This is a genomic window from Streptomyces sp. MK37H, assembly GCF_018035285.1.
GTDB classification, from domain to species: Bacteria; Actinomycetota; Actinomycetes; order Streptomycetales; family Streptomycetaceae; genus Streptomyces; species Streptomyces endocoffeicus.
On record NZ_JAAAYH010000001.1, the window covers coordinates 1 to 55269 of the forward strand.

General features: G+C 69.4%; 57 protein-coding genes and 6 pseudogenes. 25 read left to right on the plus strand and 38 right to left on the minus strand.

What is annotated here, in order from left to right; all coding sequences use genetic code 11:
• On the plus strand, positions 1 to 1710 hold a 1710-nt coding region (locus tag GWI24_RS00005; protein WP_210943651.1), incomplete at its 5' end, for a histidinol-phosphate transaminase.
• 30 nt (positions 1711 to 1740) lie between these two features.
• Entirely contained in the window at positions 1741 to 2178 is a 438-nt protein-coding gene (locus GWI24_RS00010; RefSeq protein WP_210943653.1) for a hypothetical protein, read from the plus strand.
• A gap of 44 nt (positions 2179 to 2222) precedes the next feature.
• Here the strand turns inward: GWI24_RS00010 and GWI24_RS00015 are convergent, their stop codons facing one another.
• A complete protein-coding gene (locus GWI24_RS00015; RefSeq protein ID WP_210943654.1) occupies positions 2223 to 4004 on the minus strand; it encodes a carbamoyltransferase C-terminal domain-containing protein in 1782 nt (593 codons plus the stop codon).
• A gap of 201 nt (positions 4005 to 4205) precedes the next feature.
• Between GWI24_RS00015 and GWI24_RS00020 the strand changes: the two genes are divergently transcribed.
• The 5 genes from GWI24_RS00020 (at position 4206) to GWI24_RS00035 (ending at position 11851) form a co-directional block, all read left to right on the plus strand.
• The gene (locus GWI24_RS00020; protein ID WP_210943656.1) at positions 4206 to 4706 is read left to right on the plus strand and encodes a GNAT family N-acetyltransferase; all 501 of its coding nucleotides are present in this window, start codon (positions 4206 to 4208) and stop codon (positions 4704 to 4706) included.
• 293 nt (positions 4707 to 4999) lie between these two features.
• The gene (locus tag GWI24_RS46020; protein WP_281788642.1) at positions 5000 to 5128 is read left to right on the plus strand and encodes a hypothetical protein; all 129 of its coding nucleotides are present in this window, start codon (positions 5000 to 5002) and stop codon (positions 5126 to 5128) included.
• Between the two features lie 381 nt (positions 5129 to 5509).
• Complete coding sequence (locus GWI24_RS00025; protein ID WP_210943658.1) at positions 5510 to 7162, plus strand: glycoside hydrolase 43 family protein; 1653 nt, start codon at positions 5510 to 5512, stop codon at positions 7160 to 7162.
• A gap of 104 nt (positions 7163 to 7266) precedes the next feature.
• The gene (locus tag GWI24_RS00030) at positions 7267 to 9348 is read left to right on the plus strand and encodes a non-reducing end alpha-L-arabinofuranosidase family hydrolase (RefSeq protein ID WP_210943659.1); all 2082 of its coding nucleotides are present in this window, start codon (positions 7267 to 7269) and stop codon (positions 9346 to 9348) included.
• 88 nt (positions 9349 to 9436) lie between these two features.
• Positions 9437 to 11851, plus strand: coding sequence for a SpoIIE family protein phosphatase (locus tag GWI24_RS00035; protein ID WP_210943660.1), 2415 nt, complete (start codon positions 9437 to 9439; stop codon positions 11849 to 11851).
• Here the strand turns inward: GWI24_RS00035 and GWI24_RS44650 are convergent.
• Positions 11823 to 12047 carry a hypothetical protein gene (locus GWI24_RS44650; protein ID WP_247615653.1) on the minus strand — a complete coding sequence of 75 codons (225 nt, stop codon included), beginning with the start codon at positions 12045 to 12047 and terminating at the stop codon, positions 11823 to 11825. The genes GWI24_RS00035 and GWI24_RS44650 overlap by 29 nt on opposite strands.
• Positions 12048 to 12540: 493 nt before the next feature.
• Between GWI24_RS44650 and GWI24_RS00045 the strand changes: the two are divergent.
• A pseudogene (locus GWI24_RS00045) lies at positions 12541 to 14338 on the plus strand (MMPL family transporter); the annotation flags it as partial.
• Positions 14339 to 15380: 1042 nt separating this feature from the next.
• Here the strand turns inward: GWI24_RS00045 and GWI24_RS00050 are convergent.
• The 3 genes from GWI24_RS00050 to GWI24_RS00060 all read right to left on the minus strand — a co-directional run bounded on the left by GWI24_RS00050 (position 15381) and on the right by GWI24_RS00060 (position 17259).
• Complete coding sequence (locus tag GWI24_RS00050; RefSeq protein WP_247615654.1) at positions 15381 to 15845, minus strand: hypothetical protein; 465 nt, start codon at positions 15843 to 15845, stop codon at positions 15381 to 15383.
• A 2-nt stretch (positions 15846 to 15847) separates the two neighbouring features.
• Positions 15848 to 17038, minus strand: coding sequence for an acetyl-CoA carboxylase biotin carboxylase subunit family protein (locus GWI24_RS00055; protein ID WP_210943662.1), 1191 nt, complete (start codon positions 17036 to 17038; stop codon positions 15848 to 15850).
• Positions 17039 to 17118: 80 nt separating this feature from the next.
• Positions 17119 to 17259, minus strand: coding sequence for a hypothetical protein (locus GWI24_RS00060; protein WP_210943663.1), 141 nt, complete (start codon positions 17257 to 17259; stop codon positions 17119 to 17121).
• Between the two features lie 140 nt (positions 17260 to 17399).
• Between GWI24_RS00060 and GWI24_RS00065 the strand changes: the two genes are divergently transcribed.
• On the plus strand, positions 17400 to 17627 hold the full coding sequence (locus GWI24_RS00065) for a hypothetical protein (protein ID WP_374103244.1): 228 nt from the start codon (positions 17400 to 17402) through the stop codon (positions 17625 to 17627).
• 275 nt (positions 17628 to 17902) lie between these two features.
• Complete coding sequence (locus tag GWI24_RS00070) at positions 17903 to 18415, plus strand: hypothetical protein (protein WP_210943664.1); 513 nt, start codon at positions 17903 to 17905, stop codon at positions 18413 to 18415.
• Between the two features lie 45 nt (positions 18416 to 18460).
• Here the strand turns inward: GWI24_RS00070 and GWI24_RS44655 are convergent, their stop codons facing one another.
• Positions 18461 to 18691 (minus strand): hypothetical protein, encoded by a 231-nt coding sequence (locus GWI24_RS44655; protein ID WP_247615655.1) that lies wholly within the window; start codon positions 18689 to 18691, stop codon positions 18461 to 18463.
• Between the two features lie 34 nt (positions 18692 to 18725).
• Between GWI24_RS44655 and GWI24_RS00080 the strand changes: the two genes are divergently transcribed.
• On the plus strand, positions 18726 to 19454 hold the full coding sequence (locus GWI24_RS00080; RefSeq protein WP_210943667.1) for an SDR family oxidoreductase: 729 nt from the start codon (positions 18726 to 18728) through the stop codon (positions 19452 to 19454).
• 64 nt (positions 19455 to 19518) lie between these two features.
• On the opposite strand, the gene GWI24_RS00085 is transcribed toward GWI24_RS00080, so the two are convergent.
• Positions 19519 to 19734: a hypothetical protein gene (locus GWI24_RS00085; RefSeq protein ID WP_210943669.1), complete on the minus strand. Its 216-nt coding sequence runs from the start codon at positions 19732 to 19734 to the stop codon at positions 19519 to 19521.
• A 35-nt stretch (positions 19735 to 19769) separates the two neighbouring features.
• Between GWI24_RS00085 and GWI24_RS00090 the strand changes: the two genes are divergently transcribed.
• Positions 19770 to 20405, plus strand: a complete 636-nt coding sequence (locus tag GWI24_RS00090; protein WP_210943671.1) for a helix-turn-helix domain-containing protein — start codon at positions 19770 to 19772, stop codon at positions 20403 to 20405.
• Positions 20406 to 20444: 39 nt separating this feature from the next.
• Here the strand turns inward: GWI24_RS00090 and GWI24_RS00095 are convergent, their stop codons facing one another.
• The gene (locus GWI24_RS00095) at positions 20445 to 20891 is read right to left on the minus strand and encodes a MarR family winged helix-turn-helix transcriptional regulator (protein ID WP_210943672.1); all 447 of its coding nucleotides are present in this window, start codon (positions 20889 to 20891) and stop codon (positions 20445 to 20447) included.
• A gap of 101 nt (positions 20892 to 20992) precedes the next feature.
• Between GWI24_RS00095 and GWI24_RS00100 the strand changes: the two genes are divergently transcribed.
• The 3 genes from GWI24_RS00100 (at position 20993) to GWI24_RS00110 (ending at position 22259) form a co-directional block, all read left to right on the plus strand.
• Complete coding sequence (locus tag GWI24_RS00100; RefSeq protein WP_210943674.1) at positions 20993 to 21409, plus strand: nuclear transport factor 2 family protein; 417 nt, start codon at positions 20993 to 20995, stop codon at positions 21407 to 21409.
• A 278-nt stretch (positions 21410 to 21687) separates the two neighbouring features.
• Positions 21688 to 21972: a hypothetical protein gene (locus GWI24_RS00105; protein ID WP_210943676.1), complete on the plus strand. Its 285-nt coding sequence runs from the start codon at positions 21688 to 21690 to the stop codon at positions 21970 to 21972.
• Positions 21969 to 22259: a hypothetical protein gene (locus tag GWI24_RS00110; protein ID WP_210943678.1), complete on the plus strand. Its 291-nt coding sequence runs from the start codon at positions 21969 to 21971 to the stop codon at positions 22257 to 22259. Before GWI24_RS00105 ends, GWI24_RS00110 begins: the two co-directional genes overlap by 4 nt.
• Before the next feature lie 161 nt (positions 22260 to 22420).
• Here the strand turns inward: GWI24_RS00110 and GWI24_RS00115 are convergent, their stop codons facing one another.
• From GWI24_RS00115 to GWI24_RS00125, 3 genes are all read right to left on the minus strand, one after another.
• Complete coding sequence (locus GWI24_RS00115) at positions 22421 to 23380, minus strand: alpha/beta fold hydrolase (protein WP_210943680.1); 960 nt, start codon at positions 23378 to 23380, stop codon at positions 22421 to 22423.
• Positions 23381 to 23546: 166 nt separating this feature from the next.
• On the minus strand, positions 23547 to 23903 hold the full coding sequence (locus tag GWI24_RS00120; RefSeq protein WP_210943682.1) for a hypothetical protein: 357 nt from the start codon (positions 23901 to 23903) through the stop codon (positions 23547 to 23549).
• Complete coding sequence (locus GWI24_RS00125; RefSeq protein ID WP_210943684.1) at positions 23900 to 24289, minus strand: hypothetical protein; 390 nt, start codon at positions 24287 to 24289, stop codon at positions 23900 to 23902. Before GWI24_RS00125 ends, GWI24_RS00120 begins: the two co-directional genes overlap by 4 nt.
• Positions 24290 to 24857: 568 nt before the next feature.
• Here GWI24_RS00125 and GWI24_RS00130 point away from each other — a divergent pair.
• On the plus strand, positions 24858 to 25838 hold the full coding sequence (locus GWI24_RS00130; protein WP_210943686.1) for a formylglycine-generating enzyme family protein: 981 nt from the start codon (positions 24858 to 24860) through the stop codon (positions 25836 to 25838).
• Positions 25839 to 25953: 115 nt separating this feature from the next.
• Positions 25954 to 28221, plus strand: a complete 2268-nt coding sequence (locus GWI24_RS00135) for an arylsulfatase (protein ID WP_210943687.1) — start codon at positions 25954 to 25956, stop codon at positions 28219 to 28221.
• Between the two features lie 80 nt (positions 28222 to 28301).
• Here GWI24_RS00135 and GWI24_RS00140 read toward each other — a convergent pair whose 3' ends face one another.
• The 8 genes from GWI24_RS00140 to GWI24_RS00175 are packed head-to-tail and all read right to left on the minus strand — an operon-like array spanning position 28302 to position 36983.
• Positions 28302 to 29099, minus strand: a complete 798-nt coding sequence (locus tag GWI24_RS00140) for an SDR family NAD(P)-dependent oxidoreductase (protein WP_210943842.1) — start codon at positions 29097 to 29099, stop codon at positions 28302 to 28304.
• 8 nt (positions 29100 to 29107) lie between these two features.
• Positions 29108 to 30601 (minus strand): aldehyde dehydrogenase family protein, encoded by a 1494-nt coding sequence (locus tag GWI24_RS00145; RefSeq protein ID WP_210943689.1) that lies wholly within the window; start codon positions 30599 to 30601, stop codon positions 29108 to 29110.
• Between the two features lie 5 nt (positions 30602 to 30606).
• Positions 30607 to 31479, minus strand: a complete 873-nt coding sequence (locus GWI24_RS00150) for an ATP-binding cassette domain-containing protein (RefSeq protein ID WP_210943691.1) — start codon at positions 31477 to 31479, stop codon at positions 30607 to 30609.
• Complete coding sequence (locus GWI24_RS00155; RefSeq protein ID WP_210943693.1) at positions 31472 to 32536, minus strand: ABC transporter ATP-binding protein; 1065 nt, start codon at positions 32534 to 32536, stop codon at positions 31472 to 31474. Before GWI24_RS00155 ends, GWI24_RS00150 begins: the two co-directional genes overlap by 8 nt.
• Positions 32533 to 33411, minus strand: a complete 879-nt coding sequence (locus GWI24_RS00160) for an ABC transporter permease (protein WP_210943695.1) — start codon at positions 33409 to 33411, stop codon at positions 32533 to 32535. The genes GWI24_RS00155 and GWI24_RS00160 overlap by 4 nt, the downstream gene beginning before the upstream one ends.
• Positions 33408 to 34358, minus strand: coding sequence for an ABC transporter permease (locus GWI24_RS00165; protein WP_210943696.1), 951 nt, complete (start codon positions 34356 to 34358; stop codon positions 33408 to 33410). Before GWI24_RS00165 ends, GWI24_RS00160 begins: the two co-directional genes overlap by 4 nt.
• 16 nt (positions 34359 to 34374) lie before the next feature.
• Positions 34375 to 35904, minus strand: coding sequence for an ABC transporter substrate-binding protein (locus GWI24_RS00170; protein WP_210943698.1), 1530 nt, complete (start codon positions 35902 to 35904; stop codon positions 34375 to 34377).
• A gap of 5 nt (positions 35905 to 35909) precedes the next feature.
• Positions 35910 to 36983 carry an isocitrate/isopropylmalate dehydrogenase family protein gene (locus tag GWI24_RS00175; RefSeq protein ID WP_210943700.1) on the minus strand — a complete coding sequence of 358 codons (1074 nt, stop codon included), beginning with the start codon at positions 36981 to 36983 and terminating at the stop codon, positions 35910 to 35912.
• 154 nt (positions 36984 to 37137) lie between these two features.
• Between GWI24_RS00175 and GWI24_RS00180 the strand changes: the two genes are divergently transcribed.
• Positions 37138 to 38598 (plus strand): amidase, encoded by a 1461-nt coding sequence (locus tag GWI24_RS00180; RefSeq protein WP_210943701.1) that lies wholly within the window; start codon positions 37138 to 37140, stop codon positions 38596 to 38598.
• Positions 38595 to 39362, plus strand: coding sequence for a FadR/GntR family transcriptional regulator (locus GWI24_RS00185; protein ID WP_210943703.1), 768 nt, complete (start codon positions 38595 to 38597; stop codon positions 39360 to 39362). The genes GWI24_RS00180 and GWI24_RS00185 overlap by 4 nt, the downstream gene beginning before the upstream one ends.
• A 38-nt stretch (positions 39363 to 39400) precedes the next feature.
• Here GWI24_RS00185 and GWI24_RS00190 read toward each other — a convergent pair whose 3' ends face one another.
• From GWI24_RS00190 to GWI24_RS00200, 3 genes and pseudogenes are all read right to left on the minus strand, one after another.
• Complete coding sequence (locus GWI24_RS00190) at positions 39401 to 39610, minus strand: hypothetical protein (protein ID WP_210943705.1); 210 nt, start codon at positions 39608 to 39610, stop codon at positions 39401 to 39403.
• Between the two features lie 82 nt (positions 39611 to 39692).
• Positions 39693 to 40157 (minus strand): annotated as a pseudogene (locus tag GWI24_RS46705) (SDR family oxidoreductase); the annotation flags it as partial.
• A 40-nt stretch (positions 40158 to 40197) separates the two neighbouring features.
• Complete coding sequence (locus tag GWI24_RS00200; RefSeq protein WP_210943706.1) at positions 40198 to 40659, minus strand: Lrp/AsnC family transcriptional regulator; 462 nt, start codon at positions 40657 to 40659, stop codon at positions 40198 to 40200.
• Positions 40660 to 40838: 179 nt separating this feature from the next.
• Between GWI24_RS00200 and GWI24_RS00205 the strand changes: the two genes are divergently transcribed.
• Positions 40839 to 41111, plus strand: a complete 273-nt coding sequence (locus GWI24_RS00205) for an ACT domain-containing protein (RefSeq protein ID WP_210943708.1) — start codon at positions 40839 to 40841, stop codon at positions 41109 to 41111.
• Here GWI24_RS00205 and GWI24_RS46710 read toward each other — a convergent pair.
• Positions 41085 to 41384 carry a phosphotransferase gene (locus GWI24_RS46710; protein WP_374103245.1) on the minus strand — a complete coding sequence of 100 codons (300 nt, stop codon included), beginning with the start codon at positions 41382 to 41384 and terminating at the stop codon, positions 41085 to 41087. The two genes, GWI24_RS00205 and GWI24_RS46710, sit on opposite strands and share 27 nt — an antisense overlap.
• 207 nt (positions 41385 to 41591) lie before the next feature.
• Here GWI24_RS46710 and GWI24_RS00210 point away from each other — a divergent pair, with 207 nt between their 5' ends.
• On the plus strand, positions 41592 to 42377 hold the full coding sequence (locus tag GWI24_RS00210) for an ABC transporter permease (RefSeq protein WP_210943709.1): 786 nt from the start codon (positions 41592 to 41594) through the stop codon (positions 42375 to 42377).
• Between the two features lie 46 nt (positions 42378 to 42423).
• On the opposite strand, the pseudogene GWI24_RS00215 reads toward GWI24_RS00210, so the two are convergent.
• From GWI24_RS00215 to GWI24_RS00225, 3 genes and pseudogenes are all read right to left on the minus strand, one after another.
• A pseudogene (locus tag GWI24_RS00215) lies at positions 42424 to 42845 on the minus strand (hypothetical protein); the annotation flags it as partial.
• A gap of 121 nt (positions 42846 to 42966) precedes the next feature.
• Positions 42967 to 43359 (minus strand): SgcJ/EcaC family oxidoreductase, encoded by a 393-nt coding sequence (locus GWI24_RS00220; protein ID WP_374103246.1) that lies wholly within the window; start codon positions 43357 to 43359, stop codon positions 42967 to 42969.
• Positions 43360 to 43557: 198 nt separating this feature from the next.
• Positions 43558 to 44109: pseudogene (locus tag GWI24_RS00225) on the minus strand (transcriptional regulator); the annotation flags it as partial.
• A gap of 1 nt (position 44110) precedes the next feature.
• Here GWI24_RS00225 and GWI24_RS00230 point away from each other — a divergent pair.
• Positions 44111 to 44542 (plus strand): annotated as a pseudogene (locus GWI24_RS00230) (alpha/beta hydrolase); the annotation flags it as partial.
• Between the two features lie 86 nt (positions 44543 to 44628).
• The gene (locus GWI24_RS00235; protein WP_210943712.1) at positions 44629 to 45009 is read left to right on the plus strand and encodes a hypothetical protein; all 381 of its coding nucleotides are present in this window, start codon (positions 44629 to 44631) and stop codon (positions 45007 to 45009) included.
• 47 nt (positions 45010 to 45056) lie between these two features.
• Here GWI24_RS00235 and GWI24_RS00240 read toward each other — a convergent pair whose 3' ends face one another.
• From GWI24_RS00240 to GWI24_RS00275, 9 genes are all read right to left on the minus strand, one after another.
• Complete coding sequence (locus GWI24_RS00240; protein WP_210943713.1) at positions 45057 to 46031, minus strand: aminoglycoside phosphotransferase family protein; 975 nt, start codon at positions 46029 to 46031, stop codon at positions 45057 to 45059.
• Positions 46028 to 46423: a signal peptidase I gene (locus GWI24_RS00245; RefSeq protein ID WP_210943714.1), complete on the minus strand. Its 396-nt coding sequence runs from the start codon at positions 46421 to 46423 to the stop codon at positions 46028 to 46030. Before GWI24_RS00245 ends, GWI24_RS00240 begins: the two co-directional genes overlap by 4 nt.
• 61 nt (positions 46424 to 46484) lie before the next feature.
• Positions 46485 to 46952 (minus strand): S26 family signal peptidase, encoded by a 468-nt coding sequence (locus tag GWI24_RS00250; RefSeq protein WP_210943715.1) that lies wholly within the window; start codon positions 46950 to 46952, stop codon positions 46485 to 46487.
• A gap of 8 nt (positions 46953 to 46960) precedes the next feature.
• The gene (locus GWI24_RS00255; RefSeq protein ID WP_210943716.1) at positions 46961 to 48946 is read right to left on the minus strand and encodes an ABC transporter ATP-binding protein; all 1986 of its coding nucleotides are present in this window, start codon (positions 48944 to 48946) and stop codon (positions 46961 to 46963) included.
• Positions 48943 to 49443, minus strand: a complete 501-nt coding sequence (locus tag GWI24_RS00260) for a TlpA disulfide reductase family protein (protein WP_374103249.1) — start codon at positions 49441 to 49443, stop codon at positions 48943 to 48945. The genes GWI24_RS00255 and GWI24_RS00260 overlap by 4 nt, the downstream gene beginning before the upstream one ends.
• Complete coding sequence (locus GWI24_RS46715) at positions 49325 to 50170, minus strand: MauE/DoxX family redox-associated membrane protein (protein WP_374103247.1); 846 nt, start codon at positions 50168 to 50170, stop codon at positions 49325 to 49327. The genes GWI24_RS00260 and GWI24_RS46715 overlap by 119 nt, the downstream gene beginning before the upstream one ends.
• A gap of 25 nt (positions 50171 to 50195) precedes the next feature.
• Positions 50196 to 50357 carry a hypothetical protein gene (locus GWI24_RS00265; RefSeq protein ID WP_210943719.1) on the minus strand — a complete coding sequence of 54 codons (162 nt, stop codon included), beginning with the start codon at positions 50355 to 50357 and terminating at the stop codon, positions 50196 to 50198.
• 297 nt (positions 50358 to 50654) lie between these two features.
• Positions 50655 to 51467, minus strand: coding sequence for an AraC family transcriptional regulator (locus tag GWI24_RS00270; RefSeq protein ID WP_308343246.1), 813 nt, complete (start codon positions 51465 to 51467; stop codon positions 50655 to 50657).
• A gap of 224 nt (positions 51468 to 51691) precedes the next feature.
• Positions 51692 to 52288 (minus strand): TetR/AcrR family transcriptional regulator, encoded by a 597-nt coding sequence (locus tag GWI24_RS00275; protein ID WP_210943722.1) that lies wholly within the window; start codon positions 52286 to 52288, stop codon positions 51692 to 51694.
• Between the two features lie 51 nt (positions 52289 to 52339).
• On the opposite strand from GWI24_RS00275, the gene GWI24_RS00280 reads away from it, so the two are divergent.
• Entirely contained in the window at positions 52340 to 52498 is a 159-nt protein-coding gene (locus GWI24_RS00280) for a hypothetical protein (RefSeq protein WP_210943724.1), read from the plus strand.
• Positions 52499 to 52583: 85 nt separating this feature from the next.
• On the opposite strand, the gene GWI24_RS00285 is transcribed toward GWI24_RS00280, so the two are convergent.
• A complete protein-coding gene (locus tag GWI24_RS00285; protein WP_247615658.1) occupies positions 52584 to 53492 on the minus strand; it encodes a LysR family transcriptional regulator in 909 nt (302 codons plus the stop codon).
• 96 nt (positions 53493 to 53588) lie between these two features.
• Between GWI24_RS00285 and GWI24_RS00290 the strand changes: the two genes are divergently transcribed.
• A complete protein-coding gene (locus GWI24_RS00290; protein ID WP_210943728.1) occupies positions 53589 to 54416 on the plus strand; it encodes an oxidoreductase in 828 nt (275 codons plus the stop codon).
• Between the two features lie 41 nt (positions 54417 to 54457).
• On the opposite strand, the pseudogene GWI24_RS00295 reads toward GWI24_RS00290, so the two are convergent.
• Together GWI24_RS00295 and GWI24_RS00300 are read right to left on the minus strand one after the other, a co-directional pair.
• Positions 54458 to 54568 (minus strand): annotated as a pseudogene (locus GWI24_RS00295) (DUF664 domain-containing protein); the annotation flags it as partial.
• On the minus strand, positions 54532 to 54909 hold the full coding sequence (locus GWI24_RS00300) for a polyprenyl synthetase family protein (protein WP_308343249.1): 378 nt from the start codon (positions 54907 to 54909) through the stop codon (positions 54532 to 54534). The gene GWI24_RS00300 and the pseudogene GWI24_RS00295, both read right to left, overlap by 37 nt.
• Between the last annotated feature and the right edge of the window lie 360 nt (positions 54910 to 55269).

The window sequence follows — 55269 nt, forward strand, 5'->3', positions numbered from 1 at the left end:
CCCAACGTGCGACGGAGCGACGACACCAGCCCGCTGCGGGCGGCAGGGTTCGTTCCGATCGCCACCGAGAGCGAGTGTGTGGTCCGGCTGACCGGGGAGGTGGACGAGGCCCTGCGGACCCGCATCGGCGCCGGACAACTCAACGACCTCCGACGCCGCGACCGCGAGATCTCCCTTGAGGTGACCTGGGAGCGGATCCGGCTGAGCGAGCTCGACGGTAGTCCCTGGGCGCGAGACGCCTTCGTCACGCTCCACCAGCGTCAGGCCGAACGCCACGGCGGCCACGACGACCTGTACAACGCCGAAGCCCTCGACGCCCTGGCACACGGCCCGTTGGCCGATCGCACCGAGATGCTCGTACGCCGCGAACAGAACGCCGTGGTCCAGGCCGGGCTCATCGCCACATCCCACAACGGCCGGGGGATCTACTCCCTCACACAGGCCATTGACCACGACGACCCCGCCGCACTGGACGACCTCTTCGCCGCGTCCGTGTACCGGCTGTACCTCCACGCCCGGCGCTCCGGCCTGGAGTGGGTACACCTCGGCCGGGGAGATGTTCCGCGCATGCGCCGCCTCGGAGCCGATCTGTTCGTGCCCCTCGACCACTGGCTGCGCGCTCCCGGCCTCGCGTTCCGGGAGGAAGCGGGAGCGGAACACACACTGTCGGAGTACGCGGCTCCCCCCGTCACAGAGGTGCCGGTCCCGGGCCCGGCCCGCTTCCGCCAGGTGCCCCGGTTCGACACGATCGACCTGTCCAGCAACACCAACCCGTTCCTGGGCGCCGCCGGTGAATACCCCCACCTCGACACAACAGAGCTGGCCGGCACCTACCTGGCCACGATCGCGACATTGCCCGGCCACGAGGGCGTGGACGCGCTGAGCGCGGATCACCTGCTGTTCAGCAGCGGGTCGGTGGACGGCGTCATGCTGCTCCTGGCGGCGCTGGCGTCGCCCGGCGAGCGCGTCTGCGTCACGCCACCCACCTTCCCGCTCTACGGCCACTTCGCCCACCTCCTTCGCCTGCCCGTCGTCGAGGTGCCGCTGCACGGCGACGACCTGTCCCAGCTCGACACCGACCGCATCCTGGCGGCCGATCCACGGGTGACCATCCTGTGCGACCCCAACAACCCCGTCGGGACCAGGCTCGACCCGGAGCAGGTCCACGACCTGGTGGCTCGCGGCCGCGGGCTGGTGGTGATCGACGAAGCCTATGTCGAGTTCAGCGAGAAGCCCTCGTACGCCCGGCTGATCGCCCAGCACGACAACCTCATCGTGCTCAGAACACTCTCCAAGGCATGGGGACTCGCCGGCGCGCGCTGCGGAATCGCCCTGGCCCAGCCCGGCATCATCGACGCGCTGCGGCGGGTGCAGGTGCCCTTCGGGTTCACCAACGCCTCCCAGCACGCCGTGCGGGACCGGCTGACCAATGTGCGGCGGGTGGTCGCCGGCATCCAGCGCATCCGCGCCGAGCGTGACCGGATGGCCTCGGCGCTGACCGAGCATCCCGCGGTGGCTCGGGTGTTCCCCTCGGAGACCAACTTCCTCTTCGTCCGACTGCACAAGCACGAGCGCGTGATGGACCAGCTTCGGGGCGCGGGCATCGTCGTCGCCGACACCGGGCGGGTGATCCCGGATACCTGCCGCATCACCATCGGCGATCGGCGCGCGAACACCGCGCTGCTCGAAGCGCTCTCCTCCGCTCTGTGAGCCGTATCGTTCAGCGAAAGGATCCCGCTCGTGGGTAAAGATTCTCGCTCCGATATCCCGCTGTCCAGCACTGTCGTCGCCGAAGGTTATGCTCGCTGGAGCCCGCAGCTGCACAAGGAATTCGACACCAACGCCCATCATGGGTGGATTGGCCAGACGCTGGTGAAAGAGACCGATTCACTGCGCATCTGGGAGACCCACCTTCAGCCGGGAGAGCGAATTCCCGTCCATCGGCATGTGCTGGATTACTTCTGGATAGCTCTGACAAACGGCCGGGCCCGCCAGCACTCGAGCGATGGCACCACGCATGAGATCTCTTACGCCCGCGGACAGTCTCGGCATTTCCGCTGCCCCGAGGGGCGATACCACCTTCATGACCTGAAGAACATCGGTGATGACGTTCTGTCGTTCCTGACCATCGAGACAAAGGGCGGGCCGAACGAGCCCATTCAGCTCCCAAAGAATTGAGGACTGTCGGCCCGCAGGGCGCACACGCCCCGCGGGCCGACGGCTCAGCTCCCCTTCTTGGTGATCACGAACCGGTCGATGACCAGATAGTCGATCTCGGTGGCAAGGAAGCACTCCAACGCGTCCCGCGGCGAGCAGACGATGGGCTCACCGGCCACGTTGAAGGACGTGTTGAGCAGGCAGGGCACATCCGTCCGTGCCGTGAAGGCGCGCAACAGCCGGGCGAGCGCGGGGTTCTGCCGCTCGTTCACCGTCTGGGCCCGCGCCGTGCCGTCCACGTGACAGGCGCCGGGGATCCGCTCCTGGTACTCCTTCCGCACCGGGAAGACGAAGGTCATATAGGGGGACGAGGTCTTCTTGCCCATCGAGAAGACGCGGGGGGCCTCTGACTCGAGGATGACGGGCGCGAACGGGCGGAAGGGCTCCCGGTGTTTCACCCGGAGGTTGATGATGTCCTTGATGTCGGGGAAGGCCGGATTGGCGAGGATGCTGCGGTTGCCCAGGGCACGCGGTCCGAACTCGGTCCGGCCTTGGAACCAGCCCACGACGTTCTTCCCTGCCAGCAACTCCGCCGTCCGGTCGGCGATCGAGATGGCATCGGGCTCCTCCTGCCACTCGACGCGGTCCGCGTACTCCGCCAGCGTGTCCTGGACCTGCCGCTCGTCGTACGAAGGCCCCAGGTAGGGGGTGGTGACCGCGTCGGCCGGCCGATTCCTGAGACCGGCGGCGTACACGGCCGCGCCAATGGCGACCCCGGGATCGCTGGCCCCGAAGCTGACCTCCATTCCGGTGAACGGCGACCTCTCCAGCATCTTGGTGTTGGCCACGCAGTTCAGCGCCAGCCCGCCCTCGAAGAGCAGGGTGTCCAGGCCGGAGGCCGCGGTCAGCGCCCGCACCTGATGGGCGGTGACGGCCTCGACCATGTGCTGTGCCAGCCCGGCGACCTTGACGCGGAAGTCGAACTGCTCGCGCTTCTCGCTGTCGCCGCCGAACAGTTCGTCGAACAGTGCATAGTAGGCCGATATGTCCCGGGGGATCGAGATGGTGTACGAGCCGTTCTCGTGCAGCCGCACAACGCGCTCGAGCAGCGGGTTGTGCTGCGGCGGCGGGCCGTACGCGGCCAGGCCCATCACCTTGTACTCGTCGTTGTTCGGTACGAACCCCAGATAGCGCGTGATCCGCCCGAACGCCACCCCGAGCGAGCTGGTCATGGGAACCGCGCTCTCGTCGAACTGGCGGACCACGCCGTTCCGCAGCTCGCCCATGACGGAGGACAGCGTCTCCGCCCGGCCGTCGCTCACCAGGAAGGCGGCGTCACCCCCGCCGGCCAGGTAGGCGCCGCACATGAGATGGGCCAGGTGATGGGGCACCAGGGCGAGCTTGTTGGGATCCAGCTCATAGCCGGTGCGCTCGACGAAGTCGTGGTACACCGCGTCGGGGCTGAGCATGCCGGTGTAGAGCTCGCCCGTGCTGCGCAGGGCGTCGAACTTGGCCGTGACCGGCATGTCGGAGTCGCATATCCCCGAAATCATCTCCTCGGCCACCGTCGTCGAAAACCGCCAGGGGAAAGCGAAAACATCCACCTGGTCGAGGTCGACACCGGCGGAGTTCAGGCACCAGGTGATTGCGTGGGCCGGGAAATCGGACGTCTTCTTGACCCGGCTCAGCCGCTCCTCCTCGACCGCCGCCACCACCTCGCCGTCGATCACCAGAGCCGCCGCAGCGTCATGACCCACCAAGAGATTACGGCCGACACCAGTCGCCCCGTAGAGACGCCCGAAAAGCTCCGCACCTCTGCTGAATCCGTTGTAACCGAGTACGATCACTGGCTCTCAGCCTCCCAAGTACGACAGTATCGGCGGAGGAACAGGCTACTCGGGCCGGATACTTGAGGGATAGGCATGATGCACAAGCAGATTGTGGATTTCCTTCCCGGGGATACGGCGGGCCGGGGAGAATTCCGCACCGAATGCTTGGCGGGCCCGGGACCGCGGACGGGCGCGGCCTTCGTTACGTATACTTTGGGCATGTTGAGGTTGGAACGGCTCCGGGCCGACCACGCGCCCGCCCTGCTGGCCTTCGAGCGCGAGAACCGGGAGTACTTCGCCCGGTCGATCTCGGACCGGGGAGACGCCTACTTCGAGGAGTTCGCATCCCTGCTCCGTGCCCGGCTCGCCGAGCAGGACGCCGGTGTGTGTCACTTTCATGTCGTCGTTGACGACCAGGGGGAGTTGGTCGGCCGCGTCAATCTCGTGGACGTGGAGGAAGGGGACGCCGAACTCGGCTACCGGATCGGCGAGCGCGCCGCGGGCCGGGGGATGGCAACCGCCGCGGTGGAAGAGGTGTGCCGGCTGGCCGCCACGGCGTACCGGCTCTCCACCCTCACCGCGTACACCACCCTCGACAACGTGGCCTCCATGACCGTGCTCGGCCGCAATGGATTCACCGTCGTGGCGGACGCCACCGTTGGCGGACGCCCCGGCCTGCGCTACCGTCGCCGGCTCGGTGCGGAGCCCGGGAGGCGTTGACCGGGGGCGATGGGTCGGACCTCGGCGACGGTGGCCGGGGTGATCCCGGGTGCAGGGGCGGATCACCTACACCCAGAGGCTGGGACCGGCCTCGTGGAACAACTGGTGTGCCCGCGACCCTCTTCAACGGACCCCGTGTCGCGGGGCAGGAGTTGAAGGCGGCCTCGGGGGCGCCGCCCGCGCCGGGGAGGCGGCCCTCGGGCTTGTCCGGACCGCGGTCCACGACGGTGGTGTTGTGATGTTGGCGTAGCGGTCGGTGGCGCGGCCAGGTTGGCGGCGGTGCTGGGAGGCCGATGCCGACGAAGCAGGTGGTGGCGTCGGCGAGCGCGCGGGCGGCGTTGAGCTCCATCAGCTCGTCGCTGGTGAAGCCGGTCGTCCCGGTCGTCCCGGTCGTCCCGGCGGGGGTGGCGGTCGTCGGGTGAGTGCTCCCTCGCGGTTGCGCACGTATCCGTCGATCCACCGGGTGAACGCCTCGCGGTCGCGGGCGATCGGGTCCCATGCCTGGTAGAAGGGCGCTGCCGCGGGTCGAGTACGCCGGTGGCGTAGGAGGAGTGGGCGCCGCCGGGGACGACGGACACAGCAGCGCTTTTGGGAACCATTGGCGCGAGGGGTGTTGACGTCTCTCGCCGCCTGCCTATCATCCATGCTTGTCCGAACCTCCGATTGCTGTTCGGTATGTCGAACGGTAATCGGGTGGGACGGGCATGCCCGTGGCACGAGGCTCATCCGCGCGCATGTGATGCCGTACGTACATCGTCGCCCCTGTGACTCCTCCGCTCATGCCAGAAGGAGAGTGATCCTCCATGTCATGGCGTCATCACGAGCACAGCCGCCGCGCGGCCCTGGCAACGGCCACCGGCCTGATCGCGGGGGCCACGGCCCCCGCCGCCTTCGCGGCCCGCGCCGCCGCCTCCAGCGGCAACGCCGCGATCACCGCCCCCTCGGCCACTGCCGCGCAGTACACGAATCCGGTGATCTGGCAGGACTTCGCGGACATTGACATCATCCGCGTGGGCAACGCCTACTACTACTCGGCCTCGACGATGCACTACTCGCCGGGGGCGCCCATCCTCCGCTCGTACGACCTGGTGAACTGGGAGTTCGCCGGCCACTCGGTGCCGGTGCTGGACTTCGGCTCCAAGTACGACCTGGGCGGCTCCCGCGCCTACGTCAAGGGCGTCTGGGCGTCGTCGCTGGCCTACCGCCCGAGCAACCGGACGTTCTACTGGCTCGGCTGCATCGAGTTCTCCACGTCGTACATCTACACCGCCCCGTCCGTCGAAGGGCCCTGGAAAAGGCTCACGACGATCAACAACGCCTACTACGACGCGGGTCTGCTCATCGACAGCGACGACACCATGTACGTGTCCTACGGGAACACCACTATCAGCGTGGCTCAGCTCTCCGCGGACGGGCGCGACCAGGTCCGCGCGCAGCAGGTGTTCACCGCCCCGTCGAGCGTCGGGACCCTGGAGGGCTCCCGCTTCTACAAGATCAACGGCAGCTACTACATCTTCCTCACCCGCCCCGCCAACGGCCAGTACATCCTGAAGTCCACCAGCGGTCCGTTCGGCCCGTACACCATGCGGCAGGTCCTGCTCGACCTGCGCGGGCCGGTCTCCGGCGGCGGCGTGCCACACCAGGGCGGGCTCGTGCAGACCCCCGGTGGCGCCTGGTACTACATGGCCTTCGTGGACGCCTACCCCGGCGGCCGGATCCCCGTGCTGGCCCCGGTCGCCTGGACCTCCGACGGCTGGCCCGTGGTGCAGCTGGTGAACGGTGCCTGGGGCGCGTCGTATCCCGTCCCGGCCGCCGTCCCTTCCCCGTCCCGCCAGGTCGCCCCGCTGACCGGCGTCGACACCTTCGACGGTACGTCCCTGAAGCCGGCGTGGGAGTGGAACCACAACCCGGACAACACCAAGTGGTCGGTCAACAACGGCCTGACCTTGCGCACCGCGACGGTCACGAACGACCTGTACGGGGCCCGCAACACCCTCACCCACCGCATCCAAGGGCCCACCTCCACCGCCACCATCGAACTCGACCACTCCGCGATGCGAGACGGCGACCGGGCCGGACTGGCACTGCTACGCGACTCGTCCGCGTGGATCGGTGTGAAACGGGACGGCGGTGCGAGCCGGGTGGCGATGGTGAGCGGGCTGACCATGGACGGCAACTGGAACACCACCGGCACCGGAACGGAACTCGCGAGCGCCGCTGTCCAGGGCGGCCGCATATGGCTGCGCGCCACCGCCGACATCCGCCCCGGTGCGGGACGGCCGGGCACCTTCTCCTACAGCACCGACGGCACCAACTTCATCCGCCTCGGGCCCACGTTCACCATGGGCAACGACTGGCGGTTCTTCATGGGCTACCGGTACGCCATCTTCAACCACGCCACCCAGGCACTCGGCGGCTCGGTCAACGTCACCCGGTTCGAACTCACCACCCCCTGACCGGCCCTCTCCGGGCCACCATCAGCACACGGACGCGAACGCACACTCGTACGGCCAATTTTGGGAGCGCTCCCAAGGTAACCCCCACCCATTCGAGGAGAGAGATGAACCTCCGCAAACGACACGACCGACGCGGTCGACGTCGCGCCTCGGCGTTAGGGCTCATCGCCGCCGGCGTCATGGCGGTGGCCGGGACCGCCACCGCCACCGCCACCGCCGCATCCGCATCCGCATCCGCATCCGCCAAGGCTTCCACCCTGGGCGCACAGGCCGCCCAGTCCGGGCGGTACTTCGGGGCCGCCGTGGCCGCGGGCAAGCTCGGCGACTCGACGTACTCGACCATCCTGGACCGCGAGTTCAACATGGTCACACCCGAGAACGAGATGAAGTGGGACACCACCGAGCGGTCCCGCGGCTCGTTCAACTTCGGCCCCGCCGACCAGATCGTCAACCGCGCCCTCTCGCGTGGGCAGCGCGTACGGGGCCACACCCTGGTCTGGCACTCGCAGCTGCCCGGCTGGGTCGGCTCCATCGGCGACGCCAACACCCTGCGCAGCGTGATGAACAACCACATCACCACCCAGATGGCCCACTACAAGGGCAAGGTCTACGCCTGGGACGTGGTCAACGAGGCGTTCGCCGACGGCGGCAGCGGCCAGCACCGCCCCTCGGTCTTCCAGAACCTGCTGGGCGACGGCTTCATCGAGCAGGCGTTCCGCACCGCACGCTCGGCCGACCCCGCGGCCAAGCTCTGCTACAACGACTACAACATCGAGAACTGGACCGACGCGAAGACCCAGGGCGTCTACCGCATGGTGCGCGACTTCAAGGCGCGAGGGGTGCCCATCGACTGCGTCGGCTTCCAGGCCCACTTCGGCACCGGCGGCCCGCCGGCCTCCTTCCAGACCACCCTGTCCAGCTTCGCCGCACTGGGTGTGGACGTGCAGATCACCGAGCTGGACATCGCCCAGGCGCCGACCACCGCGTACACCAACACGGTCAGGGCCTGTATGAACGTCTCGCGCTGCACCGGCATCACCGTATGGGGCATCCGCGACACCGACTCCTGGCGCGCCGGGGAGAAGCCACTGCTCTTCGACGGCGCCGGCAACAAGAAGGCCGCGTACAACGCCACCCTGACCGCTCTTGGCGGCACACCCGCGCCCCGGACCGCGGCCTCACCGGCGTCCTCCGCATCGTCCCCCGCCTCGTCCGCCTCCCCGGCCGCATCACTGCCGTCCAGCTTCCGATGGAGCTCCAGCGGTTCACTGATCGCGCCGAAACCGGACGCCACCCACAACATCGCCGGGCTCAAGGATCCGACCGTGGTCTACCACGACGGCAAGTGGCACGTGTTCGCCAGCGTCGCCAGCTCCTCCGGGTACAGCCTGGTGTACCTGAACTTCACCGACTGGTCCCAGGCCGCCTCGGCGCCGCACCACTACCTGGACCGCAGCGCCATCGGCGCCGGATACCGGGCCGCACCCCAGGTGTTCTACTTCGCACCGCAGAAGACGTGGTACCTGGTCTACCAGACCGGCAACGCCTCGTACTCCACCAACAGCGACATCAGCAACCCGAACGGGTGGAGCGCCCCCCGCAACTTCTACTCCTCGATGCCGGACATCATCCGGCAGAACATCGGCAACGGCTACTGGGTCGACATGTGGGTCATCTGTGACAGTGCCAACTGCTACCTGTTCTCCTCCGACGACAACGGGCACCTGTACCGCTCGCAGACCTCCCTGGGCCAATTCCCGAACGGGTTCACCAATACCGTCATCGCCGCCCAGGACTCCAACAAATACGCCCTGTTCGAAGCGAGCAACGTCTACAAGGTGCAGGACAGCGACCAGTACCTGCTGATCGTCGAAGCCATCGGCTCGGACGGACGGCGCTACTTCCGCTCCTGGACCTCCAACAGCATCGCCGGCTCCTGGACCCCGCTGGCCGCCTCCGAGGGAAACCCGTTCGCCCGGGCCAGTACCACCAGCTTCCCTTCGGGCGCCTGGACGAAGGACATCAGCCATGGCGAGATGATCCGCGCCGGAAACGACCAGACCCTCACCATCAACCCGTGCAAGATCCAGTACCTCTACCAGGGCATGAACCCCAACGCGAGCGGTGACTACAACACCCTGCCCTGGCGCCTCGGCCTCCTCACCCAGACCAACTCCACCTGCTGATCGCACCGCGGGGGGCGTCGCGGGCGCCCCCCGCGGCCGACCGCCCTCTTGGTTGATTGCTCATGGCACTGGGGGCACTCTGGAGTGCATGAAGGACCGCGTCAGGCCGTTCGACGAGGCTCCTCCGCACCTCGGAGACACCGGAACACCACTGGCTGTGACGGACGCGCTGGGCCGGGTCGTGGCATGGAGCGCCGGTGCGGCCCGGCTGGTCGGCCTCGGTGCCGCGGATGCCGTCGGCCGCCCGGTGGCCGACCTGCTCGGGACCCATCCCCACTGGCTGACCTGCCGCCCGGACGAGTGGCACGGCACGATCGAGGTCCGGCATCGGGACGGCCGGTGCCGGCAGGCGCCGGCACGGGCGTATCGCCTCGTGGGGGGAGCCGACGAGGGGCCGCTCTGGCTGCTGGTCCAGGAGCCGGAGAAGGTGTCTCGGGCGGAGCAGGTGTCCCCGACGGGCGAGGCGCTGGCCGACTGGGTCCTGACCGGCTCTCCTGTTGCCGTGACGGTCTACGACACCGGAATGCGTTGTGTACGCCAGAACGAAGCGATGCGCCGGCTGACGGGCGTACCCGACGAGGAGCGGATCGGCCAGGGCCTGTCCGCGGCCGTGGCCGGAGCCGATGTCAGGGAGTGGGAGGCGCGGATGCGCCGGGTGCTGGACACGGGGCGGGCCGAGGAGGGTTTCCTCCTCTCCGGGAGAACCGTGCGCGACCCCGACCACGACAGGCGTTTCACCGTCTCCGCCTCCCCGCTGCGCGACCGGGCCGACCACGTGGTCGGTGTCTGCGCCACGATGGTCGACTCGACCGAGCAGTACAGAGCCCGGGAAAGGCTGGCCCTGCTGAACGAGGCCAGCACTCGCGTCGGCAGCACCCTCGATGTGATGCACACCGGACAGGAACTGACCGACCTGGTGGTTCCCCGGCTCGCCGACTTCGTCTGCGTCGACCTGGTGGAGGCGCTGCTGACCGGCGAGGAGCCGCCGCCGGGCCCGGTCCACGGGGTGGTGCTGCGCCGGGTGGCGCACCGGTCCGTTCGGGAGGGCACGCCGGAGGCCGTGGTCAGGGTAGGGGAGGTGGACTGGTACACGGCGAACTCGGCACAGGCCCGCTGCCTGGCCACTGGGCGGTCCGCGCTGTACCGGACCATGCGCGAGGCGATCTCCTGGATCGCGGAGGATCCCGCGCGCCTGGCCAAGGTGAAGGAGTACGGGATCCACTCCTGGATGATCGTGCCCGTGCGCGCCCGGGGCACGACGTTGGGTGTGGCGATGTTTCTCCGGTCGCGACATTGTGAGCCCTTCGAGTCCGAGGATCTGTCCCTCGCCGAGGAACTGGTCGCGCGGGCCGCCGTCTGCCTGGACAACGCCCGGCGCTTCACACGCGAGCACATGGCGGCCCTGACACTGCAGCGGAGCCTCCTGCCCCAGCGGCTGCCGGAACAATCCGCGGTCCATGCGGCGTTCCGGTATCTGCCGGGCGCCCCCGAACTCGGTGTGGGCGGTGACTGGTTCGATGTGATTCCGTTGTCCGGCGCGCGGGTGGCGCTCGTCGTCGGTGATGTCGTCGGCCATGGTCTCCAGGCATCCGCGACCATGGGCCGGCTGCGCACCGCCGTGCGGACTCTCGCAGACGTCGATCTGGCTCCGGCCGAATTGCTGACCCAGCTGGACGACCTCGTCATCCGGCTGGCCACCGAGTCCGAGACGGGCGCGGAGGGGGCCGCACCCGGAGACACTGGCGCCACCTGCCTGTATGCCGTATACGACCCGGTGGCCGGCCACTGCTGCCTCGCCCGCGCGGGGCATCCGCTCCCCGCGGTGGTGTGGCCGGACGGGACCGCGGAATTGCTGGAACTGCCCGGCGGCCCTCCGCTGGGCCTGGGCGGCCTGCCGTTTGAGTCGATCGAAGTGGAGCTGCCGGCGGGCAGCCTCCTCGCGCTCTACACCGACGGCCTCATCGAGTCCCGGCAGCGCGACGCGGCCACGGGAGTCGATCGGCTGCTGCACGAGCTGACCGGTGAGAGTGCCTCGCCCGACGCCCTGTGCGACCGGGTCTCCAGGGCGCTGTTCCCCGACCACCCCGCCGACGACGCCGCGCTGCTGCTGGCCCGGGTCCAGCGCCTCGACGCGGACCGGGTCGCCACCTGGGATGTGCCGGCCGAGCCCGAGGCGGTGTCGGGCGCTCGTGCGCAGGCCGTCCGTCAAATGCGTGAGTGGGGTTTCGAAACAGTCGGCTACGTCACCGAGCTGGTGGTCAGCGAGCTGGTCACGAACGCCGTTCGCCACGGTGGCGCGCCCATTGAGCTGCGGCTCATTCGCGACCGCTCACTGATCTGCGAAGTATTCGACGGCAGCAGCACCGCGCCGCATCTGCGCAGAGCCCGCGTGTTCGACGAAGGTGGCCGTGGCCTGATGCTCGTGGCACAGCTCACTCAGCGCTGGGGCACGAGACAGACACCGGGCGGCAAGCTCATCTGGTGCGAGCAGCCGCTGCCCTGACCTCGGGAACGGGCCCGGCGAGGTGTCGCCCGGGGACTACTGCATGGAACGCCTTCGGTGCGCGCAGCTCACCGTACGCGGTGCGCGCCGAGTTGTAGTCGCAGGTCTGGTCCTTGCCGCCATGGATGAACAGCACCTTGGCCGCGAGGCCGGCCGGGTTGCCCATGTCCACGCAGGCGACCGGGACGGCGGTCACGATGCGGTTGTCCGGCCAGGCGGTGAGCAGTCACTGGGTGGTCATCCCGGCCATGGAGTGACCGGCTACACCGGCACCGGCACGGGTGTCGACCAGTTGCCGTTGCAGACGCTCCCGACGTTGCTGTTGTCGGAGAATGAGGGAGCGGGGCAGATGAAGCCCGCAGAGGCCAGGTCATGGGTCCGCGAGGAGTAACAATCGGAGTCGCGGCCCATGCTGTGGCTCCACTCGGCGATGGGAAAGACGCCGTTGTCGATGGGGGCGTTCGGGATGGGGGCACCGTCCGGGGTGCCGGAGGCCAGGTAGAAGATCTTTGTGAACAGCTGGCGGCTGCCGCGGGACCAGTTGAATTGCCGTACTCCGATGGCGAACGGCTTGGTGGGCGCCTGGCGCGGAACGGCCGTTCGTGGCGCCGGGGGTGGTGGCCACGGCTACGTTGCCGAGCAGGGACAGACCCACGCCTGCCGCGGCAGCCGTGCCGAGGCCGAGGACACGCAGCCCGTACGTCGATGTCTCCGCCGTGTCCAAGGACGGCACGATCGGCTACGCCACCGTGACTCTCGACGGCAAGGCCGACGCCGTGCCCGAGGAGGACATCACCGCGATCATCGACACCGCCAAGGGTGCCGGGACCGACGGTCTCCAGGTCGAGCTAGGCGGCGATGCCGTGCGCGGCGCCGAGGACAAGGGAAGCCCGACCGCGGTACTGGCCGGTATCGTGGCCGCTCTGGTCATCCTCGGGCTGCTTTTCGGCTCCGTGGTGGCGGCCGCCGTGCCGCTGATCACCGCCCTCTTCGCGGTCGGCGCCGCCCTCGGCCTGATCGTCATCGCCTCGCACGTCTTCACCATCGCCGACTTCACCCCGCCCATTACGATGCTCGTCGGACTCGGCGTCGACTACGCCCTGCTGATCTTCTACCGCTACCGGCACGAGCTCACCGCGGGCGCCGCCCCGGCCGAGGCCGACCGTAAGGCCCTGGACGCCGTCGGCCGCACGGTCTTCTTCGCCGGCCGCACCGTGATCGTCGCCCTGCTGGGCCTGGTCGCGCGCGGCCTCGGCTCGCTGAGGGGCGTGGCCCTCGACCTGGCACTGACCGTGCTGATCACGATGGCCGCCTCCCTGGTCCTGCTGCCCGCACTGCTGGCGCTCTTCGCCAAGCGCATCCAGCGCCACGTACTGAAGCACGCGGCCAAGTCGGCGGCCAAGGGCAAGTCCGAAGGCTGCCGCTGGCGGGCCCTGGCCGGAGCCGTGCAACGCCGTCCGCTGTTGGCGCTCCTGGTCGCCGTCCTCGCCCTGCTGGTCCTGTCCGCACCGGCGCTGGGGATGCGCCTGGGTTTCGCCGATGCGGGCAACACCCGAAGACCTCGACCTCCAAGAAGGCGTACGACCTGCTCGCCGAGGGCTTCGGCCCGGGCTTCAACGGACCGCTTATCGTCTTGGCGCAAGGCGACGAGGCCGCCGGCCAGGCCGTCCGGTCCTAGCTGGCCAAGGCCACGGGCGTGGCCGCGGCCAGCCCCGCGATGCCCACTGAGGACGGCGCCCTGTCCACCATGATCGTCTACCCCGAGACGGCGCCGCAGGACGAGGGCACAGTCGAACTGGTGCATCACTTGCGCGATGATGTGGCACCGGAGCTGGAGCGCGACACCGGCGCCCAGATCCTGGTCGGCGGATCCACCGCCGCCTCCCAGGACTTCGCGGACACGGTCGCGCAGCGGCTGCCGCTGTTCGTCGCCGTCGTCGGGCTGTCGTCGCTGCTGCTGATGCTGGTCTTCCGGTCGGTGCTGATCCCCATCAAGGCAGCCCTGCTGAACCTGCTCTCGATCTCCGCCGCACTCGGCGCGATGACCCTGATGTTCCAGGAGGGCTTGTTCGGGGTGCAGCCAGGTCCGATCGAAGCCTTCCTGCCCGTGCTGATCTTCGCGATCGTCTTCGGGCCGTCCATGGACTACGAGGTGTTCCTGATCTCACGGATCCATGAGGAGTGGGAACGTACCAAGGACCACTCCCTCGCCGTCCGGGAAGCACTGGCCGTCATCGGCAAGGTGATCATGGCGGACGGGGCCCCATCATGATCGTGGTGTTCGGGGCCTTCATGCTGAGCACCCACCGGATGCTCCACCAGTTCGGGCTGGGCCTCGCCGTGGCGATCCTGGTGGACGCGGTGGTCATCCGCTGTCTGATCGTCCCGGCAGCCATGCAGCTGTTCGGCAAATGAGCCTGGTGGCTGCCCGCCCCCCTCGCCCGGCGGCTGCCCAAAGTGGCGCTCCAGCGCCCTGCGGACAGCTGACGACCGACGCGGTGAAGAGCCTGCCCCTCATAGGAAGGTTCCGATAATCGCTGCCACACCTGGTCGGTTGGATCAGACGGCGAGGAGTCCCACATGCGCTCGGCGGAGATTGTCCGGCCGAGCGTATCGTGTGTGCGTGGACGGCGGGCGAGAGGTGTTCGCCGCCTCAACTCATCGGCGTGGGTGCGTCGTTGGCCCCATGTCCCGCCACACCGTTGGACGATCGGCTTCTCTTGGCCGAACCGCGCCTTGACGGTGGTCGCGGCGGCGGGCACACGCAGCCGCTCCTCGGGCAGGCCCGCGGTAACGGCCGTCGGCGTCCTCGCCTTTGAGGCGGCGCAGAATGCATGCGGTGACGTCGTCGGAATGCCGATAGGATTGAAGGTCGAGGTCGACGGTCCATGCTGAGTGTCCGAAGGCGCCGAGCACGCGGGCGGGGGCCGTGCCGCGTGGCGCGGCCCGCCACCACGCGCATGCTGCGGGTGCAGGCGAACACCCACAGCAGGCGCGCGATCCGGTGGGCTTCCTCCAGCCCCGCGGCCTCCTCGATGGCGTCGGCCAGCCTCCGACCCACTCGCCCGCGGCAGCCCGCGTCCTCAGGCTCGGGTGCAGGTTCAGCCGCCGTCCCATCCGCTCACGCGGCCACGGTCGGTGCTCGAGCAGTGCGGCGATGGGCAGCATCGGCAGGCCCTCCCCAGTGGCCACCAGGCCCACCACCGCGTCGGCATCGAGGTCGTCACCTCCCGCGGCAGGCGCACTGGGCGGGCCCGTCACATCGGGCTGGTCGGCGTGCGGGAACGCGACCAGCACCCCATCCTCGGGCCCCGGTCCGCACGTCAGTACGTGCTCCGCATCGATCAGAACCCCGGCGGCGTCACCGAAGGCGGCAAGCCAGCTGGCCGTTGCGCCAGCCTGTGCGCGACCGTCGCCAGTCGGGTGCGCGCGCCGTGTAAGTGGATGCCGCCCGGCGGGCGGAGCGCGCCGAACACGCCCGCGCCGTAGATCGACCGCGTCTGCACTACTGATCCGCACACCTCGCCGGTCAGAATGTTCGCGCGCTCTTCCGGGCACGGAGTTCGGCCACGTAGCCCGCGCCGACGGCGAGCAGGGCGCCGGACAGCGCAAGGAGCAGGGTCGCCCAGTTCATCCATGCGTAACGGGGATCGCTGGAGTAGGTCGTGCCATCGTCGAGGACGCAGTCGAAACGGAGCGGCAGGTAGGAGGACCGGTGATGGGAGAGGTGCTGAACCGTGTCCGTGTCGAAGCCCTCGCGGCACGCCGGAGGCGGCACCGAGCCGGCACCGTCGTTGAACTCGTGCTCGGAGGTGAGAACGGCGAAGAGTCCCAGGACGTAGATGGACGCGGCGGCAGCGGCGGCCAGGCATGCGCCACGCTGCATCAGATGCACCGGCCACGGCTGGGGCCGACCCGGAAGCGCCATCGCGATGACGCCGACCAGGGCGATCAGCGCGCCCATGGCGCATAACGCGGAGATGCCGAGACCCATGATCATGATTGGCCCGGGGACTGGGCGTATCCGCCGCCTGACTCGTTGAACCGCACGATTTCCTCGATGGTCCGCTGGAGTCTCAGCTCATCCTGGTCGGATACGATGGCCTGCCCCACGCGGCCGTACGGGCCGACCGGCGTGTCGGGTGACGAAGAATACTGGATCTCGTCGAAACGGAAGGCGCGCTCGAAATCCTGTTGAGTGAGGCTTCCGTTCCTAGGGCGGCGTAGAAGGATGTACCCGTAGAAACGATCCGGGGCACCGCTGTTCAGTGGCCCGGTCGGCTCTTCCCCGAGGGCGAGACTGATCTCGACGTCAAAGAGGTCGACCCCGAATGTCAGCTTGTTGACCTGAGGGGAGAGGGCGCCCGGGAGACGGATGGCGCACTCACCGAACGTCAGCCCCGCGTCCTCCGTGAATGCTTCCAGATGGAATACGCAATCAGGCGCGCCGAGGCTTGCGAGTGCCTGTCCGGCGAGCGTCTCTGCTTGCTGGAACAGCGTCGGACAGCGCCTTCTGTCCAGGATATGGGCGGCCAGGACGCCGCCTTGTACGGCACTCAGTGGTGAGATGTGGTTGCGGCTCATGGACGACCACTGAAGACCGCCGTTCTGCCAGATGCCGTCTATGTAGACTTCCGAGGCGTCGACGAAGGACTCGGCGACGACCTCGACGTCCGACTGCCAGGTGAACAGCGTCAAGGCCCGTTCGTACTCTTCCGGGGACCGGACGATGGCCGTACGAAGGGCACCGGCTCCGGTGGCCGGCTTGACCACGAAGACGTTTCCCAGATCGTCGGCGAGATCCTTGAACGAGGTACCCACGGGGACATATCGGCAGCGCGCTCGCTTGACGTGGGGCGGCAGCTTGCTCTTCTGTAGGAACTTGTCCCGGAAATGCAGAGTGGTCTTTGAATCCGTATTGCCGGGAAGATTCAACTGCTGCCGCAGATAGGCCGCTCCGAATACGCCCATCTCATGGACGGTCAGCACTCCCGCCGTATCATCGAGGTGCGCGGAGAGGGCCGCTCGCAATAGCTCCTGGGCGTTCTCCATGTCGGTGACGTACGTGAAGCCCCGGCCTTCTGGTGGGCGCGCCGGCGGCTGGACGATATAGAAGGGATCCAAGCCCCGGCGCTGGAGTGCCTCGTCCAGGCCGTCCCTATATCCGATGACAATCATCGTCGGCATTCTCGTCTCCCCCGATTACGCCCAGCCAAAACCTCCAACATCATTTCACGGGAATGCAGAGGCGGAGCCTATGATGTAGGTCACAGGTCAATCTTCGCAGTAAGGAATGTCTCGTCGAGACCGGCATCGGCGGACGTGACGACGGCGCGCTCGGCGTCGATGTCGAGCGAGCGGCACAGCACCAGGTAGAGCAGGGACGATATGGCGAGTCCGACCAGCATGGTGACATCGGCGCCCTTGACCCAGCCGGCTCTACCCGGACACCGGCGCCCCCTGGCGACCGAGCGCCCTCTACCTGGCCACGCACCCACACTCTGCCGCACGGGCGCTGGGCGCCCGCCTGGTCCGGGACGGCAGAGCGATGTACAGCGTCCCCGACGAGTGGGTCAACGCAACGGTTGACGTCCGTCCCTGGCTCGACCAGAAAATCGGCGCTGTGCTCGCCCACCGCACCGAGGTCGAGCGGGGAGCGCTGCCGGGTCGGCTTGCGGGGCTCCCGCCGAGCGACCGGGAGGGACTGTTGTCCACGGAGTGGTACATCCGCCGTGACCTCGGCCCCGCAGCGGCGGCCCAGACCCACCTGACGTAAGTGGCCCTCACCGACGGGGGATGCGGTGAGGGCCACCCACAGTGTGGCACGGCATAGGTGCGGAAGCGCACGTTCCGAGCGAGACGGACGCATATATCTACAACCGGAACTCGGCGGCCCGCACGACGGCGGCGGTCGCGGCCACCGTCACGGTGATCACCTGGATGCCCAACTGAGGTAGCTGTGGCGCGCCGTTCACCGGATGCTGACGTGGGAAACGGCACCTCATGTGACACGGGGTCACTGGCTGCCCGAGGCTCTTGGAGGAGAAGGTCATGTATCACGTCAAGCGTTCCGCCCTGAGTGCGGTGACCGGCCTGGCGGCCGCCCTGTGCTGCGCTCCTCTGGCGGTGGCCGCCACACCGGCCGCCGGCGCCGCCGTCCCCGTGCCGCTTCATGAGAAGGGCGAGGTCTTCCAGCTGACGGCGAGGCCGACGCAGACCAACTTCGTCGATGTCGCCCCTCCCGGGAACAGCCAGGGGGACGAGCTCATCGTCACCGGGGACCTCTTCCGCTCCAACGCCACGGTGGGCCGATTCGACGAGGTCTGCACCGTGACCCGCACCGCCCCCATGGACACGAGCGACCTGCAGTGTCAGATCACTCTGTCGCTGCCCGAGGGCCGGATCGCCGTGCAGGGGGTGTTCACCATCACCAGTGCCGGCCCCGGTGACATCACCCTGGCCATCACCGGAGGCACGGGGCGCTATCGCACGGCCCACGGCTCCATCCACGCCGTCAACACCAGCGACGCCGAGAGCCAGCTCACCGTCCATCTCATCCGCTGAGGATCTGGGGAACTGAGGATCTGGGGAATTGAGGATCGCGTCCCTTCACCCGCGCCGCTCGGCCGGGCCGACCATGGCGGCCGGGTCGGCGATGCGGTCGAAGTCCTCCGCGGTGACGTCGCCGGAGGCCAGCGCGGCCTCGCACAGGGTGGTGCCCTCGTTGTCGGCCTTGTGCGCGATGGCCGAGGCCTTGTCGTCCCGGCCGCGGCCCGCGGACGGCCTTGGACGGAACGTGTTCGAGTTCGGTGTATGGAATGCCGCATTAGGGATATGCATCCCTTTACGGACGTATCTCGACGAGAGGCCTGTCATGAAGTTCGCTGTCATCGGCGGTACCGGGCTCATCGGGTCGCAGGTCGTCAAGAATCTGAAGGCCGCCGGGCACGAGGCGGTACCGCATGCGCCTTCCACGGGAGTCGACATCATCAGCGGCAAGGGGCTGGACGAGGCCACGGCGGGGGCCGACGTCGTCGTCAACCTGGCGAACTCCCCGACGTTCGACGAAGCCTCCCTGGCCTTCTTCCAGACTTCGATGGACAACCTGCTGGCCGCGGCCCAGAAGGGCGGCGTCGGCCACTTCGTGATCCTCTCGATCGTCGGCGTGGACCAGGTGCCGGAGCTGGACTACTACCGGGCGAAGGCGCTCCAGGAAGAGCTCCTCGCGGCCGGGCCGATCCCGTACTCGATCGTCCGGGCGACCCAGTTCATGGAGTTCATGGACGCCACCCTGTCCTGGACCGCCGACAGCGAGACCGTCCGGCTGCCCACCACGCCGATCCAGCCGATCGCCGCCAAGGACGTGGCCGCCGCGGTGACGGATGTGGCCCAGGGCCCCCCACTGCGCGGCATTCGCAACATCGCGGGCCCCGAGGTCTTCCCCCTGGACGAGCTGGGCCGGATCACCCTGTCCTCCAAGGGTGACAACCGCACCGTCGTCACCGACCCGACCGCCGGTATGTTCGGAGCGGTCAAGGGCGACGTCCTCACCGACACGGGCGCCGACCTCGCCCCCACCCGCTACGCCGACTGGCTCTCCTGACCCGCGTGCGCCGCTATGGGGTGTCCGGCGGGCCACGCGGCGGAGCCGCATAGCGATGTACCTCCTAGTGGTGCGCCTCGGGGTCGAAGTCTTCGGGAGCCCGGTCGGGGAATGCGATGACGGAGCTGATCCGGCCGTCCTCGTCCAGCTGGATCACATCGGTTCCGGTGGCGAAGGACGTGCCGTCGCAGTCGCCGGTCAGGATCTCCCACTGGAGCCTGGCGCGGTGGTGGTGAACTTGGGGCCGCCGGGCGCGTGCTGTCGATGACCTGCGAGGCATTGCCGTCGCCCGCGTGGCCGGGCGGCCTGAAGGTCATGACGACCACCACCGAACCGGTCGGGGTGCTGTTGCGGTCCTGGCGCCAACGCCGCCGTCGCTCCCAGCTCGATGTGTCGCTCGCCGCCGAGCTGTCCACCCGGCACCTGAGCTGCATCGAGACCGGGCGTGCGAAGCCGAGCCGGGAGATGATCCGGCGGCTGTGCGACGAGCTGGACGTGCTGCGGGAGCGCAACGCGCTCTACCTGGCCGGGGGCTTCGCCCCGGTGCACCCCGAGCGCGCCCTCGCCGATCTGGGCGCGGCGTGCGCCGCGGTGGAGGCCGTCCTGACCGGGCGCGAGCCGAATCCGGCGCTCGCCGTCAACGTGCGCTGGGAGTTGCTGGCCGCGAACCGTGTCATGGGGGTGTTTCTCGGTGACGTGACGGGGGAGTCGGCGCGGCCACCGTTGAACGTGCTGAGGGCGACCCTGCACCCCGACGGCCTGTCCGGACGCATCCGCAACCTCGGGCAGTGGCGTGCGCATGTGCTGCGCAGGGTGCGCCGCCAGCTGGAGCGGACGTCGGCCGCCGGCCTGGCGGAGTTGCTCGCGGAACTGGAGAGCTTCCTCGTCCCCGAGGCGGACACGGACGAGCTCTCCCATTCTTCCCGGCGGATCCGCGCACGGCGGACCTGATGCGGGCGGCGGTGGCCCGGACCGGCCTTCGCGACCGGCCTATGCGGTGAAGGGCCCGTGCTCGACGAAGCGGTGCAGTTGGCAGGCGAAGGTCTGCGCTTCGCCGGGTGGCCAGGATGCCAGGGAGTCCTCGATATGCGCGGCGAGGCGCTGCCGGGTCGTTTCGACCGCCGCTCGCCCGGCTTCGGTCAGGGCGAGCAGAGTGGCGCGCCGGTCGGCGGGGTCGGGCTCGCGGCGTAGCAGGCCGGCTTCCTCCAGGCGGGTCGCGCGGCGGGTGACGCCGGAGCGGTCCAGGCCGATCTCTTCGGCGAGACCGGCGGCGCTGCGCGGGCCGGTGCGGGCGAGGCCGCTGAGCACGGGGTAGGTCACCTCGTCCACGGCCTCGCCCAGGCCCTCGGTCAGGCGTCGGTAGATCTGTTCACGGGTGCTGCGCTTGAGCAGCGCTCCCAGCGCGTCTGCGATCTCGTGTCCTACATCGTTCGGCATGACATCAAGACTAGCGTGCGCAACGCACGCAATATGCGATACGATGCAAGTGCGTGCTCGGCGCACGCAGTTTTGGGCCTCCGAAACAGAAGGGCACCGTCATGGCCACTGCCACCTCCACTCCCACCTCCCGTACCGACATCGCCACCGCCCTCACCGACCTGCTCTTCACGCCCGGTCTCGAACTGGCCGAGGCCGTCGACCGGCACTTCGCCCCCGACTATCGCCAGCGCACCGACGGCCGCTGGGACGACCGCGGTGAGTTCATGTCCCACATCGCCCACCTGCGCACGATCGTGGCCCGTGGATCGGTCCAGGTCCTCGACGAGCTCGCGCAGGGCGACCTGTACGCGGACCGTCATGTCATCGACGTCGTCAAGACCGGCGGCTCCACCGTGCGGACGGAGGTCTACCTCTTCGCCGAGTTCGCCCCTGACGGGCGGTTCCGCCGCATCGAGGAGACCACCCTCATGCTCGAGGGCGCCGACGCCGACCGAAACCTGGGCAGCGCTCGCTGAGGCCGCGGGGCCCCGTACCGCCGCGGTGGTACGGGGCCGCTGTCTGCCCCGTGAGCGAACGGCGGCCGGGGCCACCCGGGCCGTACGGTGGCCGGGGCCGAGCCGCCCGGCGGGGGAGCGGGCGACTGGCTGTACCAACGGTGGAGCGGTCCACCGGCTACCCTGATCTCCCACTACGCCCCATAGAGCACGCGTCCTGCGAGAGAATGACCCGAGCGAAGGCGTCTCGACCGGGGGCCGCCGACCGTCGCACCCGATGCGGGAAAGGGAGCTCGGAGATGAGCGCACAGCCCGAACACCCCACCGACCGCAGGATCCCGGCGATCCCCAACACGATCAACGGCATCGGTGACGCGCTGACCGGAGCGAACCGGGCCCAGTTCTATGCCGAGGTGCTGGCCGCTGAAGAGGAGACCGTTCCGGGCGTGATGCGCAAGTGGTGGAAGGCGGCCATGCTCGACCGCGCCCCCGGCGCCGGGGAGAGCCGCGCCAATGCCGCCGCCGGCACCCATCTTGTCTCCGTGGACGATCTCGCCGACCGGCTGGAGGGAATCACCCGATGAACCCCCGGCCGCGCGGCGGCTGGACGGCGTGGACCGAGGAGATCCCCGCCCAGACGCTGCTCGACATGCCACCGGACCTCTCCAAGAAGGTGGTGAACTTCCTGAGCGCGCTCGCTCTCGAAGTCGGCGGTGCGATCGACCGCGACCGACGGCCCCCCGGCGACCCCATGGACGACCTCGGCGCCCGGTACAGCCTGCAGATCGGCGGCGAGCCGGTCGTCTTCGAATACGTCGTCCTCCCCGGACTCCGCGAGATCCGCGTCCCCGTATTGGTCTGGTTCCGCTGACCTTCCGTGGCGGGGCAGGGGTTGACCGCGGGCCGTCCCCTTGGCCGCTCCACCGGAACTCCTGTGCGTACGGGTATCCAGAAGAGGTGTCCGTCGGTTGACTTCCGTGCCGGGACGGCGGGGCGCCCAGGTGGTCGCGGGGATGGTGCTGCCTTCCCGGCCTACTTCGATTCGACTCGTCCGAGCGGGCTGGGGTCGGCCGCCAGCGCGTCGCACGCCGTCTGCCACGCGGAATCCCCGGGGTTGAGCTGTGTGCGGAGGTAGGCCGAGGTGAGCCGCTGGACCGCGGACACGCGCTCGGGGCTCTCGTCGGTGGTCTCGGCGACGTCGTAGCCGGAGACCCCGCCGAGCCCGTGCTCCGCGTCGAACAGCGTGAGCAGGGACTTGGGGCCGGGGGAGAGGAAGTACGGATCGGTGTGCCACTCCGGGCCCCGGACCGTCAGATGGGGAGAGGCGTCCTTGTCGCCGGCGACCACGAGCGCGGGCGCGGTCATCTTGGAGAAGTCCGTGCTCAGGAAGAAGGGGAAGTTCTCGGCCGTGGACTCGGTGAGGGCATCGCCGCCCCTGCCGGGTGCGGCAAGCAGCACACCCGCCGTGATCCGGGGCTCGGCCAGGTCCACTTCCGTTCCGTCCTCCGGGTCGGTGAGCCGGGCGCCCAGCAGCAGGCTCGCGGTGTGCCCGCCCATCGAGTGCCCGGCCACGGCCACCTTGCTCCGGTCAACGCGCCCGAGGAGCTGTGGAACGGCGGCCTCGATCACATCGAGTTGGTCGAGGACGCGCGTCATGTCCTCGGCCCGCGATCGCCAGAACAGCGGCGCGCCGGGGGTGTTGGGGTCCAGGGTCAGCGTCCTCGAGCTCAGATGGGTGGGCTGGATCACGACGAAGCCGTGTGCGGCCCAGAAGTTGGCGAGAGGGGCGTATCCGTTCAGTGAGGAGAGGTGGTTCGAGTAGCCCTGGCCGTGCGAGAGGAGGATGACCGGCAGGCCGCTCCCGGTCACGGGCGCGGAGATGCGCACTTTCAGATCCACGGCTCGGCCGGGAGCCGGCAGTACGACCGGGCTGGCCGAGAGGACGGGAGTGGGCGAGCCGAAGGTGTCGGCCGCGTATGTCGATTCACTCATGAGTGCTCGTATCCCTTCAATGGCCTCTGCCGCCGGTCTTGTTCGGCCGGGGTGGGTGAGGCGGTCAGGAGCGTCCGGTCTCGGTCAGCACCGAAAACGGATCGTCGTTCCGATTAATGTACGGAGCGACGTTCCGTTTTGTCAAAGCGGTTGACCGTGAAGCAGCTCAGGCGGCCATCCACGGAACAGGGCAGGCGTGGGGTGCCATGCCCTCCGGGCACAAAGCCTTGATCACTGTCTTGCGGATCGCCCGCCATGTCCGCAGGGAACACCCCAAGTGAACGCGCAGCTCGACCGCTTCTCGCGCACCGCTGCTCTGACCAGGGTGTTCCACGGCCCACTGCTCCGCCAGCAGGTCGTACACGTCGGCGGTCGTCAGCTCGCTCCCGGGAAAGGTGTGCGCGACGGACTCGCTGACGATACGGGCGCTCCGGGAGCCCACAGCCGTCTCCACGAGTTCCCTGACCCATGCCAGCCCCTGCTCGTCCGCGTACAAGCCGAACCTCAGGGTGCGCGTCCTCATCCCGTCACCCGGCGGTTTCCCACGCTCGCGAACAGGGCCCAGCCGTCCAGCTCCCGCCTCGTGGGATCGTCGGGGCGCCATCCTCGGGCCAGTGCCTCGTCGAGCAGGGCTCTGGCGGTTCCGGGCTCGTGCAGGTTCAGATAGCCACCCTCCGTGGTGCCGACCACCCCGGAGGCCGTCGGGAATCCGCCCGGCACCGTCCTGCCGGGACCGCTCCGGAACGCTATGCGCAGTTCACCTCTCGCCCGGAACAGCCGGAGGACGAGGGTTTCGCGGCACTCCGTGTGCCGTCCGTCGTTCAGTGTGCGGTGGGTGTGGCGCAGGGACCACAGAAAGGTGTCCCCGTCGACGACCAGCCGCCGGGCCTTCCTGTCGTTGCGAGCCATCCGCGGATCGTAGTCGCGTGGCCCTGGGGCAACAGCGCATTTTCTCGGCGAGTGGTGGGGAAGCGGGGGAGCGTATCGCTCCGGAGAGCATGTGCGCAGCGTCCCGGGGGGCAGGCCGCTCGGCCTGCCCCCGGGGACGCGACCACCCTCAGGCCCGCCGCGCCGCCACGCAGCGGGCGTGAGCCGCCAGGAGGGTCGGCATCGCGAGCTGCGGGCCGTCCGGGTCCTTGGCCGCGTCGTCCCAGCGGCGCAGCGCGACCGCGTTCCGTCGCGGCGATCGTGGCGGACCACGACGGCGGGACGCTGCGCGAGATGACGTAGTCGATCCGCCGGTTGATGAAGGTGCCCGACCCCTGGGTCCGGCGGACGACGAACCGGCGCTCCTGGTCGCATTCACATCGGGAACGGTGATCGGCCCACTCGTGACAGTTGTTTCGCGACGCGAACCGGCCGTACGGGTGCCCGCCCCGGCCGCCGGTCGGGGCGGGCACGGTGGGCCGTACGCTCGAGCCGACGGAGAATGTGTGGTCAGCCGGGCGAGGAACGGCAGCCCGCGGTCGGAGGAGCGATGTCAGGCGCATGTTGTGCCCCCACGTCCGGGGGCGGCGAGGAGATTCCCGAAGCGTCCGCCGTGCGGGCCCGGGCCCCGGAGCGGGACCGGGCGCAGGGGCTGCGCGCCATGCTGCGCATCCCCGGAGGGACGTTTCAGATGGGGGGTGACGACGCCGACGCGTTTCCCGAGGACGGTGAAGGCCCGGTCCGGGAGGTGCGGCTGTCACCGTTCCTCATCGACGCGACCGCCGTCACCAACCGGCAGTTCGCGGCGTTCGTGCGCGGCAGCGGCTACCGCACCGATGCCGAGCGCTACGGCTGGTCCTTCGTGTTCTACGCACTCGTCCACCCCGACGCCCGGCCCATGGTGCGCGAGGGCACGGTGGCGGAGGCGCCCTGGTGGCTCGCGGTGGACGGGGCATGCTGGCGGGCCCCCTACGGGCCGGGGTCGTCGTGGACCGATCTGTCGAACCACCCCGTCGTCCACGTCTCCTGGCGCGATGCGTCCGCCTACGCGGCGTGGGCGGGCAAGCGGCTGCCCACGGAGGCGGAGTGGGAGATGGCGGCGCGTGGCGGTCTGGAACGCTCCCGCTACCCCTGGGGGGACGAGCTCCTGCCTCGGGGACAGCACCGCTGCAACATCTGGCAGGGGCAGTTCCCGCAGATCAACACCGGTGAGGACGGGTATCTGGGAACCGCGCCGGTCAAGACCTACCGAGCCAACAACTTCGGCCTGTACAACACGTCGGGCAATGTGTGGGAATGGTGCTCCGACTGGTGGAGCACCACATGGCAGGTGGCCGACCGCCCGGAGACCCGCCGGGACCCGGCCGGACCTCCCACCGGGGAGGCGAAGGTGATCCGCGGCGGCTCGTATCTGTGCCACGCGTCGTACTGCAACCGCTACCGCGTCGCCGCGCGTACATCCAACACACCGGACAGCAGCACCGGGCACATGGGGTTCCGCTGCGCGGCGGACCTGCCCCCGACCCGCTGACGGCGCCCTTGGTTGACACCGCTACGGGAGCAGGTGAAACATACACGGCATACTGGTAAGACCAGTTAACTGGAGCGTCCTCGGATCTATATCTCCACGCCAAGGAGCGTCTTGGATGACCAACGCCTCTCCTCATTCGCCGTCCATGAGCGGCACTTTTCAAGGCAAGATCGGCACCACCTACGAGGAGTCGACTCCGTGGTGGCCCGAGCAGCAGACGCTTCCCGAGGACACTCCCAATGTCGTGGTCATCGTGCTCGACGACGTCGGCTTCTCCGATCTCGGCTGCTTCGGCTCGGACATCGACACGCCGGCCATGGATGCCCTCGCCACCGGCGGCCTTCGCTACGCGAACTTCCACACCACCACGCTGTGTTCGCCGACCCGTGCCTCGCTGCTGACCGGCCGGAACCACCACTCCGTCGGCATGCGGATGCTGTCCAACTTCGACACCGGCTTCCCCAGCGGCCGCGGACGGATCACCACGGCCGCCGCGACCCTGCCCGAGGTGCTGCGCAACAGCGGCTTCAACACCATGGCCGTGGGCAAATGGCACCTGGCGCCGATGGAGCAGACCACCCCGTCCGGGCCGTACACCCAGTGGCCGCTGTCGCGCGGGTTCGAGCGCTACTACGGCTTCCTGGAAGCTGAGACGGACAGCTTCCATCCGGAGCTGTTCTACGACAACCACGCCGTGGACCCGCCGAAGACCCCGGAAGAGGGCTACCACCTCAGCGAGGACCTGGTCGACCGGTCGATCGAATTCGTCCGCGACCAGGCATCGGTCACGCCGGACAAGCCTTTCTTCCTGTACCTGGCGTTCGGCGCGGCGCACGCCCCGCACCAGGCTCCCCAGGAGTACCTGGAGAAGTACCGTGGCCGGTTCGACCACGGCTGGGACGCCGAGCGCGCCACCCGGCACGCCCGCCAGATCGAACGGGGCATCCTGCCGCCCGGCACCGAGCTGGCGCCGCGCAACCCCGGGGTCGTGCCCTTCGACGAGCTGTCGGACGACGAGAGGAAGCTGTCCGTACGCCTCCAGGAGGCGTATGCGGCGATGCTCGACCACACCGACCACCAGATCGGCCGGCTCATGGAGTTCCTGGAGCAGATAGGCCAGATGGAGAACACCATCACCATCCTGCTCTCGGACAACGGGGCCAGCCAGGAAGGCGGGCAGAAGGGTTCGCTCAACCCCACCGCCTTCCAGAACGGCATCTCCGAGGACCTGGAGGAGATGGTCGCGCGGATCGATGACATCGGTACCGAACGCGCGCACGCCAACTATCCCTGGGGCTGGGCGCAGGCGGGGAACACACCGTTCAAGCGCTACAAGCAGAACACCCACGAAGGCGGCGTGCGCTGCCCGCTCATCGTGCGGTGGCCCCGGGGGCTGCCGCGCACCGGCGAGGTCAGGCAGCAGTTCCACCATGTCAACGACATCATGCCGACCCTTTTCGAACTGCTCGGTGTACAGGCCCCCGAGGTCTACAACGGCATCCCGCAGCTGCCGGTCCACGGTGTGAGCATGGCCTACACCTTCGGCTCGCCGGCCGCGCCGACGCGCAAGGAAGCCCAGTACTTCGAGATGTTCGGGCACCGCGCGATCTGGCACGACGGCTGGAAGGCGGTCGCCTTCCACCAGCGCGGATCGTCCTTCGACACGGACCAATGGGAGCTCTACCACCACGACACCGACTTCTCGGAGTGCAACGACCTGGCGCAGGAGCGGCCCGAGCAACTGCAGAAGATGATTTCCCGCTTCTGGGTGGAGGCAGGAAAGTACGATGTGCTGCCGCTGGACGACCAGGGGTTCGCCTACCGGGCGAAGATTCCGCGTCCCGGCTCGCCGCGCAGGCGCACCACCTTCACCTACTACCCCGGCATGGCCCATCTGCCCATTGCCGCGGTGCCACCGGTGATGAACCGCGCGCACCGCATCACCGCGCACGTCGACCGGGCCGCCGCGTCGGACGAGGGCGTCCTGGTGTCCCTGGGCAACATCAGCAGCGGTTACGTCCTGTACGTCAAGGACAACCGGCTGGTCTACGAGTACAACTTCCTCGGCACCCGGTACACGGTGACCTCGGAGGAAGAACTCCCCACCGGACCGGCGGAGTTGAGCTTCGAATTCGTCAAGACCGCTGACATGCAAGGCACCGGACACCTGTACGTGTCGGGCAGGCCGGTCGGCACCGAGGCCATTCCGCGGGTCCTCCCGCACTTTCTGGGATGGCAGGGCATGGACATCGGCCGGGACACCCTGTCGCCCTCCTCGCCCAGCTATGACGGCGAATTCGCGTTCACCGGGACGTTCGAGAAGGTGGTGTTCACGGTCGCGCCGGACGAAGAGGGCACCGAGCCCTTCGAGCGCATCGACTGATCCGGCCCCTGACGGCTTCAGGCCCCTCTCCCGAGGTGAAGTGCCTCGGGAGAGGGGCCTGAAACATGTGCGACCTCCGGTCAGCTGGGTGGCGTATAGCGTCCGTCGATCGCCGTCCAGCCTCCATCCACGAAGAGCTGGCTCCCCGTGACGAAGGAAGACGCGTCCGACGCGAGGTAGACGACGGCGCCGGCCAACTCGTCGGCCCGGGACCAGCGGCCCAGGGCGCTCTTGCTGGCGTAGGCCTCCGACCACTCCGGCACGGCTCGGATCTGCGCGGTCAGCGGTGTGTCCACGACGCCCGGGGCGATGGTGTTCACCCGCACGCCCGATGGGCCCAGCTCGGCGGCCGCGGCCCGCAGCAGCTGGACGAGGCCGGCCTTCGTGGCCGCGTACACCCCCTGGCCCGGCTCGACGGACACCGCGCGGATCGAGCTGAAGCCAATGATGCTTCCCCCGCCGCGTTCGGCCATGCCCCGGCCGAACGCCCGCACCAGGTCGAAGGACGCGCGTAGATTGAGCGCCACGACCCGCTCGAATTCCTCCGCCGTGTAGTCGAGCAGGGGCTTGCGCACGTTCGTCGCGGCCGTGAAGACGAGCACGTCGACGGGTCCGATCTCCTCGGCGGCACGCGCGACGGCCTCCCGGTCGAGCACGTCGAGGGCGTACGCGACCAGGTCCGGCCCCATCGACGCCGACTCCTCGGCCGCTGTCAGATCACGGTCGGCGCACACCACCGTGGCGCCGTGTGCCGAGAGCGCCAGGGCGCTCTCGCGGCCGATTCCGCTGCCCGCGCCCACCACGACGGCCTTGCGGCCGTCGAGCCTGAACAGGCGGGAGTACGCGTCCACCGGATCGGTGTGGTCCGTTGCTCGCACTGTGGTCCTCACGGCTTCTGTGTCGTCGGGCGGATCACTGCCATACGGGTGACGGTGAGCTCCTCGATGGCGAACCTCGGGCCCTCCCGTCCGGCCCCGGAGTCCTTCACGCCGCCGTACGGCATGACATCGGACCGGAAGCCGGGAACCTCGTTGACGACCACTCCGCCCACCTCCAGGCGGTCGAGAGCGGTGAACGCCGTCTCCAAGGCGCTGGTGTAGACGCTCGCGTGCAGTCCGTAGCGTGAGTCGTTGACCAGGTCGAGGGCGGTGTCCAGATCGGGGACGGACCGTACCGCGACCACGGGGGCGAAGACCTCCTCGTTCCAGACGGCGAGCGCGCGGTCCACGTCGAGCAGCACGGTGGGCTCGAGCACCCCGTCGGTGACACCGCCTCCGGCGACGAGCGAGGCCCCCGCCGCCACCGCTTCGTCCAGCCACGCGCGGACCCGCTCGGTCGACCGTTCGTCGATGAGTGCCGAGACGCGCGTCGCCGGATCGCGGGGATCGCCCACGGCCACCCGGGCCACCCGCTCCGTCAGGCGGGCCACGAACTCCTCCCGCACGGCGTCCACCACGATGACCCGCTGCACGCTGATGCACGCCTGGCCCGACGCGTAGTACCCGCCGCGCACCACCGCGTCGGCGGCGGCGTCGAGGTCGGCGTCGGCGGCCACCACCAGGGCGGCGTTGGAGCCGAGTTCGAGCAGCACCTTGGTGGGTGCCGCGTCCCGGGCGATCTGGTGGCCCACGGCGGCGGAACCGGTGAAGGACACCGCACCGATCCGGCGGTCGGTGGTCAGTGCGACACCCACCTCGGGGCCCCCGGTCACCAACTGGACCGCGGCTTGCGGCGCGTCGGCGGCGCCGAGGGCCTCGCGGAGGAGGTGCACCAGCCACAGGGTGGCCAGCGGCGTCTGCGGGGCGGGTTTGACGATGACCGGGCAGCCGGCGGCCAGGGAGGGCGCGACCTTGTGCGCGGCGAGCAGCAGCGGGTAGTTGAAGCCCGCGATGCCCACCACCACGCCGATCGGCTTGCGGGTCCAGAAGCCGAGCAGCCCCTCGCCCGACGGCAGCAGGTCCAGCGGCACGGTTTCCCCGTGCAGCCGGGCCACTTCCTCGGCCGCCGTCAGCAGTGTCAGCAGGGTGCGGTCCACCTCGACACGGCAGTCGACCAGCGGTTTGCCGGTCTCCAGGACCAGGAGCCGCTCGAAGTCCGCGCGTCGGGAGGCGATTGCCTCGTGTGTGCCGAGCAGCGCGGCCCTGCGGGTGTGCGAGGGGAGCCGTCCGACCCGCTCGCGCATCGCGAGGGCGGCGTCCACCGCTTGGCGTGCGAGTCCGGTGTCCCCGACGGGGGCACGGGCGACGAGCGTCCCGTCGTAGGGAAAGCGGACGTCCTCGCTGGCGGGTGCCTCGACCCAGTGGTCGCCGATGGGAAGACCATCGGGAAACTCCCTCACCACGGGGGATTCGCCGGCGGCGGGTTTGACATGGGTGGTCACGGTCGCTACTCCCGGTTGAGGTCGGCCGCCGACACCCCGGACAGGGCCCTGCCCAGCGTCGGAGCGGCGGCGATCAGCCTGCGTGTGTAGGAATGCTGTGGGTCCTCGTACACCTGCTCAGTGGACCCGGTCTCCACGATCTGCCCGGCGTGCATGACCGCGACCCGATCGCACACATGGCGGACCACGGACAGGTCGTGGGAGACGAAGACCAGCGTGAGGGACAACTCGTCGACGAGGTCGGCGATGAGGTTGAGCACCTGGGCCCGTACGGACACGTCCAGGGCGCTCACCGGCTCGTCGGCCACGATGATCTTCGGACGGGGGGCGAGGGCGCGCGCGATCGAGATGCGCTGCCGCTGGCCACCGGAGAACTGGTGCGGATACCGGTTCGCCGCGTCGGCTCGCAGGCCGACGGCCTCGAGCAACTCGGCCACCCGCTCACGGCGGTTCCCATGCCCCTGCGCCACGAGCGGCTCGGCCACGATGTCGCCCACGCGCATGCGCGGGTCCAGCGAACTCATTGGGTCCTGGAACACGAGTTGGAGCCGCTCGCGGACGAACTTCAGCTGTCTCTCCCGGAGCCCGGTGATGTCCCGGCCGTCGATCGCGACGCTGCCGCCCGTGGGCCGGTCGAGCCCGGCCAGGATCCGCAGCAGGGTCGACTTGCCGCACCCCGACTCGCCCACGATGCCGAACCGCTGCCCCTGGGGGACGGCGAAGCTGACGCCGCGCAGGGCGTGCACCGGCGGGCTGGAGCGGCGCAGTGAGGTACGAGGCCGTTGGTAGACGCGCGTGACGTCGCGGACGCTGATGGCGTCCACGGGGCCGGTCCGGGGCCCGGGGGCGAGAGGGACGCTGGTCGGCTGCTCAGCCACGGCCGGCCTCCTGGTTCGTGGGTGCGCCGCTCTCGGGCACCGGGTGGAAGCAGGCGTAGCCGGAGTCCGGCCCGGTCGGAACCCATTCCGGCCTGGTGGCGCACACCTCGGTCGCTTGGGCGCATCTGTTTCTGAACACGCATCCGGCGGGGAACTGCCCCGCCGCCGGAACGGACCCGGGGATCGTGGCCAGCCGACCGCGGTCGTCGACCACGGTCAGATCCGACGCGCCGATCAGGCCCTGGGTGTAGCGGTGCCGGGGCCGGGTGAACACCTCCCGGACCGGGCCGGACTCGACCAGCCGCCCGCCGTACATGACCATGACCCGCTCGCAGGCGGTGGCCACCACGGCCAGATCGTGGGTGATGAAGAGCATGGCCGACCTGCGGTCCTTGACGCCTCGCACGATCAGGTCGAGCACTCGCGCCTGCACCGTGACGTCGAGCGCGGTGGTGGGCTCGTCGCAGACCAGGAGCGCGGGGTCGTTCGCGAGGGCGATGGCCAGCACCACCCGCTGCCGCTGGCCCCCGGAGAACTGGTGCGGGTAGGCCTGTGCGGCGGCCTCCGGGTCGGGAAGCCCCACCTGGGCGAGGAGTTCCACGGCGGCGGCCCGGGCGGACGCGCGGTCGGGCCTGGTCCGGTGGATCAGCAGCACCTCGGCGATCTGCCGCCCGACCCTCATCGTGGGGTTCAGCGCGGTCATGGGCTCCTGGAAGACCATGGCGAGCTCCTTGCCCCGCACCCGGGACATCCGCGACTCGTCGGCACCCACCAGATCATGGCCGACTCCGGCGAGCCGTACCGACCCCGAGGCCCGCAGCCCCTCGGGGAGCAGGCCCATGACGCTCAGCGCGGTCAGCGACTTGCCCGACCCGGACTCACCGATCAGGCCGACCCGCTCGCCCGCCCGGATGGTGAAGCCGACGTCTTCGACGAGTTTGCGGCCGCCCACCGTGACGTCGAGGTTCCGCACGGTCAGTACATCATCGGGGCAGTCGGGGGAGCCCTGCCCGGAGGCCGATGCGGTGGCGGATGCCGTGTCGGGTGCCGGGGTCATCGGCGGTCCTCCAGCTTGGGGTCGAAACGGTCGCGCAGGCCGTCACCGAGCAGATTGAATCCGAGCACCGCCACCGCGATCGCGACGCCCGGGAACACGGCGAGCCGGGGCGCGATCGACAGCAGCTCCTGGCTCTCCTGGAGCATCCGGCCCCAGGACGGTGTGGGCGGCGGGGTTCCGAAGCCGAGGAACGACAGCGCGGCTTCGGCGAGTACGGCGATGGCGAAACCGACCGACGCCTGCACGATGACGAGACTGCTGACATTGGGCAGGACATGCCGCACGGCGATCGCGAACGGCCCACGGCCCGCCGCGCGCGCGGCGATGACGTATTCGGTCTTCATCACCTGGAGCGTGCCGCCGCGGATCAGCCGGGCGAAATTGGGGATGGACGCGATGCCGATGGCGACCATCGCGACCAGCGTGCTGGCGCCGTACACGGCGGCGAACATGATGGCCAGCAGGAGCGCCGGGAAGGCGAGAAGCATGTCGTTGCCGCGCATCAGCAGCTCGCCGAACCAGCGGGGCGCCATTCCGGCGACGATGCCGAGGGGCACTCCGACCAGGGCGGCCACCCCCACCGCCACGAAGCCGACGAACAGCGTGGTGCGTGAGCCCATCAGGATCTGGCTGAACACGTCCCGGCCGAATTTGTCCGTGCCGAACCAGTACTCCGCCGAAGGCTCCTGCAGCCGCGCCGACGGGTTCACCAGGGTCGGGTCGTGCGGGGTCCACACGAAGGACAGCAGCGCCATGCCGAGCACGAGCGCGACGATGAGACCGCCCACCAGGAGGCTGCCCGTGATCGGGCGCCGCCGCCGACGGCCGCCGGGCACCGCGGACGCGACGGCGGCTTCCGTGTCCAGAGCACTCATGACGCACCCACCCTCAGCCGCGGGTCGATCACCAGGTAGATGAGATCCACCAGGAAGTTCACCAGCAGCACCGCCATTGCGATGATCATGACCACGTCCTGCACCAGGATGAGGTCCCGGTTGGAGACGCTGTCCAGCAGCAGGCTCCCGAGCCCGGGGATGACGAAGACCCTCTCGATGACGACGGCGCCCACCAGCAGTGTGGCGAGGTGCAACCCCAGGACGGTGACCACGGGCACCGCCGCGTTCCGCAGGCCGTGTCGCAGCAGCGCCTGCGTCGGGCGCAGTCCCTTGGCACGAGCGGTGCGCAGGTAGTCCTCCCGGAGGACGTCCAGCACGGCGCTGCGGACATAGCGGGTGAGCATTGCTCCCTGCACCATTCCGAGGGACAGCGCGGGCAGCACGAGTTGCTTGAGGAACAGGACCGGATCCTGCGCCGGGGGCGTCCAGCCGTTCGCCGGCAGCCACCCGAGGCCCACCGCGAACACGGTGATCAGGAGGATGCCCGCGAGGAAAGCCGGGACGGCCACGCCGACCTGGGACAGGGCCGAGAGAATGAGCCCGGACGGCCTGCGGTGCCGCACGGCCATGAGCGTGCCCATGGGGATCGCCAGGATGCAGGCGAGCACCATCCCGGCGCCGACGAGCCACAAGGTGACCTGGAGGCGGTCGGCGATCTGCGGGCCGATCTGCGCGTGTGAGACGTACGAGGTTCCCGGGTCGAAGGTCACCAGCCCGCGTACCCAGCTCAGGTACTGGGTCACGAGCGGCCGGTCGAGCCCGAACTGCTCGCGCAACTGCGCCACGGCCGAATCCGACGCGCTGGTGCCGAGGGCGACACGGGCCGGATCCCCTGGCAGGATCGCCATGAACGCGAACACCAAGACGGAGCTCACGGCGAGGCTGGCCAGGAGGATCGCGATCCGCTGCACTAGACGGACGATCATTGATTCAGGCCGCCTTTCAAGACCGGCCCAGGCCGGTGAGGTCCAGCGACTCGGAGACGGCGTTCACCGGCAGGCCGGTGATGCCCTTGTTCGCCACCATCAGATTCGGCTGAAGGAACAGCCAGTCGGCCGCGGCGTCCTTGGACAGAAGCCGGGCGGCCTTCCGCATGTAGGTGATCTGCTCCTTCTGGGTGCCCTGGTCCGCCTTCTGCAGCAACGCGCGGAATTCAGGGCTGTCGTAGCGGGTGTAGAAGTTCTTGTCCCCGAACACCGTCTGCATGTCGCGAGGCTCCACATGGGAGATGATGGACATGTCGTAGTCGGCGTTCTTGAACACGGTGGACAGCCAGGCGGCGGGGAACTCCAGCTGGTCGAACTTGACCTTGAACCCGACCTGTTCGAGCTGGCTCTTGACCACGGTGCCGCACGCGGTGGCATAGGGCAGCGTCGGAACCCGCAGCCGCAGCGTCTGGCCGGCCACGCCGGACTCCTTGAGGAGCTTCTTGGCCTTGCTGCGGTTGTACGGATACTCGTTCGTGAGGTTCTGGTACCACGGGTCGGTCGGAGGGACCATGCTGCCGATGAGCTTGCCGCGGCCTCCCCAACAGGTCTCCAGCAGGGATTTGTGGTCGATCGCGTAGCGGACCGCCTGGCGGGCCTTGAGATTCTTCAGCGGGCCCGAGCCGTTGTTGAGGGAGAGGAGCACCTCACCGTTGGTCGTGCCCTCGATGACCTTGTACTGCGGGTCGTTCTGGAACTGGTCCAGCGATTCCGGGGTCTGCATCGTGCCGATCACATTGATGGCACGCGAGCGCAGCGCGTTGTTCATGGCCGTCGGGTCCTTGAAGTACTTCAGGGTGACCGACGCGAAGTGCGGTGTGCGCCCCCAGTAGCCATCACGGCGGGCCAGGGTGATCGAGTCGCCGCGGTTCCACTCCTTCACCTCGTACGGGCCGGTGCCCACCGGATCGGTGGCCAGCTTGTCCACGCCGGTCCGGCTGAACATCGCGCCGACGCGGGTGGTCATCCGGTACAGCCAGTCGTTGCTCGGCTTTTTCAGGGTGACCTTGAGTTCCGTGGGCGACACCGCCCGCACCGTGTCGACGACACCCATCTGGGCCTTCTGCGCTACCGTCCACGCGGTTTTGACGCGTTCGATGGAGAACTTGGCGTCCTCGGCCGTGAACGGTCGCCCATTGCTGAACTCGGCGTTCTTCACCAACTGGAACGTGTACGTCTTGCGGTCCTTGGACAGGCTCCAGGAGGTGGCCAGTTGGGGCTGTATCTTCCCGGACTGGTCCAGCTTCACCAGGTTCTCGTAGACGTTGTAGAGCAGCGCCTGCGGAATGGCGGCACCGGCGGTCTTGGTCATGTCGAGGTTGGCCGGTTCGGCGTTGAGGCCGATCGTCAGGGTGTTGCTCTTGTCGGGGCTGCCGCTGCTGTCCCCGTCCGTCGTGGACCCGGCCGAGCAGCCTGCCACCAGCAGGCATGCGAGCGTGGCTGCGACCGTCCCGGCGTGCCGCGTGAACTGCGCGTTCTGTGTCATGTGTACTAACCCTGGCTTTCCATTGTGTGCAGGACGGCTGATGCCACATCAGCTGTAGTGGCGTTGCCACCGAGATCGGCCGTGTGGTGTCTGGTGTCTCTCAAGGTGCCCGCCACCGCGTCGCGGATACGGCGAGCCGCGCCGGCGTGTCCGAGGTCGTCGAGCAGCAGCGCACCGGAGAGCATGCACGCCACCGGATTCGCCACGCCCTTCCCGGCGATGTCCGGCGCCGAGCCGTGGACGGGTTCGTAGATGCCCGGCACACCTCCGCCCGGCAGGACGTTGGCGCTGGGCGCCATGCCCATACCGCCGGCGAGCACGGCGGCGAGATCGGACAGGATGTCGCCGAACAGGTTGCTCGTGAGCAGCACATCGAGGGAGCGCGGAGCCTGGATCATGCGGGCGGCCATGGCGTCGACCAGCACCGTTTCCAGCTGGACCTGTGGGTACTGCTCGCCGACCTCGCGCACCACCCGGTCCCACAGCGGATAGCCGTAGCGCATCGCGTTGGACTTGGTCACCAGGCACAGATTCCCCGACCGGCGACCGGCCAGGGCGAAGGCATGGTGCGCCGCGCGCTCGATGACGCGGCGGGAGTGCACGGCGACCTCGATGCCCAGATCGTGTCCGCTGTCGGCGTGTGCCACCCCGCCGGCACCGACGTATTCGCCCTCGGTGTTCTCGCGCACGATCACCAGATCCACGCCATCGGTGTCGCGCACCTTGGTGGGAACGCCGAGGAAGGCGCGGACCGGGCGGAGGTTCACGGCGAGGTCGAGTTGCTGCCGCAGGCCGATGATCAGGCCCCAGATCAGCTCGTGCTCCGGCACATCGGGTCGTCCGACGGCGCCGAACAACACCGCGTCCGTCTTCTTGACGAGGTCGGCCGCGTCGGCCGGCATCGCCGCGCCCTGCCGGAGGAACCGCTCACCTCCCCAGTCGAACGAGGTCACGTCGAGCCGGTGTCCGTCTGCCTCCAGCGCCGCCCGGAGCGTGGGCACGGTCGCCGCGACGACCTCCGGGCCGATTCCGTCACCTGGAATGACCGCGAGCCGCACGACTTTGGTGCCCCGCGTCATGGACGCCACCTTCCGTTATCACTGGCCTGACCAGTAAGCTCACTTGGCAGGTACCGTGACGATTGAAGCTGTACTTGTCAAGGGGTCCGAACGCCCTCGGGCATCGCGAGGGGGCCACCGCCCGGCGGTAGCCGGGGCAGTAAGGAGAGTGCGAGTGCTCACGGAACAGGACCTGGCCACCATGCCGGCCGTCGAGATGCTGGCCGGATTCGCCGACGGCACATTGTCGCCGGTCGAGGTCCACGACGCCGTCCAGTCGGTGATCGAGGCGCGCGAGAGCGTGCTCAACGCGTTCTGGGCGCGGGATCCGGACGAGTCCCGCAAGGCGGCACTGGCCAGCGAGGCCCGATGGGCGGCGGGGGAACCGCTCGGGCTCATCGACGGCGTGCCCGTGACCCTCAAGGAGAACGTCGCCCGCAGGGGCGTCCCGATGCCCTCGGGCAACGCGGGGACCGAACCGGTCGTCCCCGAGGCGGACGCGCCCATCACCGCGCGAGTCGCCGAATCCGGCGGAGTGATACTCGGATCGACCGTGATGCCGGACTGGGGCATGCTCTCCTCGGGCGTCTCCAGCCGGCACGGCATTACGCGCAGCCCCTGGAACCCCGGCTGGACGACGGGCGGTTCCAGCTCCGGCGCGGGGGCCGCGGCCGCCGCGGGATACGGTCCGCTCCACGTCGGCACCGACATCGGAGGATCGATCCGGCTGCCGGGCACCTGGCTGGGCCTCGCCACGCTCAAGCCCAGCTACGGGAGGATCCCGCTGGACACCCCGTACCTGGGGCGCGCCGCCGGTCCCATGACCCGCACCGTGGCGGACGCGGCCCTGTTCATGCGCGTCCTGAGTCAACCCGATCCCCGGGACTGGACGAGCCTGCCGCCGCAGGACATCGACTGGTCGGCGCTGGACGGCGAGGTACGCGGACTGCGGGTGGGAGTGCACCTGGACGCCGGCTGCGGGGAGCCGTGCGACGCCGAGATCCTCGCCGCGGTGAACCGTGCCGCCGCGGTCTTCGAGGCGGCGGGAGCCGTCGTGGAGCCGGTCGAGCCGTATCTGACCCAAGAGCTCCTGGACGATCTGGACCTGTTCTGGCGGGTGCGGTCCTGGAACGACTTCCGCGCCCTGACGCCCGAGGCCCAACTGCGCGTCCACCCTCACATCATCCGGTGGTGCCAGGGCGGCGCCGATGTGCCGGGCACCAGGATCCTCCAGTGCTACCAGCAGATCATGAGCATCCAGGCGCGGACCGTGGCCGCGACGCTCCCGTACGATCTGGTGCTCTCGCCGGTGGCGCCGGTGGCGGCGTTCGCCGCCGAGCAGCCGATGCCCTTCTCCAGGGACGAGAAGACCATGGCCCATATCGGCTTCACCGCGCCGTACAACATGTCGGGCCAGCCCGCCGCGACCGTCAACTGCGGCTTTACGGCGGACCGCCGTCCCATCGGGGTGCAGATCGCGGGCCGCCGTTTCGACGATCTCGGCGTCCTGAGGGCGGCGGCATGGTACGAACGGAGCCGGCCTGCCGAGGCGGTCCCGCACTGGCCGGACGACGCCGATGGGGCGCTCACGAGGGAGAAGACGACATCGACCACGCCCGAAGGGGAGAAGCCTTGAGCGACGGGGCACAGTTCCGGCAGGTCGCGCCGGTACGGCTCTACCAGAGCATCGTCGAGCAGATCGAGCAGGCGATCGTGCGCGGTGACCTCAAGCCCGGTCAACGACTGCCGAGCGAGCGGGAGTTGGTGACGCAGTTCGGGGCCAGCCGTCCCACGGTGCGCGAGGCGCTGCGTGTGCTGGAGAGCGACGGCCTCGTCCGCTCGCGCCCGGGTGACCCGAACGGCCCGGAGATCCTGCCCTACTCGTCGGCCGGCCTGACCAAGCAGATGACCCGGCTCGTCCAGTTCGACAATGTGTCGATGGCCGAGTTGATCTCGTTCCGCATGATCCTCGACGGGTCGGCGAGCTCGCTGGCGGCCCGGCTGCGGTCCGAGGAGGAGCTGTCCGCCATGGAACGGACGATCGCCGTCATGTCGGAGGCGATCGAGGCAGGGTACGAGGAGTTCAGCAAGGCGGACGTCGCATTCCACGAGGCGGTGGCCGTGGCCAGCCGCAACTCCCTCATCGAGGTCTGCAACCAGGTGGTCAGGGGCGCGGTCCTCGCGCTGATCTCGGACAAGGTCGCCCATGCGCACAACAGCGCGGCGCTCATGCGGGAGTCGCTCCGCCACCATCAGGAGGTGCTCGAGGCGATCCGGACGGGGGACGGCCAGGCGGCGGCACGCATCTCGCGGCGCAAGCTCTACGAGTACTACGCCGGCTACGTCCCCGAGAACGAGCGGGGGCCGCTGCTCGCGCTCGTGGAGGACGAAGAGAGCTGACCCCCGCTGCCTCCCGCCCGGCGCGGGAGCCGTTTCCCTCAGTGCAGCGATCGGCCGCCGTCGACGGCGAGGGTGGCTCCGGTGAGGTAGCCGTTGGTCCCGGCTAGCAACACCGCTTCGGCGATCTCCTCGGCCGTGCCCGCTCTGCCGATCAGATAGCCGCGCCGCTCGTCGACGTGTCCGCGCTCGCTCGGCGAGCGCCGCTCCTGAGCCGTCCTGGCCAGGGGAGTGTCGACCAGACGGGGCACACACAGGCCACCCGGATGCCCCGGGGGCGAGGTCCAGGGCCATCGAACGGCTCAGGCCCACGGCCGCGGACTTCGACGCGACGTAGGCGGCCATCTCGGGGACCGGCCGCACCCCGGCGGCGGACGAGACGACCACGGTCGCCCCGCCTTCGCCCATGAGGGGCAGCAGCGCCCGGCTGACCGTCCACACCCCGGTCACGTTCACGGCGAAGGCCCGATGCCAGTCCTCCTCCGCCGTCCCGGCCGCGGTGTCCACCGCTCCGACGGCGACCGTCCCCGCGCAGTGCACCAGCAGGTCAAGGTGGCCGTGGGCATGGGCGACCCGTTCGGCGAGCGCCTGCACGGACGCGCTGCCGGTGACGTCCACCGGCTCTTCCCCCGCGACCGGAGCCCGGTCCGCCACCACTACGGCGGTGCCTCCCGCCCGCAGCCGTGCGACCACGGCGGCACCGGTTCCACCGGCGCCCCGGTGACGACCGCGACGCCCGGGGCGATACTGGCGCGGTTTATGCGACCTTGCTACTGGTCGGACCAGTAGCAAGGTCACCGCACCAGGAGTATTCCAGGGCCGCGGTTCCCCGAATACCTCAGGGCACGGGAGCTCCGCGTTGCCAGGAGTCGATGACGATCAGCGTCTTCGTCTGGAGCACACCAACCCCCTTACGACGCAGCCGATTGACCACTTTCTGCAGGTCATCGACGCTGTCGACATGCAACCTGACGAGCGCGTCCACATCGCCGGTGAGCGTCAACACCTCGTCGACCTCCGGCAGGGTCGACGCGAACTCCACGATGTCGTGGATGTCGGTGTCACCCGTGAAACGCAGCTCCGTGACCGCCTGAAGGCCCTGACCCAGCTTGGCCTGATCCGTGGTGATCGTGTAGCCGGTGATGACTCCCGACTCCTCCAGGCGTGCGATGCGCCGACGCACCGGCGCCGGGGAGAGCTTCACCAGGCGTGCGATGTCGCGAACGGTGCGCCGCCCGTCGGCTCGCAACAACTCCAGGATCTGCAGATCGACCGAGTCGAGATGTACGGGTGCCGACATGCCGGAAGTGTAAGCAGTACTTTCCCCAACGGTCACTCCCGCCCCGGCCGGACTGCTCAGGAGGAGCGTGTTCCGCATCGCTGCGCACACTTTCGTTGTGGACGGATCGGGCCCTTGAAACCGTGTCCCTCATGTCACCGTCGACACAACCGGCAACACACGTTGCCCCCTCCGAAACCGTGAAGCCAGGCAGCCACCAGGCCGGTGCCGTACTGCGACTCGATGTCCTCGCCACGCCCCTGGCGGTCGCCCGGGTCGCCTCGATCCTGGCCCATCGCCAGTTCGACGTGGTCACCATGGACATCGCCGCGCCCGTTGACGGGCTGCGGAGGGTCACCATCGAGGTGGACACGGCGGACGACATCAGGTTGCAGCAGCTCGTCAAGTTCCTGAACCGCTCATCCGACGTCGTCATGGTTATCCGCCTACCAGACGACAGGGGACAGCGATGAGCCCGGACTCCGGTGCGGCACCCGCGGCGGCCCGCGCCGATGGCGTCCTGCGGTTGGTGGATCCCGGTCGGGCAACGGCCGGCCGGTGAGGTCTGCCCGGGTGTTCTCGGCGGGAATGTCCTCGGGTGCGAACCGCCGCAGGGCGGCCAAGAACTGAGCCAGTTCAATGGCGGCCCTGGAGGAGTCGGCCAGTGCCTCGACGGTCGCCACCTCGCCGTCCAGCCAGCGGGACACCGCCCACGGCCACGGATAACCGAAGCCGGGGTCGCCCACCCACCGGTACCGGGATGGCGAGGGGAAGGTGCGCGAGTTGCTGCAAGACCCTGGCAGAACTAGGAGAAGACCCGAGTGCGGTGGTTTGTCCTTTGCTGAGATGGACAGCTCGCCGAACAGAGTCGGCCACTCTGGACAGGCGATAGGCGACGTGAGGAACGCGTGACGGCCTGTCGCGCGCTACTAGCGGCAATTACGGTGAGGCACGTGACGCTCAGCGCAAGATCCCTACTGCCGGTCAACCTCACCCTCGGCGTGTTGCTGGTAGTGCTGCTGGCCGTGGCCGCGGGGGTCGCCTACTGGTTTGGTCTGTCCCCCAATCCCTCCGCCAACCGTCCGCGGGAGATCGTGGTCGCAGGCGTGCGCGCGGCGGCGCAGCTCGCCGCTGTGTCCCTGGTCATCACCTGGGCCGTCACCAGCTTGGCTGGGTTGGCCGCGTTCCTGGTCGTGATGTTCAGCGTCGCCGTGCGCACGGCGGGCCGACGGCTGACCAGCAACCGCACCTGGTGGCTGACCGCCGCACCGATCGCCGCCGGCGTCGTCCCCACGGTGGCCGCCCTGCTGCTGACGGGACTCGTTCCCGCGAAGAGCCTTGCGCTCATCCCCATCAGCGGCATCCTCATCGGCGGCGCCCTGACGGTAACGGTGCTCGCGGGCCGACGCGCACTCGATGAGCTGGAACTTCGGCGTGGCGAGGTCGAAGCGGCGATGGCTCTGGGTTTGCTCGACCGGGATGCGCGAATGGAGATCGCACGGCCGGCCGCGTCCGACGCGTTGCTGCCGGGGCTGGACCAGACGCGCACGGTCGGGCTGGTGACGCTTCCCGGGGCGTTCGTGGGCATGCTCCTGGGCGGGGCGAGCCCGCTCATGGCCGGGGCCGTTCAGCTGTTCGTCCTGATCGCCCTGATGGCGGTCCAGGCCATTGCCGTTGCAGTGACCGTCGAGCTCATCGCTCGGCACCGTCTGTTCCGTCCTGGAGCGCATGCCATCTGACGTCCGCGCCGGGACCTCGTACCTGAGGTCTATCCGGAGGGCGAATGCGGCTCCACACCGCGTCGAGACCGAACACCACCGCCAGGATGATCGCGAACACTGTCGTGCTCGTCTCCAGCGGCACGCCCATGTTGTCGGTCAGATTGTCGCTGATCAGCATGCTGACGACACTGATCAGGGCCACGACCGGCCAGTACACGCCCGCGCGATAGGCGCTGGTGCGGAACTGCACGACCAGCACCATGGCCAGCAGCGCGCTCATCAGGGCCGATACACCAGTCAGGCCGAGCCCGGCCTTCTCGTTCAGCAGGTCGGCCGCAGTCTCACCCACCGTCGTGCACAGCACCTTGATGACCCAGAGTAGAGGATGACTTCGCGCGCCTTGTTCCAGCGTCGTCGGTGACGCGACCGAGCGGCGGGCCCGTCGTCCGCTGGGGTCGGGAGAGGCTCAGATGTCTCGTAGGTGATGGAGCCTGACCCTGACACCGGACACCTGAACACAGCCTGACCACCGCGACGTCATCCTGCCGTCCTATGCGCAGGATAACGATCCGAAGACGCACCCGTCGCATGGTCGCCGGGCCGGGTCCTAATCAACCCGCACTTCGGTGTTCTGGCATGCGTGCAATAGCCACCTCCCATCGTCCTGCCTGGTCACGACGTAGAGCGGAGCGCCTTCCGTGTCGCCCGCTGCCGAGTGGTAGGCCTGGCGAACCTTGACGGCCGCCACGTCGGGCCGCAAGAACTGCGTATGCACCACTTCGTAGGTGACCTCACCGTCCCAGCTCGCGGTGGGCAGCACGGTGCGGGTGAACTCGGCGATCGCGTTGAAGCCGATGAGGACCTTGCCGTGGGCGGTCGTCCAGAGGGCATCGGGATGAAACAGCGCGAGGAAACCCTCCACGTCCTTGGCACGCTGGGTGCGCTCGACGGTGGCCACGACGTGTTCGATGGCTTTGATGTCTGCGGTTGCGGTATTCACGCGGATCACTCTGAAACTTCAAGTGAAGTTGAAGTCAAGACCCGCAGTCGCAAGGCCCCCCGGACAAGTCCTGGACAGGGACGAAGAGAGCGAGCCGCGGAGGACCCGAGCGGCCGGGCACCCCCCGTGAGGCGGCGGTCGGGCTTGGCATCGCGCCGCACCGTCGGCGCGGCGGGGGCGGCCGGGCCTGATGATTCTTCACCGCTGATCGGCCGTCCAGGACGTGAGGATGCGCAGGGCATCGTGCGAAGCGCTGCCGGGCTCGGCGGTGAGGACCATGAGGCGCTGCCCCGAGCCGTCGGGGCTGTTCCAGATGTCGCAGTCCAGCGTCAGGTCACCGGCCAGTCGATGCCGGTAGTGCTTGGTGCCGTAGCTGTCGTTGGTGACGCGGTGCTCGGCCCACCAGGTGCGGAAGTCGGCGTCCTGGACCGACAGTTCGCCGACGAGCTGGGCCAGTTCGGGGTCGTCGGGGTCTGCCGCGGCCTCCATGCGCAGCGCGGCGACGGCGTCGCGGGCGTCGTGCCGCCACTCCCGGTGCATGTCCCGGACGATCGGGTCCGTGAAGAGCAGCCGCACATAATTGCGCCGCCCCGATGGCATCCGCGAGAAGCCGGTGAACAGGGCCGCGGCGGCGACGTTCCAGGCCAGGATGTCCATCCGCCTGCCGAGAACGATGGCGGAGGCTCCCGTGAGCTGGTCGAGCAGGCGTCGCATGGTGGGCCGTACGCGCTGGACGGACCGCCGCCGGCGGCGCGGCGCCACGGTCAGCGCCGTCGACATCGCCCGCCAGTTCCGGCTGGGAGCCGACGGGGCCCAGGACCCGGCCGTGTTCCAGAGCATGCTGGCCGCCGCGGCGGACGCACGCACCACCGAGTCCCATGGTGAGACGCCGCCGGTCCTGACCCTCTTCCCCGACACCGCCGAGCAGGCCCGCGCGCTCGGCGGAGAGCACGCCGCCGAGGGCTTCGCGTACTACCGCACCCCGCGCGCCCAGCACCCCCGCTCGGCGGGCTTCCTCACCTGGACCAGCGTCGACAAGATGGCGACCTTCGACGCCTTCGGCCCGATCCCGCTGATCGGGCAACGTCCCCTGCTCATGATCGTCGGCACCCGCGCGGTCACTTCCTGGATGAGCGTCGAAGCGTTCCAGCGGGCCATCGGTCCCAAGGAGATCCACTGGATCGGCCATCGCCCGGCAGCCTCGATGGTGCCAGACGGACGGCGCGGGTCCATCCGCGCACCGTCCCCACGACTCGTCAGGAGAGAGATATGTCCGTCCGTACGTTCTGCCGTGCCGCCGTCGCGGTGACGGCAGTCGGCGTCCTGTCGTTGTTCGAGATCGGAACCGCCTCCGCGACCGGTAAGGCATCGGCCTGGTACCTGGGCCATGAAGCGGCGCGGGTGAACTACTGGAGCAGCGCGGACGACTTCCGGCTCTCCGACATCTCATACGACGGCAACTCCGTGTACGCCCAGTACCAGCGCGCCGGAGCGAGCCGGCGAACCCTGAGCAACACCAGGGGCTGTCACACCCACACCGACTTCAACCGCAGCTTCACCAACGGCCAGAGCATCAAGTACCGCGTCTGTGTGAAGGTCGCCCTCGAACCCGACAACTGCAGCGCCTGGAAATGGGACACCACGGGCTGACCACCCCGGCGACCGGACGGGCCCGCCCCGCCCGGTCGCCGGTATGCCTACGGCTGAGTGTTGCGCAGCCAGCGCAGCGAGGCGAGACCCAACGCGGTCATCATGGCCACGATGTCGGGATCGGCGGCCGGCCCGGCCGCGGCAGCGGTCCGCAGGAGAAAACCGGCGTGCAGGGCGAGCATTTCGTTGATCCGGGCGGGGTCGAGATCGCGGGTCAGCGGGTGGTTCTCGGCGATCGGCCGCGGGTCCACGCCGCTGAGGGAGGCGCTCGACACCAGGGTGACCACGTCACAGTGACGGGGGCCGATCCAGGCATGCGGCCAGTCGACGACGAAGACACGGTCCCCGCTCAGCATGATGTTGAACGGGTACAGGTCTCCGTGCAGGAGAGTGGCGCCATCCAGTGAAGCGTTCTCTTCCAGGGCGGCGAGTCGGTCGAAATGGTTGGCCGCCCAGGGTGACAGCTTCTCGACCCTGCCCCTGACAGCGGCATCGTCCGCCATCGCGAGCCATCCTCCGAGGCGCGGCTTGCTCAAGACTGCCTCGTTCATGGGCGATGGCGTCAGGACCTCCGCCATATCGGTGACGGCCGCGAGCACTCTGTCGAGTTCGTCCCGCTGCCACGGCTGGGCGGGCAGATGTCCCACGATCTCCTCGAAGGCCAGCACGACCCAGGTGCCGTCGTCGTACGCGTCGAGCAACCGCGGCGCCGGCACCTCCCTGGGAAGCCGCTGGGACACGGCGATCTCACGGCGGTGGAAGTCCGCCACCGCCGGTGCCGTCACCGAGCTGGCCGCCTTGATGAACGCACCCTTGCCGTTTCCCAGGAGCACTCGTGCGGCGAGCCCCTCGGAAAACCCGCCCCGCTGGCTGATCGCGTGGGCCACCGGGCTGCCGAGCAGCCGCTCGATCCGAGCCGTCACCTCGCGTGGCATCGCCGCCCAGTCCATCCGTCGGCTGCCTGTGGCCTCGGGCAGGCCCAGGCTTGCCGCAACGAGTCTGTCGTCGGGATCGCGTGTCATGGTCGGCTCCGAGGTCGCGCTTCACCGTTCTCTGCCACCGCGTAACCGGGCACGGACGGCCATCGGACGGTCAGTACCACCGACTCTTCCTCCGCGAACCATGAATGGTCGACCCCGTGCCCCCACACGACATAATCACCCTGCTCTTCCAGAAGAACGTCGCGGCCGGGGAGTTCCACGCGGAAACGGCCGCTGATGAGGACCAGGAGAGCCGTGCGTTCCTCGCCCCTCACCCACTCCGCTCGTTCGTCACCACGAGGGTGGACGCCCCATTTGATCTCCACGGCCTCGCTGTGGCGCGGATCGCCGACGTCCTTGAAGTGTCCGAGGAGCCACCCCCGGTCCAGTGCCGCATCCTTGCCCGCATTGCCCACGTATACGCTGTCGCTCACGGTGCCGGACGCTAGCAGCTCCTCGTGTGCGCATCTCGGCATCCCCGTGGCTGTCGCGTCCTCATCGTACGTCGGCCGGGGGGCGGGGCCGGAGGACGGTGCCCAGGACGTGTGTCGTGGGGAAGTAGCCCGCCTCGCGGGAGTCGTAGCTGTCGTGGGTGTTGTCGCCCAGGAGGACCAGTGCCCCGGGTGGGACGGAGCCACCGGCGGTGTACGGCTCCGGGAGGGCTCCCGGGGGTGGTCTGTCGCCCGCCACCGCCGCCACACGCTTGATCATCCACTCTTGTGCGGTACCCACGGCCGCTAACGCCTGGCTCGGGCTGGGTGACGAGCGCCGGCCGTCCTCCTGTCGCACGACGACCACCTGCCCGACCGCGCATCGTCCGCCGCGCCGCACCAGCACTCGCTCCCCGTCGCGGTACGTGGGCTCCATGCTCCCGCCCCGTACGGTCACGACCACGAGTGTCCGCCGTAGCACCGTTCCGGTGATGAGAGCCGCCCCGAGGGCCATACCCAGTCCCAGCACCATCAGACCCATCACACGGCCTCTTCCGGCTCTACCGGCGACTCTTCGGCGGAGAGCTGATAGCCACCGGCCTGGAGGGTGAAGAGCCGCGCGTACTCGCCGCCCGCCGCCATCAGCAGGGTGTGGTTTCCCCGCTCGGCGACCCGCCCGTCCTTGAGTACGACGATGATGTCCGCGTCCCGTAGCGCACTGAGCCGGTGCGAGATCAGGAGGCTGGTACGGGTGCTCCGCTCGCTCCGCAGGGATGCGTGGATCTCGTGCTCCGCCTCCGCGTCGAGCCCGGCCGATGGCTCGTCGAGGATCATCAGTTCGCGGCGCGTACACGCATCGCGCAGGAATGCCCTCGCCAGTGCCAGCCGTTGCCACTGGCCGCCGGAGAGGACCACGCCCGTCTCCGGGTTGCCCTTGTCCTCCTCCGTGAAGAACATCCGGGTCAGCAAGGTGTCGTAGCCCCTGGGGAGTGCGGCCAACTGACGGTCGATTCCGGCCCGTTGGGCGGACTGTCGCATCCGCTCGTGCGATCGGTCCCCATCCGCCAGCACGGTGAGGTCGCCGAGCGCGATGTTCTCCGCCGCCGTCATGTCGTACTGCATATAGTCCTGGAACACCGCGCCCACACGTTCCCGCAACCGCGCCGGATCGACGTCACGGATGTCCACGCCGTCCCACAGGATCGCGCCACGTGTCGGGTCGTAGAACCGGCAGAGCAGCTTCACCAGAGTGGACTTGCCCGCCCCGTTGAGCCCGACGAGGGCCAGCGCACGGCCCTGCGGAATGTGCAGGTCGACGCCGCGCAGCACCCACGGGAGATCGGGCGAATAGCGGAACCAGACGTCCCGGAGCTCGATCCCGTGGCGCAGTGTCGGCAGCGGGCGGGGCCGGTCCGCGACCGGCAGGTCAGAGGTGGCCTGCGTCACCGCCGTGTAGTGGTCGAACATCAGCAGCGTCTGCTGGCCCTGCGCGGCGTCGCCCGCCAACGAGGCCAGCGCCCCCTGCACACCGGCGATCGCGGCCACGAACATGGTCACATCGCCCACCGACAGCGCCCCGCCACGCGCCGCGAGGACCGCCCAGAGCAGTCCACCGCCGGAGACCAGCGCCGCCAGCCCGCCCAGCCCCGTCTGCACGGCGATTTCGCGCCGGTCCATGGCCCGCTTCGCGGCATTGGCCGTCCGCCGTTCCGTCAGCATCCGCTCGCGCAGAAACGGGCCGATGCCGAAGAGCCGGACTTCCTTGGCCGCCTCCACACTCGACAGCAGATCGGCGTAGAAGAACTCCCGCCGCTCGACCGGCCCGACCTCCCACAGCATCCGCGCCCGCCGCCGTGCCAGGGCCACTTCCGACCACAGCACGGGCACCCCCGCCACCAGCAGAATCCCGGCCATCACGGGGCTGACGAGGAGAAGCGAACCGAGGAATCCACCGATGGTCGCCCCGGCGCGCACGACACCCAGGATGCTCTCCGCCACATGGGTGGCCGTCTCGTGGCCCGCCTGCTGGGCAAGCCGCAGCCGGTCCAGGAAGTGTGGGTTCTCGAACTTCCCCAGCCCGACGAAGCCATCGACGGCGGCGAACAGCCGGTCCTGCATCTCCAGCCCCACCCGGCGGTCCAGCTCCGCTCGCGCGTATCGCATGGCCTGCGAGGCCACCACCGCCGTCACACCGAGGCAGGCCATCGCCGTACCGGGCAACAGCAGCGTTCCCGGGGCACCGCTCGCCAGGTCGTCCAGGACCAGCTTCATCAGCCAGGCCGTCACCACCGGCAACGCGCTCACCAGCAGCGACAGCCCTATGTGGAGCAGCAGGGTACCGGGGGCGGCGCGGGCGGTGACCGCGCAGACGGCGGCGAGCCGCCGCAGTGCGATCACGGCGCGCGCCGAGTGCCCGGAGGCGTGCCCCGAGTGCCCGGAAGGGGCGCCGGAAGGGGCGCCGGAAGTGGCGCAGGCGGTGTCCGCCGCCGACTCCTCGTGGCCGCCTCGCCCGCGCATGGCCCTCATACCGGAACCGTCGGCCGGGACAGGTCCACCGCGTCGTCGGTGACCACGACATCGCCCTCGGCGTCCGGCGCGACCATGAGCACCGTGGGAAACGCCATGATCTCGAATGCCGCGCCCATGGGTTCCTCGTTGCGGGTCTGGGTCACGACCTTCGCCACCGACCGCAGTTCGGCGACCATGGGCGCGGCCAGGTCCTCATCGCCCACCACGGCGGCCAGCACCCGATCGCGTCCGCCGGGCATCGTACGGGCGTACTCCATGAACTTCGGCAGTTGCTCCTTGCACGGTCCGCAGGTCGGCGTGAAGAAGCCCACCAAGGTGGTCCCGGTCATCGTGGCGCGGCTCAACGGCTCGCCGTCCACGGTGTGGGTGGCGAACTCACCCACCTGCTCGCCGAGTTCGATCGCCGAGCGTGGCCGGTCGACGGCCCTCGCCGCCAGCAGCTCGCCGTGCTCCCGCAGGCGTTTGATCACGCCCAGGGTGAGGATCAGGTCCAGCGAACACAGTGCCCCCACGAGCACCACGGCGCTGATCAGGACTGGCATGCTTCCTCCCGGATGTCCCGGATATTCCGGATGGCCTTCGGATGGTGTGTGCGCGCGTCGAATCGGGGATCCGCCGGGCCATGGACGGACCGAAGAGCTCGGCCAGGTCGTCGAGTACGGTCACCAGGGCACCCGAGACGAGCCCGGCCGCCGCCGCCACGAGCGCTCCCGTCGCCGTCGCCGGCGCCTGGTCCGTCAGTGTCATCAGGCCGGCCGCCGCCGCGACGGCGGTCAGCAGCACATTGCGCACGAGATGGCGGCGGCCGAGCGGGGCCGCCGGGGCCCCGAAACACCGGCAGGTGGCGCCCGTTCCCCGCCGTATCGTGCGGGCTGTCGCGGCCGCGAAAACGCTCAACAGCCCCGCCGCGAGGGCCAGTCCGGCCACGGTGGCGCCATCCGACGGCAGGATGAGCAGGGCACAGACCGCACCCTCCGCGGTGACCACGGCCGCCGCCGCGGGTCCGACCAGCCGCGGTGGCACCACTCCCATGGCGGGCAGCGATTCCACGAAGGCCGCGAACCTGCCCCGGCCCGCCGACTTGCTCAGGAAGGCGATCAGGAAGACCACGCCGATCATGGCCCGGACCGCGATCACCAGATACTGCACGGCAACCCTTTCAATCGAGGTAGGGGTGCGAGCGGAGAGTGAAGGCGGCCCCCGAATGCCCCCGTTGGCCACTCGGGGGCCGCCTGCCCGCTGTCGTTCAGCGGTGCCCCGCGTACGCCGTCGTCCAGGAGCAGACGGCGGTCGGCGCGGCGCTGCGTGGTGTCAGCAGCCCACGCAACCGGCGCAGTCGAAGCCTCCGGCCGAGTTCTTGCAGCAGCGAGCGTTGCAGCTGCACGGACCGCCGTACTGCCTGTTGCACTGCCAGCATTGTGGCCAGCACTGCTTCACCTGCACGGCAGAGGCCTCCACCTGGGGAACGAACAGGCCGAGCAGCCTGCTGCCCATCGTGGTGAGCGTCCTGTACATGTCCACCCTCCTTCCGTCGAGTCCGGCCCGGCTCTGTGGACTGGGCGCGGGCCGATGTTGGGTCCAGCCGACAGACGGCGCCTGCCGACTCCGCCACCATCGCGATCCGGCAGGAGGGATGTCTTGTACGAATGCGACGCCGATGCCACGCCGACGCGACGCTCTGACTCGGCGCGCAGGACGCACGCACTTACTCGGCGAGCAGAACGCTGGTGACCTGATCGGGCAGGAAGTCCAGCGGGTCGCCGGGCTTGGAGGACGCCCGGCGGGTTCCGAACCGGCCCGGCGTACAGCCGACCCGGTCCTTGAAGGCCCGGGTGAAATGGGCCTGGTCGTAGTAGCCCGCGAGGGCCGCCGCCTCCGCCCACGGCAGACCGCCGTCCTGCAGGCGCAGCGCCTCCTGCAGCCGCAGCACCTGGGCGAACTGCTTGGGTGGCAGGCCCACTTGCTCGCGGAAGCGGCGCTCCAGCCGTCGGCGGCTCCATCCGGTCTCGGTGGCCAGATCCCCCACGCGTATCCGGCCGTGGGTGCGTCCCAGCCGCCGCCACGTCCAGACCACCTCGGGCGCGCACTCCGGCCCGGCCTGGGCCCGGGCCGCGAACACCCCGTCGAGCAGGGCGAAGCGCGATGTCCAGTCGCGGCACTCGGACAGGCGGCAGAGGAGACGGCCCGCCTCCCGACCGAGCAGATCGGCCGGGTCCAGATTGCGCTCTGCCAGCTCGGCCATCGGCATACCGAAGAGGCGGAAGGCCGCGATCGGCGTCAGCATGACCGTCACGCCGGACAACTGGCCGGTGTGCTCGCCCAGCGTGGCGGTGGCCCGTAAGCCGTTGATCATTGAGGTACCGGTGACGGACTGCCGCGGATCCACCGCGTCGGCGATCCGTACCGGCTCGCCGAACCCGAGCATCACCTTCACCACACCGTCCGGCACCAGCAGCCGACATCGGGGCTGACGCGCCCCGAACCGGAAGCCCCGGTATCCCAGCACATGCTCGCGCACGGCGGCGCCGGGCCTCCTGGTGATCAGCTCTCGCGAATCCGCCGCACTCGATAAGGCCCTCGGCGAGTGCTTCTCGTGCATTTTGCTTCCCCCTCGTGTCCGTGAATCGGTCACATAAGGCCCATCGTGTCCGGCGCGGGGAGACGGGGACCACAGGGATCAGGCCAATGCGGACGGCGGGGCCAGCCACCTTGGAGCACAGATATCTGCGCCGGGTACACCGACTACCCGTCGCTGTGACCGCCCTCCGCCTCCGCGAACCGGTCCACCAGTACGTCGAGCCGTCGTGACTCCTCCTGCCGGGGAAGGCGGCCCGAGCGCGTGAGGCTGACCAGGCCGTGCAGGGCCGACCAGAAGATCTCGACGAACAGGGCCGGTTCGGCGGACCCCGCGATATCGCCGAGCGTGTCGAGCAGCGTCTCGAACGCCTCGCGCAGCGGCGCGGGCGTCGCCTCGTCGGCGAACGGCAGACCGGTGTCGAGGAGGAACATCGCGTCGTAGAGGGCGGGGTTGCGCTCGGTGAAGTCGACGTACGCGTCGGCGAGCGCGGCCACCGCGGCGCGTCCCTCCGGCCCCTTGGCCACCGCCTCCCGCATCGTGGCGGTCAGTCCGGCGAATCCCTCCAGGGCCACGGCTCCGACGATCTCGCGCTTGCCGCGGAAGTGGCTGTAGAGCACGGGCTGGCCGAACTCGATGCGCTCGGACAGCCGACGCGTGGTGACGGCGTCCCAGCCGTGGGCCTCGGCGAGTTCACGGGCCGCCGCGACGATCAGCTGGTGGCGTTGGGACCGCTCCCGTTCCTTGCGTTCCTGTACGGACATGTTCCAAGCCCTAGCAGTGCTAGAAACGTGCTCAGAGGCTCCGGAGGGGACATGCAGAACACACTCGCCATCGTCACGGTCGTGGTCGTCGGCCTGCTGGTGGGCGTGGAGTTCGCGGTGGCGGCCGGCGACTCGGCCGTTGGGACCGGTTCCACTACCTGCGCGCCGGCGTCATCATCGCGGCATTCGTCCTGCTGGTCGCTGGCATAGCGTGACGCCCCGCGACCGGGGATGCCCTGCATCGCGTGGCCGGACCGACTGACTGTCGCAGTCCGGCCGGGCGCCGGACTCCACGTCAGTCTCCAGCTGGGGACTGCCCGGTCGCCTGCCGACAGGCACATACGTAGTCCAGCACCAGCGGGCGGTGGTCGTCGGCACGCCGGGCGAGCGCGTACTGGCTCGGCGAGATGCCGCGCACCGGCCGGGTCACGACCCCGCCCAGGGTGATGAGCGGTGCGTTCCCGCTGGCCAGCAGGCAGACCCCGCGCCCGTCCACGAGCGCCTCGTACGTCTCCTCGGTACTGGCGATCTCGGCACCGATGACCGGTGGCCTGCCGTCACGGGCATCCGTGGCCAGCCAGTACTCCCGGAGCGCCCCGGCGCTCGGCGGCAGCGCGAGGAACGGCTCGTCCAGCAGGTCGGCGAAGTCGACGACGTCCCGGGCGGCCAGGGGATGCTCCTCGGGCAGCGCGACCAGACGGGGCTCCTGGGCCACCACCACCCAGGTGTAGCGGTCCGGATCGGGCATCGGGAGCCAGACGAAGGCGAGGTCGCTGGAGCCGTCCGCGAGCCCCGCGGTCGAATCCTCCCAGCTCACCTGGCGCAGTTTCATACGGGCGTCGGGACGTGCGTCGGTGAACCGGGACCTGATCCCGGGCAGCAGACCGCCGCGGCCCGGGCTGGTGCTCATCCCCACGACGAGGGTCGCCTGTTGCCCGGCCTTGGCCTGCTCGACCGCTTCCCGCGCGGCGTCCCACGCGGCGAGCACCTGCTGGGCGTGCGGCAGCAGCGCGGCGCCCACCGGTGTGAGCCGGACACTTCTGCCGTCCCGTACGAACAGCGGCGCGCCGAGCTGGCGCTCCAGCATCCGGATCTGCTTGCTCAGCGCCGGCTGCGAGATGAACAGCCGCTCGGCCGCGCGGGTGAAGTGCAACTCCTCGGCCACGGCGGTGAAGTACCGGAGATCTCTCCCATGCACATCCATAACCATCGGTTATCACACCGGGTCTTGGACGGGCAAAGGACTTTTCCACGAGAGTCGACCCCGAAGAGCACAACACCTCCGTGAAGGGATGTTCCAATGGGCAAGGTCTGGCTGGTGACCGGGGCGAACAGTGGCTTCGGCCGGGCGATCACCGAGGCCGCGGTGGCCGCCGGGGACGTGGTCGTGGCCACCGCACGCCGTGTGGAGGCGCTGAGCGACCTCGTGGCCGCGCAACCCGATCAGGTGGAGGCGCTGACGCTGGACGTCACCGATATCGCCGGGATCGAGGCCACCGTGCGGGATGTGGTGAGCCGTCACGGCAGGGTCGACGTCCTGGTCAACAACGCGGGCCGCGGTCATGTCGGCGCGGCCGAGGAGACCACCGACGCCGAGCTGCGTTCGCTGTTCGACCTGCATGTCTTCGGCCCCGCGGCCCTGGTCAGGGCCGTGCTTCCCGCCATGCGAGCCCGGCGCTCCGGTGCGATCGTCCAGATGAGCAGCATGGGCGGCCAGATGTCCTTCGCCGGGTTCTCCGCCTACAGCGCCACCAAATTCGCCCTGGAGGGATTCTCGGAGGCGCTGGTGGAGGAGGTGCGCCCGCTCGGCATCAAGGTGCTCATCGTGGAGCCCGGCGCCTTCCGCACCAGCCTGATGGACAACACCGGCGCCAGCGAGGAGATCGCCGACTACGCCGAGACCGTCGGGCCCACCCGGCGGATGACCCAGACCGCCGGGGGCGCGGAGCCGGGCGACCCGGCCAGGGCCGCGGCGGCGATCCTGGCCGCCCTGGACGCCGAGCGGACGCCGCTGCGGCTGCCCCTGGGCAGCGACGCGGTCGACGCGGTCCTCACCCACCTCGACGCCATCCGCTCCGACGTCACCACCTGGGAGAAGACCGCTCGCGACACCGCCTACCCGCGGTAGGCCCGCGGCAGGCGGGAGGTCCTGGAGCGGCGGAAGGAGGCTCAGCGCCCGGTGCCGCCGTCGATGAGCTCGCGCAGGATGTCCGCGTGACCGGTGTGGCGACCGGTTTCCTCGGTCATGTGGGTGAGTGCCCAGCGAACATCGGCGCCGGGCCCGGACGCCCCGGCCGGGTGATCTGGTAGGCGATGCCGACGGCCTCGAAGTACTCACAGACCGCGGCGAGTTGGGTCTCGTCGGCGCCGTCGAGGATCGCGGAGACCTCGGCGGTGCTGCGGATGAGCATGCCCGTCTTGAGCCGGTGGGCGGGGCGGATCTGGCCGAGGAGGGTGCGGGCGTCACCGGTTGCCACGGCTTCGTCGAACGCGGTGTGGTGCCCGGCGATGTCGAGGGCCTGACCGGCGTGAGCGGCGCGCAGGTTCCTCAGATAGAGCCGGTTGGGGGCGCGGTACCGGCGCCAGGCGCCCGCTGGTGGCCGGGCGCCGATGCCCGCCACGTCAAGCCGGTGACGTGACGGCCCGGCCGAGGTGCCGGGCGAAGAACCGGACCGCGCTGTCGGCGTCCGCGCCGATCTCCGGGCAACTCCTGGAGGGCGTCCAGCGTCGCCCGCCACTCCGGTACGGCACGCTCGGCCAGGTGGGCGTTGTAGCGGACGACGATCGGGCGGACCGGCTCGCCAGCCGCCATCGCCCGCCGCATCGTGGCGATCTCACCGTGCCCCATGAGCACCAGCGGCGCGCGCTCGGGGCCGGACGGGGGTGACCAGAGCACACCGGTGACACTTACGTCAATCGCCCGGCCGTGACGAAGCGGGGGAGCACCCACACGGATACAGCGTTCATGGGTCTCACCTCCT

Excerpts from the sequence above, each read along its gene's own strand:
- GWI24_RS00020 (WP_210943656.1), top strand. The coding sequence starts at position 4,206 with ATGTTGAGGTTGGAACGGCTCCGGGCCGACCACGCGCCCGCCCTGCTG.
- GWI24_RS46020 (WP_281788642.1), top strand. The coding sequence starts at position 5,000 with ATGCCGACGAAGCAGGTGGTGGCGTCGGCGAGCGCGCGGGCGGCGTTG.
- GWI24_RS00025 (WP_210943658.1), top strand. The coding sequence starts at position 5,510 with ATGTCATGGCGTCATCACGAGCACAGCCGCCGCGCGGCCCTGGCAACG.
- GWI24_RS00030 (WP_210943659.1), top strand. The coding sequence starts at position 7,267 with ATGAACCTCCGCAAACGACACGACCGACGCGGTCGACGTCGCGCCTCG.
- GWI24_RS00035 (WP_210943660.1), top strand. The coding sequence starts at position 9,437 with ATGAAGGACCGCGTCAGGCCGTTCGACGAGGCTCCTCCGCACCTCGGA.
- GWI24_RS00050 (WP_247615654.1), bottom strand. The coding sequence starts at position 15,845 with ATGGGTCTCGGCATCTCCGCGTTATGCGCCATGGGCGCGCTGATCGCC.
- GWI24_RS00055 (WP_210943662.1), bottom strand. The coding sequence starts at position 17,038 with ATGCCGACGATGATTGTCATCGGATATAGGGACGGCCTGGACGAGGCA.
- GWI24_RS00060 (WP_210943663.1), bottom strand. The coding sequence starts at position 17,259 with ATGCTGGTCGGACTCGCCATATCGTCCCTGCTCTACCTGGTGCTGTGC.
- GWI24_RS00065 (WP_374103244.1), top strand. The coding sequence starts at position 17,400 with ATGTACAGCGTCCCCGACGAGTGGGTCAACGCAACGGTTGACGTCCGT.
- GWI24_RS00070 (WP_210943664.1), top strand. The coding sequence starts at position 17,903 with ATGTATCACGTCAAGCGTTCCGCCCTGAGTGCGGTGACCGGCCTGGCG.
- GWI24_RS44655 (WP_247615655.1), bottom strand. The coding sequence starts at position 18,691 with ATGCATATCCCTAATGCGGCATTCCATACACCGAACTCGAACACGTTC.
- GWI24_RS00080 (WP_210943667.1), top strand. The coding sequence starts at position 18,726 with ATGAAGTTCGCTGTCATCGGCGGTACCGGGCTCATCGGGTCGCAGGTC.
- GWI24_RS00085 (WP_210943669.1), bottom strand. The coding sequence starts at position 19,734 with ATGCCTCGCAGGTCATCGACAGCACGCGCCCGGCGGCCCCAAGTTCAC.
- GWI24_RS00090 (WP_210943671.1), top strand. The coding sequence starts at position 19,770 with ATGACGACCACCACCGAACCGGTCGGGGTGCTGTTGCGGTCCTGGCGC.
- GWI24_RS00095 (WP_210943672.1), bottom strand. The coding sequence starts at position 20,891 with ATGCCGAACGATGTAGGACACGAGATCGCAGACGCGCTGGGAGCGCTG.
- GWI24_RS00100 (WP_210943674.1), top strand. The coding sequence starts at position 20,993 with ATGGCCACTGCCACCTCCACTCCCACCTCCCGTACCGACATCGCCACC.
- GWI24_RS00105 (WP_210943676.1), top strand. The coding sequence starts at position 21,688 with ATGAGCGCACAGCCCGAACACCCCACCGACCGCAGGATCCCGGCGATC.
- GWI24_RS00110 (WP_210943678.1), top strand. The coding sequence starts at position 21,969 with ATGAACCCCCGGCCGCGCGGCGGCTGGACGGCGTGGACCGAGGAGATC.
- GWI24_RS00115 (WP_210943680.1), bottom strand. The coding sequence starts at position 23,380 with ATGAGTGAATCGACATACGCGGCCGACACCTTCGGCTCGCCCACTCCC.
- GWI24_RS00120 (WP_210943682.1), bottom strand. The coding sequence starts at position 23,903 with ATGAGGACGCGCACCCTGAGGTTCGGCTTGTACGCGGACGAGCAGGGG.
- GWI24_RS00125 (WP_210943684.1), bottom strand. The coding sequence starts at position 24,289 with ATGGCTCGCAACGACAGGAAGGCCCGGCGGCTGGTCGTCGACGGGGAC.
- GWI24_RS00130 (WP_210943686.1), top strand. The coding sequence starts at position 24,858 with ATGTCAGGCGCATGTTGTGCCCCCACGTCCGGGGGCGGCGAGGAGATT.
- GWI24_RS00135 (WP_210943687.1), top strand. The coding sequence starts at position 25,954 with ATGACCAACGCCTCTCCTCATTCGCCGTCCATGAGCGGCACTTTTCAA.
- GWI24_RS00155 (WP_210943693.1), bottom strand. The coding sequence starts at position 32,536 with ATGACCCCGGCACCCGACACGGCATCCGCCACCGCATCGGCCTCCGGG.
- GWI24_RS00160 (WP_210943695.1), bottom strand. The coding sequence starts at position 33,411 with ATGAGTGCTCTGGACACGGAAGCCGCCGTCGCGTCCGCGGTGCCCGGC.
- GWI24_RS00165 (WP_210943696.1), bottom strand. The coding sequence starts at position 34,358 with ATGATCGTCCGTCTAGTGCAGCGGATCGCGATCCTCCTGGCCAGCCTC.
- GWI24_RS00170 (WP_210943698.1), bottom strand. The coding sequence starts at position 35,904 with ATGACACAGAACGCGCAGTTCACGCGGCACGCCGGGACGGTCGCAGCC.
- GWI24_RS00175 (WP_210943700.1), bottom strand. The coding sequence starts at position 36,983 with ATGACGCGGGGCACCAAAGTCGTGCGGCTCGCGGTCATTCCAGGTGAC.
- GWI24_RS00200 (WP_210943706.1), bottom strand. The coding sequence starts at position 40,659 with ATGTCGGCACCCGTACATCTCGACTCGGTCGATCTGCAGATCCTGGAG.
- GWI24_RS00235 (WP_210943712.1), top strand. The coding sequence starts at position 44,629 with ATGTCCGTCCGTACGTTCTGCCGTGCCGCCGTCGCGGTGACGGCAGTC.
- GWI24_RS00240 (WP_210943713.1), bottom strand. The coding sequence starts at position 46,031 with ATGACACGCGATCCCGACGACAGACTCGTTGCGGCAAGCCTGGGCCTG.
- GWI24_RS00250 (WP_210943715.1), bottom strand. The coding sequence starts at position 46,952 with ATGGTGCTGGGACTGGGTATGGCCCTCGGGGCGGCTCTCATCACCGGA.
- GWI24_RS00255 (WP_210943716.1), bottom strand. The coding sequence starts at position 48,946 with ATGAGGGCCATGCGCGGGCGAGGCGGCCACGAGGAGTCGGCGGCGGAC.
- GWI24_RS00275 (WP_210943722.1), bottom strand. The coding sequence starts at position 52,288 with ATGTCCGTACAGGAACGCAAGGAACGGGAGCGGTCCCAACGCCACCAG.
- GWI24_RS00280 (WP_210943724.1), top strand. The coding sequence starts at position 52,340 with ATGCAGAACACACTCGCCATCGTCACGGTCGTGGTCGTCGGCCTGCTG.
- GWI24_RS00285 (WP_247615658.1), bottom strand. The coding sequence starts at position 53,492 with ATGGATGTGCATGGGAGAGATCTCCGGTACTTCACCGCCGTGGCCGAG.
- GWI24_RS00290 (WP_210943728.1), top strand. The coding sequence starts at position 53,589 with ATGGGCAAGGTCTGGCTGGTGACCGGGGCGAACAGTGGCTTCGGCCGG.